The organism is Actinomycetota bacterium (assembly GCA_030018275.1).
Taxonomy (GTDB): domain Bacteria; phylum Actinomycetota; class Aquicultoria; order Subteraquimicrobiales; family Subteraquimicrobiaceae; genus Subteraquimicrobium.
On the sequence record JASEGB010000012.1, the window covers coordinates 1 to 48840 of the forward strand.

Annotated in this window: 66 protein-coding genes and 1 pseudogene; 64 read left to right on the plus strand and 3 right to left on the minus strand. The window is 46.3% G+C overall.

The annotated features are described in order from the left end of the window. The 36 genes and pseudogenes from QMD66_05810 to truA all read left to right on the plus strand — a co-directional run. Positions 1–560: EF-Tu/IF-2/RF-3 family GTPase (locus tag QMD66_05810; protein MDI6822353.1), on the plus strand; the 560-nt coding region annotated here is incomplete at its 5' end. Between the two features lie 87 nt (positions 561–647). Further along, a complete protein-coding gene (rpsJ, locus tag QMD66_05815) occupies positions 648–956 on the plus strand; it encodes a 30S ribosomal protein S10 (protein ID MDI6822354.1) in 309 nt (102 codons plus the stop codon). A gap of 20 nt (positions 957–976) precedes the next feature. Beyond that, positions 977–1636, plus strand: coding sequence for a 50S ribosomal protein L3 (rplC, locus tag QMD66_05820; protein ID MDI6822355.1), 660 nt, complete (start codon positions 977–979; stop codon positions 1634–1636). Next, positions 1629–2252 carry a 50S ribosomal protein L4 gene (gene rplD, locus QMD66_05825; protein MDI6822356.1) on the plus strand — a complete coding sequence of 208 codons (624 nt, stop codon included), beginning with the start codon at positions 1629–1631 and terminating at the stop codon, positions 2250–2252. The genes rplC and rplD overlap by 8 nt, the downstream gene beginning before the upstream one ends. Next, complete coding sequence (rplW, locus tag QMD66_05830; protein MDI6822357.1) at positions 2253–2540, plus strand: 50S ribosomal protein L23; 288 nt, start codon at positions 2253–2255, stop codon at positions 2538–2540. 91 nt (positions 2541–2631) lie between these two features. Continuing rightward, positions 2632–3456 carry a 50S ribosomal protein L2 gene (rplB, locus tag QMD66_05835; GenBank protein ID MDI6822358.1) on the plus strand — a complete coding sequence of 275 codons (825 nt, stop codon included), beginning with the start codon at positions 2632–2634 and terminating at the stop codon, positions 3454–3456. A 15-nt stretch (positions 3457–3471) separates the two neighbouring features. Beyond that, the gene (gene rpsS, locus QMD66_05840) at positions 3472–3756 is read left to right on the plus strand and encodes a 30S ribosomal protein S19 (GenBank protein MDI6822359.1); all 285 of its coding nucleotides are present in this window, start codon (positions 3472–3474) and stop codon (positions 3754–3756) included. A gap of 88 nt (positions 3757–3844) precedes the next feature. After that, positions 3845–4237 (plus strand): 50S ribosomal protein L22, encoded by a 393-nt coding sequence (rplV, locus tag QMD66_05845; GenBank protein MDI6822360.1) that lies wholly within the window; start codon positions 3845–3847, stop codon positions 4235–4237. Beyond that, a pseudogene (rpsC, locus tag QMD66_05850) lies at positions 4221–4844 on the plus strand (30S ribosomal protein S3). Before rplV ends, rpsC begins: the two are co-directional and overlap by 17 nt. Positions 4845–5000: 156 nt before the next feature. After that, positions 5001–5432, plus strand: coding sequence for a 50S ribosomal protein L16 (gene rplP, locus QMD66_05855; GenBank protein ID MDI6822361.1), 432 nt, complete (start codon positions 5001–5003; stop codon positions 5430–5432). Continuing rightward, a complete protein-coding gene (gene rpmC, locus QMD66_05860) occupies positions 5422–5637 on the plus strand; it encodes a 50S ribosomal protein L29 (protein ID MDI6822362.1) in 216 nt (71 codons plus the stop codon). The genes rplP and rpmC overlap by 11 nt, the downstream gene beginning before the upstream one ends. Before the next feature lie 78 nt (positions 5638–5715). Further along, entirely contained in the window at positions 5716–5973 is a 258-nt protein-coding gene (gene rpsQ / locus QMD66_05865) for a 30S ribosomal protein S17 (GenBank protein ID MDI6822363.1), read from the plus strand. An 84-nt stretch (positions 5974–6057) separates the two neighbouring features. Beyond that, positions 6058–6423: a 50S ribosomal protein L14 gene (gene rplN / locus QMD66_05870; GenBank protein MDI6822364.1), complete on the plus strand. Its 366-nt coding sequence runs from the start codon at positions 6058–6060 to the stop codon at positions 6421–6423. Between the two features lie 20 nt (positions 6424–6443). Continuing rightward, entirely contained in the window at positions 6444–6770 is a 327-nt protein-coding gene (gene rplX / locus QMD66_05875) for a 50S ribosomal protein L24 (GenBank protein MDI6822365.1), read from the plus strand. Positions 6771–6877: 107 nt separating this feature from the next. After that, the gene (gene rplE / locus QMD66_05880; protein MDI6822366.1) at positions 6878–7495 is read left to right on the plus strand and encodes a 50S ribosomal protein L5; all 618 of its coding nucleotides are present in this window, start codon (positions 6878–6880) and stop codon (positions 7493–7495) included. An 18-nt stretch (positions 7496–7513) separates the two neighbouring features. After that, a complete protein-coding gene (locus tag QMD66_05885) occupies positions 7514–7699 on the plus strand; it encodes a type Z 30S ribosomal protein S14 (protein ID MDI6822367.1) in 186 nt (61 codons plus the stop codon). A gap of 94 nt (positions 7700–7793) precedes the next feature. Then, entirely contained in the window at positions 7794–8192 is a 399-nt protein-coding gene (rpsH, locus tag QMD66_05890; protein MDI6822368.1) for a 30S ribosomal protein S8, read from the plus strand. A gap of 100 nt (positions 8193–8292) precedes the next feature. Continuing rightward, a complete protein-coding gene (gene rplF / locus QMD66_05895; GenBank protein MDI6822369.1) occupies positions 8293–8829 on the plus strand; it encodes a 50S ribosomal protein L6 in 537 nt (178 codons plus the stop codon). A 91-nt stretch (positions 8830–8920) separates the two neighbouring features. Beyond that, positions 8921–9286, plus strand: coding sequence for a 50S ribosomal protein L18 (gene rplR / locus QMD66_05900; protein ID MDI6822370.1), 366 nt, complete (start codon positions 8921–8923; stop codon positions 9284–9286). Between the two features lie 148 nt (positions 9287–9434). After that, positions 9435–9962, plus strand: a complete 528-nt coding sequence (gene rpsE / locus QMD66_05905; GenBank protein MDI6822371.1) for a 30S ribosomal protein S5 — start codon at positions 9435–9437, stop codon at positions 9960–9962. Next, a complete protein-coding gene (gene rpmD, locus QMD66_05910) occupies positions 9949–10131 on the plus strand; it encodes a 50S ribosomal protein L30 (GenBank protein MDI6822372.1) in 183 nt (60 codons plus the stop codon). The genes rpsE and rpmD overlap by 14 nt, the downstream gene beginning before the upstream one ends. A gap of 398 nt (positions 10132–10529) precedes the next feature. Continuing rightward, a complete protein-coding gene (gene rplO, locus QMD66_05915) occupies positions 10530–10976 on the plus strand; it encodes a 50S ribosomal protein L15 (protein MDI6822373.1) in 447 nt (148 codons plus the stop codon). Then, positions 10973–12220: a preprotein translocase subunit SecY gene (secY, locus tag QMD66_05920; protein ID MDI6822374.1), complete on the plus strand. Its 1248-nt coding sequence runs from the start codon at positions 10973–10975 to the stop codon at positions 12218–12220. The genes rplO and secY overlap by 4 nt, the downstream gene beginning before the upstream one ends. A 36-nt stretch (positions 12221–12256) precedes the next feature. Further along, positions 12257–12925 (plus strand): adenylate kinase, encoded by a 669-nt coding sequence (locus QMD66_05925; GenBank protein MDI6822375.1) that lies wholly within the window; start codon positions 12257–12259, stop codon positions 12923–12925. A gap of 24 nt (positions 12926–12949) precedes the next feature. Continuing rightward, positions 12950–13696, plus strand: a complete 747-nt coding sequence (gene map / locus QMD66_05930) for a type I methionyl aminopeptidase (GenBank protein MDI6822376.1) — start codon at positions 12950–12952, stop codon at positions 13694–13696. 55 nt (positions 13697–13751) lie between these two features. Next, positions 13752–13973 carry a translation initiation factor IF-1 gene (gene infA / locus QMD66_05935; GenBank protein MDI6822377.1) on the plus strand — a complete coding sequence of 74 codons (222 nt, stop codon included), beginning with the start codon at positions 13752–13754 and terminating at the stop codon, positions 13971–13973. Between the two features lie 173 nt (positions 13974–14146). Continuing rightward, positions 14147–14260 carry a 50S ribosomal protein L36 gene (gene rpmJ, locus QMD66_05940; GenBank protein MDI6822378.1) on the plus strand — a complete coding sequence of 38 codons (114 nt, stop codon included), beginning with the start codon at positions 14147–14149 and terminating at the stop codon, positions 14258–14260. Positions 14261–14309: 49 nt separating this feature from the next. Then, positions 14310–14681 (plus strand): 30S ribosomal protein S13, encoded by a 372-nt coding sequence (gene rpsM, locus QMD66_05945; protein MDI6822379.1) that lies wholly within the window; start codon positions 14310–14312, stop codon positions 14679–14681. 67 nt (positions 14682–14748) lie between these two features. Beyond that, the gene (rpsK, locus tag QMD66_05950) at positions 14749–15144 is read left to right on the plus strand and encodes a 30S ribosomal protein S11 (protein ID MDI6822380.1); all 396 of its coding nucleotides are present in this window, start codon (positions 14749–14751) and stop codon (positions 15142–15144) included. Positions 15145–15159: 15 nt separating this feature from the next. Beyond that, positions 15160–15783 (plus strand): 30S ribosomal protein S4, encoded by a 624-nt coding sequence (gene rpsD, locus QMD66_05955; protein ID MDI6822381.1) that lies wholly within the window; start codon positions 15160–15162, stop codon positions 15781–15783. Between the two features lie 314 nt (positions 15784–16097). After that, positions 16098–17033: a DNA-directed RNA polymerase subunit alpha gene (locus tag QMD66_05960; GenBank protein ID MDI6822382.1), complete on the plus strand. Its 936-nt coding sequence runs from the start codon at positions 16098–16100 to the stop codon at positions 17031–17033. A gap of 6 nt (positions 17034–17039) precedes the next feature. Continuing rightward, the gene (rplQ, locus tag QMD66_05965) at positions 17040–17390 is read left to right on the plus strand and encodes a 50S ribosomal protein L17 (GenBank protein MDI6822383.1); all 351 of its coding nucleotides are present in this window, start codon (positions 17040–17042) and stop codon (positions 17388–17390) included. 83 nt (positions 17391–17473) lie between these two features. Further along, on the plus strand, positions 17474–18304 hold the full coding sequence (locus tag QMD66_05970) for an energy-coupling factor transporter ATPase (protein ID MDI6822384.1): 831 nt from the start codon (positions 17474–17476) through the stop codon (positions 18302–18304). Next, positions 18289–19149, plus strand: coding sequence for an energy-coupling factor transporter ATPase (locus QMD66_05975; protein ID MDI6822385.1), 861 nt, complete (start codon positions 18289–18291; stop codon positions 19147–19149). The genes QMD66_05970 and QMD66_05975 overlap by 16 nt, the downstream gene beginning before the upstream one ends. Continuing rightward, positions 19146–19949, plus strand: a complete 804-nt coding sequence (locus QMD66_05980) for an energy-coupling factor transporter transmembrane component T (GenBank protein ID MDI6822386.1) — start codon at positions 19146–19148, stop codon at positions 19947–19949. Before QMD66_05975 ends, QMD66_05980 begins: the two co-directional genes overlap by 4 nt. A 276-nt stretch (positions 19950–20225) precedes the next feature. Continuing rightward, positions 20226–20966 (plus strand): tRNA pseudouridine(38-40) synthase TruA, encoded by a 741-nt coding sequence (gene truA, locus QMD66_05985; GenBank protein MDI6822387.1) that lies wholly within the window; start codon positions 20226–20228, stop codon positions 20964–20966. A gap of 37 nt (positions 20967–21003) precedes the next feature. Here the strand turns inward: truA and QMD66_05990 are convergent, their stop codons facing one another. Next, complete coding sequence (locus QMD66_05990; protein ID MDI6822388.1) at positions 21004–21879, minus strand: methyltransferase domain-containing protein; 876 nt, start codon at positions 21877–21879, stop codon at positions 21004–21006. Positions 21880–22277: 398 nt separating this feature from the next. Here QMD66_05990 and rplM point away from each other — a divergent pair, with 398 nt between their 5' ends. The 26 genes from rplM (at position 22278) to QMD66_06120 (ending at position 45993) form a co-directional block, all read left to right on the plus strand. Then, positions 22278–22712 carry a 50S ribosomal protein L13 gene (gene rplM / locus QMD66_05995; protein ID MDI6822389.1) on the plus strand — a complete coding sequence of 145 codons (435 nt, stop codon included), beginning with the start codon at positions 22278–22280 and terminating at the stop codon, positions 22710–22712. A 48-nt stretch (positions 22713–22760) separates the two neighbouring features. Continuing rightward, on the plus strand, positions 22761–23204 hold the full coding sequence (rpsI, locus tag QMD66_06000; GenBank protein ID MDI6822390.1) for a 30S ribosomal protein S9: 444 nt from the start codon (positions 22761–22763) through the stop codon (positions 23202–23204). 61 nt (positions 23205–23265) lie between these two features. Beyond that, positions 23266–24600, plus strand: a complete 1335-nt coding sequence (gene glmM, locus QMD66_06005) for a phosphoglucosamine mutase (protein ID MDI6822391.1) — start codon at positions 23266–23268, stop codon at positions 24598–24600. A gap of 83 nt (positions 24601–24683) precedes the next feature. After that, entirely contained in the window at positions 24684–26468 is a 1785-nt protein-coding gene (gene glmS, locus QMD66_06010; GenBank protein MDI6822392.1) for a glutamine--fructose-6-phosphate transaminase (isomerizing), read from the plus strand. A 206-nt stretch (positions 26469–26674) separates the two neighbouring features. After that, positions 26675–27070 (plus strand): holo-ACP synthase, encoded by a 396-nt coding sequence (locus QMD66_06015; GenBank protein ID MDI6822393.1) that lies wholly within the window; start codon positions 26675–26677, stop codon positions 27068–27070. After that, complete coding sequence (locus QMD66_06020; protein ID MDI6822394.1) at positions 27058–28599, plus strand: NAD(P)H-hydrate dehydratase; 1542 nt, start codon at positions 27058–27060, stop codon at positions 28597–28599. The genes QMD66_06015 and QMD66_06020 overlap by 13 nt, the downstream gene beginning before the upstream one ends. Positions 28600–28979: 380 nt before the next feature. Continuing rightward, entirely contained in the window at positions 28980–30101 is a 1122-nt protein-coding gene (alr, locus tag QMD66_06025) for an alanine racemase (GenBank protein ID MDI6822395.1), read from the plus strand. 247 nt (positions 30102–30348) lie between these two features. Then, positions 30349–30903, plus strand: coding sequence for a BsuPI-related putative proteinase inhibitor (locus QMD66_06030; GenBank protein ID MDI6822396.1), 555 nt, complete (start codon positions 30349–30351; stop codon positions 30901–30903). An 18-nt stretch (positions 30904–30921) separates the two neighbouring features. After that, a complete protein-coding gene (locus QMD66_06035) occupies positions 30922–31449 on the plus strand; it encodes an NTPase (protein MDI6822397.1) in 528 nt (175 codons plus the stop codon). Between the two features lie 35 nt (positions 31450–31484). Continuing rightward, positions 31485–32444: a P1 family peptidase gene (locus QMD66_06040; GenBank protein MDI6822398.1), complete on the plus strand. Its 960-nt coding sequence runs from the start codon at positions 31485–31487 to the stop codon at positions 32442–32444. Next, positions 32413–32676, plus strand: a complete 264-nt coding sequence (locus QMD66_06045; GenBank protein ID MDI6822399.1) for a four helix bundle protein — start codon at positions 32413–32415, stop codon at positions 32674–32676. The genes QMD66_06040 and QMD66_06045 overlap by 32 nt, the downstream gene beginning before the upstream one ends. A 104-nt stretch (positions 32677–32780) precedes the next feature. Further along, positions 32781–33497: an ECF transporter S component gene (locus tag QMD66_06050; protein ID MDI6822400.1), complete on the plus strand. Its 717-nt coding sequence runs from the start codon at positions 32781–32783 to the stop codon at positions 33495–33497. Positions 33498–33517: 20 nt separating this feature from the next. Further along, positions 33518–34036 carry a nitroreductase family protein gene (locus tag QMD66_06055; GenBank protein ID MDI6822401.1) on the plus strand — a complete coding sequence of 173 codons (519 nt, stop codon included), beginning with the start codon at positions 33518–33520 and terminating at the stop codon, positions 34034–34036. Between the two features lie 354 nt (positions 34037–34390). After that, positions 34391–34609 carry a zinc ribbon domain-containing protein gene (locus tag QMD66_06060; GenBank protein MDI6822402.1) on the plus strand — a complete coding sequence of 73 codons (219 nt, stop codon included), beginning with the start codon at positions 34391–34393 and terminating at the stop codon, positions 34607–34609. A 3-nt stretch (positions 34610–34612) separates the two neighbouring features. Then, positions 34613–35209: a uracil-DNA glycosylase gene (locus QMD66_06065; GenBank protein ID MDI6822403.1), complete on the plus strand. Its 597-nt coding sequence runs from the start codon at positions 34613–34615 to the stop codon at positions 35207–35209. Positions 35210–35303: 94 nt separating this feature from the next. Then, positions 35304–35741, plus strand: coding sequence for a C-GCAxxG-C-C family protein (locus QMD66_06070; protein ID MDI6822404.1), 438 nt, complete (start codon positions 35304–35306; stop codon positions 35739–35741). A gap of 31 nt (positions 35742–35772) precedes the next feature. Next, positions 35773–36252 carry a tRNA (adenosine(37)-N6)-threonylcarbamoyltransferase complex ATPase subunit type 1 TsaE gene (gene tsaE, locus QMD66_06075; GenBank protein ID MDI6822405.1) on the plus strand — a complete coding sequence of 160 codons (480 nt, stop codon included), beginning with the start codon at positions 35773–35775 and terminating at the stop codon, positions 36250–36252. 103 nt (positions 36253–36355) lie between these two features. Then, the gene (gene tsaB / locus QMD66_06080; GenBank protein ID MDI6822406.1) at positions 36356–37120 is read left to right on the plus strand and encodes a tRNA (adenosine(37)-N6)-threonylcarbamoyltransferase complex dimerization subunit type 1 TsaB; all 765 of its coding nucleotides are present in this window, start codon (positions 36356–36358) and stop codon (positions 37118–37120) included. Continuing rightward, entirely contained in the window at positions 37093–37728 is a 636-nt protein-coding gene (rimI, locus tag QMD66_06085) for a ribosomal protein S18-alanine N-acetyltransferase (protein ID MDI6822407.1), read from the plus strand. Before tsaB ends, rimI begins: the two co-directional genes overlap by 28 nt. Positions 37729–37813: 85 nt before the next feature. After that, positions 37814–38845: a tRNA (adenosine(37)-N6)-threonylcarbamoyltransferase complex transferase subunit TsaD gene (gene tsaD / locus QMD66_06090; GenBank protein MDI6822408.1), complete on the plus strand. Its 1032-nt coding sequence runs from the start codon at positions 37814–37816 to the stop codon at positions 38843–38845. A 200-nt stretch (positions 38846–39045) separates the two neighbouring features. Further along, positions 39046–40545, plus strand: a complete 1500-nt coding sequence (gene lnt, locus QMD66_06095) for an apolipoprotein N-acyltransferase (GenBank protein MDI6822409.1) — start codon at positions 39046–39048, stop codon at positions 40543–40545. An 88-nt stretch (positions 40546–40633) separates the two neighbouring features. Beyond that, on the plus strand, positions 40634–40918 hold the full coding sequence (gene groES / locus QMD66_06100; GenBank protein ID MDI6822410.1) for a co-chaperone GroES: 285 nt from the start codon (positions 40634–40636) through the stop codon (positions 40916–40918). A 16-nt stretch (positions 40919–40934) separates the two neighbouring features. Then, the gene (groL, locus tag QMD66_06105) at positions 40935–42557 is read left to right on the plus strand and encodes a chaperonin GroEL (protein MDI6822411.1); all 1623 of its coding nucleotides are present in this window, start codon (positions 40935–40937) and stop codon (positions 42555–42557) included. 356 nt (positions 42558–42913) lie between these two features. Then, positions 42914–44071, plus strand: a complete 1158-nt coding sequence (locus QMD66_06110) for a GuaB3 family IMP dehydrogenase-related protein (GenBank protein MDI6822412.1) — start codon at positions 42914–42916, stop codon at positions 44069–44071. Between the two features lie 91 nt (positions 44072–44162). Further along, positions 44163–45707, plus strand: coding sequence for a glutamine-hydrolyzing GMP synthase (gene guaA, locus QMD66_06115; protein ID MDI6822413.1), 1545 nt, complete (start codon positions 44163–44165; stop codon positions 45705–45707). Between the two features lie 22 nt (positions 45708–45729). Then, positions 45730–45993 (plus strand): chorismate mutase, encoded by a 264-nt coding sequence (locus QMD66_06120; protein MDI6822414.1) that lies wholly within the window; start codon positions 45730–45732, stop codon positions 45991–45993. A 34-nt stretch (positions 45994–46027) separates the two neighbouring features. Here QMD66_06120 and QMD66_06125 read toward each other — a convergent pair whose 3' ends face one another. Then, a complete protein-coding gene (locus tag QMD66_06125) occupies positions 46028–46969 on the minus strand; it encodes a sodium:calcium antiporter (GenBank protein ID MDI6822415.1) in 942 nt (313 codons plus the stop codon). 14 nt (positions 46970–46983) lie between these two features. Beyond that, entirely contained in the window at positions 46984–47886 is a 903-nt protein-coding gene (locus QMD66_06130) for a prenyltransferase (GenBank protein ID MDI6822416.1), read from the minus strand. A 195-nt stretch (positions 47887–48081) separates the two neighbouring features. On the opposite strand from QMD66_06130, the gene QMD66_06135 reads away from it, so the two are divergent. Together QMD66_06135 and QMD66_06140 are read left to right on the plus strand one after the other, a co-directional pair. Beyond that, positions 48082–48465, plus strand: coding sequence for a nucleotidyltransferase domain-containing protein (locus QMD66_06135; protein ID MDI6822417.1), 384 nt, complete (start codon positions 48082–48084; stop codon positions 48463–48465). Further along, entirely contained in the window at positions 48465–48764 is a 300-nt protein-coding gene (locus tag QMD66_06140; protein MDI6822418.1) for a DUF86 domain-containing protein, read from the plus strand. Before QMD66_06135 ends, QMD66_06140 begins: the two co-directional genes overlap by 1 nt. The last annotated feature ends 76 nt before the right edge of the window (positions 48765–48840 follow it).

The following is a 48840-nucleotide window of genomic DNA, read 5'->3' on the forward strand; positions in this document are numbered from 1 at the left end:
CCTTCCTGATGCCCGTAGAGGACGTGTTCTCCATCACCGGAAGGGGAACCGTGGTCACCGGAAGAGTGGAGAGGGGAAGGATAAAGGTCGGAGATGAGGTGGAGATCGTGGGCATGAGGCCATCGGTGAAGAAGACCGTGGCCACAGGTCTTGAGATGTTCAGGAAGATATTGGATGAGGCCGTCGCCGGGGACAGCATCGGGGTCCTCTTAAGGGGCATCGCCAAGACCGAGGTGGAGAGGGGCCAGGTCTTAGCCCAACCGGGCTCCATCACCCCGCACACCAAGTTCAAGGCCCAAGTCTATGCCCTGACCAAGGAGGAGGGGGGAAGGCACACCCCCTTCTTCACCGGATACCGTCCCCAGTTCTACTTCAGGACCACCGATGTCACAGGTGTGGTCACTCTGCCAACCGGCGTGGAGATGGTCATGCCCGGGGATAACGTGGAGCTGGAGATAGAGCTCATCACACCCATAGCCATGGAGGAGGGACTGCGCTTCGCCATAAGGGAGGGGGGAAGAACGGTCGGTGCGGGCACGGTGACCAAGATATTGGCCTAAATAGTTCACCGTTCACAGTTCACGGCAAGGTTAAAGGATTTCCATGAATCATGAACCGTGAACCATCAACTAACATAGGGGATATCCATGAAGACCCAAAAAATAAGAATAAGACTAAAAGCACATGATCATGAAATAGTCGATCAATCGGCAAAAAAAATAGTGGATACCGTGAGGAGGACGGGAGCCAGGATTTCGGGTCCAATTCCTCTTCCTACGGAACGTAGTCTTTATTGTGTGCTTCGATCTCCTCATGTGCACAAGGATTCTCGAGAGCAGTTTGAGGTGAGGATTCACAAAAGGCTCATTGACATTTTGGATCCCACACCTAAGACGGTGGATTCGCTGATGAGGCTAGATTTGCCAGCGGGTGTGGATATAGAAATTAAACTGTAAAGTCTGAATGAGGTGCGAAATTGATGAGGGGGATTTTGGGAAAGAAATTGGGGATGACCCAAATTTTTAAAGAGAATAAAGCGGTGCCCGTAACCGTGGTAGAAGCGGGACCTTGTGTGGTCACTCAAGTGAAAACGAAGGAAAAGGATGGATATTCTGCCATCCAAATCGGCTTTGATGAGATTAAGGAAAAACACCTTAATGCGCCACTTAAAGGACACTTTGCCAGGGCAAAGGTTTCCCCCCAAAAATATCTGGCCGAAGTGACTATTGCAGAAGGTGAAGATTACAAGGTGGGTCAAGTTCTCACGGTGGATATCTTTTCCGAGGGAGAAAGAATAGACGTCACCGGTATCTCCAAGGGTAAGGGTTTTGCAGGTGTCATGAAGAGATGGGGATTTAAAGGAGGTCCTGCCTCTCACGGTTCGCGTTTCCACAGGGCACCGGGTTCCATTGGAGCATGTGCCGATCCCTCAAGAGTTTTTAAGGGAAAGAAGATGCCTGGTCACATGGGTAATGAGAGAGTCACGGTACAAAATTTAGAGGTTGCTAAGGTGGATCCGGATCAAAATCTTTTACTCCTCAGAGGGAGCATACCCGGAGCCGTGGGTAGCTTGGTTATAATCAAGGAATCAGTGAAGGCGAAGGGAAAATCCGCCAAAAGGGGTAAACATGCTTAAATTACCGGTTCTGAGTGCTAGGGGAAAGAAGATAGACGAGGTTGAACTCAACTCCCAAATTTTCGAATGTGAGGTCAATGAACCCCTTCTTCATCAGGTCATCAGGTCTCAGTGTGCAGCCATGCGAAGTGGAACGGCTTCAACCAAAACCAGAAATGAGGTTCGGGGAGGGGGCGCCAAACCTCGGCGTCAAAAGGGAACTGGTCGGGCAAGAGCTGGGACTATCCGTTCTCCCTTGTGGCGGGGAGGAGGGGTCGTCTTTGGTCCTAAGCCCAGAGATTATTCTTTTTCGGTGCCCAAGAAGGTTAAAAAACTTGCTCTGAAATCGGCTTTGAGTGCGAAAGCCAGGGATTCGGAACTCATAATTTTGGATCATTTCAAGCTCAAACAGCCCAAGACTAAAGAGGCCGTAAAGGTATTAAAAAATCTTAAGATCACAAAGAAGACGACGGTTGTGGTCACAGAAAGGAATGAGGAAGTAAACAGGGCTATACGGAATATTTCTTATGTGAGGGTAATAGAGGTCTCAGAGGTCAATCCATATAACGTCCTCGATAACGATGTTTTAATTCTGACGCGAGATGCCTTGAACCGATTAACGGAGGTGCTTCAGTAGATGAAGGATTCCAGGGATATCATCATTCGACCCGTCGTCTCTGAGAAAAGTTACAAACTGATTGAGCAAAATAAGTATACTTTTGAAGTCCATCCAACGGCTAACAAGAGCGAGATTCGCAAGGCGATTGAAGATATTTTCAAAGTCACCGTGGTTGATGTGAACACCATCCCCGTCAAGGGGAAGCTTAGGAGACGGGGGTATACTTTCGGAAGGCAAAGGAATTGGAAGAAAGCCATTATTACGCTCAAGGAAGGCGACCGCATAGAACTCTTTGAAGGCGCCTAACGGTTAAGGTCACAGACCCGTTGGCTAGTTAGCTAGTTAGCTGGTTGGCTAGAAAAATTAAACAAGCAAACTAGGATGGTGGGGGATAAAAATGGGAGTCAAAAAGTATAAACCTACATCTCCAGGTAGAAGATTTACCATAGTCTCCGATTTTCAGGAGATAACTAAGGAGAAGCCGGAGAAGTCTCTTACCGCTCCTCTTTCAAAGAAGGCTGGGAGGAATGTTCATGGTCGAATAACAACTCGACACAAGGGGGGCGGTCACAAGAGGAGATATAGGATTATTGATTTCAAGAGAGATAAGGATGGAATTCCCGCAAAAGTCGTAGCCATCGAGTACGATCCAAATAGATCTGCTCGAATAGCTCTATTACATTATGCGGATGGCGAGAAGAGATATATCCTTGCCCCTCAAAATCTTAAAATTGGGGACGAGGTTATGTCCGGATTAGATGCGGATATAAAACCGGGAAATGCTCTACCACTTCATAAAATTCCCGTGGGAACAAGCGTTCACAATATTGAAATTTATCCTGGGAAAGGAGCCCAGTTGGCACGCTCTGCGGGTACCTTTGCTCAGATAGTTGCCAAGGAGGAGGATTATGCTCAATTAAAGCTTCCCTCTGGGGAGGTGAGGATGATCCGCCAGAGTTGCCGAGCTACCATTGGCGAGATGGGTAATGTGGAGCATGAGATCGTATCCTTGGGAAAAGCTGGGCGTAGTAGATGGTTGGGTAAAAGACCCGCCGTTCGTGGAAGCGCCATGAACCCCGTGGATCATCCCCATGGTGGTGGGGAGGGGAAAGCCCCCATTGGTCGCCAACCCGTAACTCCTTGGGGGAAGCCGACACTGGGATATAAAACCAGAAAGAAAAAGCCCTCAGATAAATACATCATTCGGAGGAGAAAGGGGTAATTTGAGGGGGAGAATATGGCTAGATCGCGGAAGAAGGGGTCTTATATAGACCCCAAGCTCTTGAGGAAAATCAAAGAGATGAACGAGAGGGGCGAGAAAAGGGTGATAAAGACCTGGTCTCGGGATTCTGATATCATTTCCGAAATGGTTGGCCACACCATCGCCGTTCACGATGGTAGGAAACACGTCCCAATTTATATAACGGAGAGTATGATCGGACATAAGTTGGGTGAGTTCGCACCTACGAGGATCTTTAGAACCCATGGAGCTCATACTGAAAGATCCACGGCCATCAGATAACCGTTGTTCGTTCACCGTATACCGTTCACGGTATTTTAAAAATTTTCGGTGAACGGTGAACTGTGAACCAAATTTGGAGGGGGTTAAGGTGCCGGCTAAACCGGTAATTGAAGAGATCCCAAAGGCTAGAGCCGTTGCGAAGTATATCCGAGTAGGTCCTAGAAAGGCTCGACAGGTAGTTGATTTGATCAGAGGTAAACCCGTTGAGGAGGCTTTGACAATCCTTCAATTTTGCCCCAAAGCTGCAGCAAAAATAGTTTCAAAGGTTGTGAATTCAGCCGTGGCAAATGCGGAAAGAAACTTGCATTTAAGGAGGGTCAATTTGTATATTTCTGAGGCCTATGTTGACCAGGGTCCAGCCCTTAAGAGATATCGACCAAGGGCTATGGGTAGAGTGGCGATGATTCGAAGAAAAACCAGCCATATCACCATAGTTGTCCAGGAGCGTGAGGAGGTACCGAGACGTGGGGCAAAAGGTTAATCCCATAGGTTTAAGACTGGGAATAATTGAAAATTGGAAGTCTCGCTGGTTCGCCAGCAAGGACTATGCAAAAGCTCTGGGGGAAGATCTGAAAATACGCCAGCATATCCTGGGGAAGTTGTCTCGAGCTGGCATTTCTAAGATCGAGATAGAGCGGGCTGGAGGTAGGGTTAAGATCGATATCCATACGGCGAGACCAGGTATTGTCATAGGCAGGAAGGGCTCTGAAGTGGAACTCCTTCGGGCGGATTTGGAAAAGATAATCGGAAAGCAGATTCAGATAAATATCCAGGAAGTCAGAGCACCTGAACTGGATGCAACCCTTGTGGCTCAGAGTATAGCAGAGCAGCTCGAAGCTCGAGTTTCCTTCAGAAGAGCCATGAAAAAAGCCGTAACGGCTGCCATGAGAGTTGGTGCTCAGGGTGTCAAAGTTTCGTGCTCGGGAAGATTGGGTGGAGCGGAGATGGCGAGAACGGAGTGGTATCGCGAGGGAAGAGTACCCCTCCATACTTTACGTGCGAGTATCGACTATGGTTTTGCAGAAGCCCATACCACCTTTGGACTCATCGGTGTGAAGGTTTGGATTTATAAGGGAGAAATTTTACCCTATGCTGCGGAAGAAGAAGAGGAAGTGAAGGAAGTGGAGCCCGAGAAGGAGGAAGCGGTCGAAGAGGTACCAGCAAAGTCAGCGTCTGAGGAGAAGGAAACCAGGAAGAAGGAAACCAAGAAGAAAAAGAGGGAATCAACGAAAGAGGAGGCATAGATGCTTCTACCGCGGAGAGTAAAGCATCGCAAGGTTCAAAGAGGGAGAATGAAGGGGAGGGCAAAGGGAGGCACGGTCGTACATTTCGGTGATTTCGGCCTCCAAGCTTTGGAACCAGGCTGGATAACGAATCGACAAATCGAAGCCGCCCGAATCGCTTTGACAAGGTATATAAGGCGAGGGGGTAAGGTTTGGATCAACATCTTTCCTGACAAACCAGTGACGGAGAAACCTGCTGAAACCAGAATGGGTAAAGGCAAGGGATCGCCTGAGCACTGGGTGGCTGTGGTCAAGCCCGGGAAAATTATGTTTGAACTTGCCGGGGTTAGCGAGGATGTGGCGACCGAGGCCATGCGATTGGCTTCACATAAACTCCCCATCAAAACTAGAATGGTAAAGCGCGAGGAATGGGGTGGTGAGCGTGAAGGCTAAAGATATTCGTGAGCTCTCAGATGAAGAGTTGGGACAAAAATTGAGTGAGGCAAAGGCCGAACTATTTAATCTTCGATTCCAATTAGCCACCGGTCAGCTCGATAATCCCATGAAAATAGGGGAAGTGCGAAGAAATATAGCCCGAATTAAAACCATCAAAAGGGAAAGAGAACTAGCAAATCAGTCGATGGTCGATAGCTCATAGTCGATTGTTAAAAACGCCAACTATGGATCATGGATTAATTGACCATGGGCTTACTATTGACGGATTTTGGAGGTAACCATGGAAAATCGAGGCAGGAGAAAGGTGAGAGTCGGGAAGGTTGTAAGTGATAAGATGGATAAGACCATTGTTGTCGCCGTCGAATCTATTGTGCGGCATCCACTATATAAAAAGATCATGAGACGAACGACTAAATTCAAAGCTCACGATGAAAACAACGAGTGTCGTGTGGGAGATGTTGTGAAAATAATGGAAACCCGACCCTTAAGCAAGGAAAAAAGGTGGCGTGTGGTTTCCATTTTGGAGAAAGCCAAGTAATCTGTCGCAGGATGCAAGTCGCCGATCCTTAAGAAAAATTAAACCTGTAACATGCGACGGGTGACCTGCGGCGAGGGAGTTAGGATGATTCAGCAGGAAACAAAGGTCAAGGTCGCGGATAATACCGGAGCCAAAGAAATACAGTGCATTAGGGTCCTTGGATCAGCCCGAAGATATGCCCGGGTTGGAGATATCATAGTGGGAAGTGTAAAGGATGCAATTCCCGGGGGAGCCGTGAAGAAAGGTGAAATCGTACAAGCTGTGGTGGTCCGGACCAGAAAGGAGATCAGGCGCCCCGACGGTTCTTATGTCAAATTTGATGATAATGCGGCGGTGCTCATAAATGAACTCAAAAATCCTCGGGGTACAAGAATTTTTGGACCAGTGGCTCGAGAGTTGAGGGACAAAAACTTCATGAAGATTATCTCTTTAGCTCCCGAAGTCCTTTAATCGGTGAACGAGGAGAAAAAATGGCTAGGTTAAAAGCAAGAAAAGGCGATAAGGTGTTGGTGATAGCGGGCAAAGATAAGGGGAAAAAGGGAAAGATACTCGTCGCTTTACCCAAGAGAGAGCGGGTTATCGTGGAAGGTGTGAACGTGGTTAAAAGGCATACCCGTCCCACGCAGAGAAACCCTCAAGGAGGGATCATCGAGAAAGAGAGTGCAATTCACGTTTCTAATGTTCAACTAATATGTCCCAATTGTGGTCAACCCACTCGCATTGGCAAAAGAGAAATCTCAGAAGGTAAAAGGGTTAGAATTTGCAAGAAGTGCGGACAAGATATAGATAAAGTTTAGGTTTAGTTTTATGTTCACCGTTCACAATTTATGGAAAATAATTTTTAAAGGTGAATGGTACACGGTGAACTGTGAATGAACAATGGTGAACGTAATGAGGAGTAAAAATGGCGAAGGCAAAGACGAAAGAGAAGGTAAAAAGAGAGAAAAGGGAAACTGCTGAGAAAATAAGCGGAGAGCAAATCCCTAAGCTCAAGCGGAAGTATAAGGAAGAAATCGTGAGTGTCTTGATGAAGGAATTTAATTTTTCCAATCCCATGCAGGTCCCTCGCTTGGAGAAAATCATCATTAACATGGGTGTGGGAGAGGGTGCGAAGGATTCAAAAGCTATTGAGGCTGCAGCGAAGGATCTCGTAACCATAACCGGGCAGAAACCGATGATTACGCGTGCCAAGAAATCCATCGCTGGCTTTAAGATTCGCAAAGGGGTTCCCGTTGGCTGTAAAGTTACTCTTCGTGGCAATAAGATGTATGATTTTTTGGATCGACTTTTGACCACAGCTTTGCCCCGTATCAGAGATTTCCGTGGGCTCAATCGACGATCCTTTGATGGAAGGGGTAATTATACTTTTGGCGTTGATGAGCAGTTGATCTTTCCAGAAGTCGATTACGATAAAGTTACTAGGATTCAAGGAATGGATATCACTCTTGTAACCACGACTGGGGATGATGAATTGGCATATGCTCTGCTCAAACACTTTGGTCTACCTATTAGAGAGAAATAGGTTATTTGGGAGGAAAAATTGGCCCGTAAAGCACTTGTAGTTAAACAGCGCAAGAAGCAAAAATACAAAGTTCGGGAATATAACAGGTGTGTTAGATGCGGTAGATCCCGTGGCTATCTTAGGAAGTTCGGACTTTGCAGAATTTGCTTGAGAGAACTCGCTCACAAGGGGGAGGTCCCCGGGCTCATCAAAGCTAGTTGGTAAACCAGTAAGTTGGTTCACCGTTCACGGTTCACAGAAAACTTTTTAATACGGTGAACGGTGAACGATAAACGGTGGACGATTGGGGGTATTTGATATGGTGATGACTGATCCCATCGCTGATATGCTGACCAGGATTCGAAATGCAAATGTCGCTTATTATGACGTTGTGGAAATGCCCGCCTCAAAAGTGAAGATCGAAATCGCGAAGATACTCAAAAAAGAGGGTTATATAAAAGACTATGAAGTTGCAAAGGACAATAGCCACAATGTTCTTCGCATAAAAATGCATTATGGTCCCAATCGAGAGCGACCAATCACCGGAATTAAGAGGATAAGCAAGCCCGGTTTGAGGGTTTACGCTAAAAAAGATGAGATTCCAAGGGTACTCGGAGGGTTGGGGATTGCTATTATCTCCACTTCTAAAGGACTTATGACCGATAAACGGGCTAAGAAAGAAGGAGTGGGCGGAGAGGTCATCTGTTATGTTTGGTAGAAAGCAGCCCATAGCCAATAGCTCATAGTCGAGTTAAAAATAAGAAATAATACTATCGACCATCGATCATGGATTATCGACTGAATTGATGGAGGGTGAAATGTCAAGGGTTGGGAAGAAACCCATCATAATACCAGAGAGTGTGGAAGTTCAAATCGAGGGTTCCACGGTTAGGGTAAAAGGTCCCAAGGGGGAACTTAGCAAAACTTTCCCCAGTGCTCTGACGATAAAAAAGGAGGAGGATAAGATACTGGTCGAGAGACCATCCGATGACAGGTTGCATAAATCTCTCCACGGTTTAACCAGAACTTTAATTGCTAACATGATAACCGGGGTAAGCTCAGGATTTGAGAAGATCCTCGAGATAGAGGGCGTGGGCTATCGTGCTATTAGAAAGGGGGATCACCTGGAACTCCAGGTTGGTTTCTCCCACCCAGTAATCTTTCATAGACCGGAAGGTATTCAGATAGAGGTTCCCCATCCAACGAGGATCGTGGTTAAGGGAGCCGATAAGGAGATGGTTGGTGAAGTAGCTGCTCAAATAAGGGCTATCCGTAAGCCCGAGCCATACAAGGGGAAAGGGATCAGATACCTAGGTGAACACGTTCGAAGGAAAGTTGGTAAAACAGCCAAATAAAATCAGTTTATTTGTTGTTGGCAGGTTAGTTGTTAGTAAAAAATTACGAACAACGAACAATTAACAGCTAACAACGTAAAGTGGGGGGATTATGGAGACTGCTCGAAAAGTTTTAGCCAGGATAATGAGGCATAAAAGGATACGGAAGAAAATATTTGGCACAAGCGAGCGACCAAGACTTTCCGTTTATCGCAGTAATAAGAACATTTATGCGCAGATTATAGATGATATTCGGGGGATAACTCTGGCGAGTGCTTCAACATTTGACCCCGAGATTAGGGAAGGAATATCGCGTGGTGGAAATAAGGAAGCTGCTAAGCTGGTAGGGAATCTGATAGCAGAGCGAGCGCTAGCCAAGGGAATACGCGAGGCGGTTTTCGATCGTGGAGGATACCTTTATCATGGAAGGGTGAAGGCCTTGGCAGAGGCAGCACGCGAAGCGGGGCTCAAATTTTAGCCTCAGCTGAAGGTTGAAGGTTCAGGTTGAAGGTTGAAAGTCGAGGGGGTAAAAACAGTCGATGGTCGATGGGCAATAATTAACCAATAACGGTGAACGGTGAACGAAAAATGGTGAACCATTTAAGAGCAACGAACGGAGGTAGAGAGTGGTCCAAAAAATTGATCCGGATCAATTGGAGTTAAAAGAAAAGGTGGTCTTCATCAACCGTGTGGCCAAGGTAGTTAAGGGAGGTCGTAGATTCAATTTAAGCGCCTTGGTCGTAGTGGGTGATGGACAGGGACGTGTGGGTGTAGGTTTGGGTAAGGCAAGCGAAGTCCCCATGGCCATCTCTAAGGCCATTCAAAATGCAAAGAAAAACTTATTTGAGGTTCCTCTCGTGGGTAATACCATACCCTATGAAGTCATAGGATATTTTGGAGCTGGGAAGGTACTTTTGAAACCGGCGTCGGAGGGAACTGGAATCATTGCCGGGGGTCCGGTAAGAGCGCTACTCGATTTAGCAGGAGTAAAGGATGTTTTAACAAAATCCTTAGGTTCCAGTAATCCCATTAATACGGTGAAAGCAGCTGCGGAAGGTCTAAAGGGTTTAAAAAGACTCGAAGAAGTTGCCAAACTCCGAGGTAAATCGGTGGGTGCCATATTGCGGTCGGAGGCTAAAGGTGCCAAAGCTTAGAATCACTCAGGTGAAAAGCTTGGTCGGAAGATCGAAACACCAGAGGCTAACGATAAAAGCGCTTGGCTTAAAGCGAATCCGCCACAGTGTGGAACACGAGGACAAGCCCGAGATAAGAGGCATGATAAGAAAGATTAACCATCTAGTAAAGGTAGAGGAAATAGACTAGTCGCAAGGCATATTCTAGATATAGGCTAGACATAAATCGCCTATGGCAGATGAAGCTCCTTTTGCCAAACAGTTCTTAAGCAAAGGAATATTTTAAATTCTAAGCGCAAAGCACCAAATTCTAAACAATATTAAATGACCAAAATCCAAAGGTTCAAAAAAGAAGGAGATGACCCTATCCAAGAGTGTTTAGGATTTCAAAAATTTGGATTTTGGATTTGTTTAGGATTTAGGATTTCGAATTTAGGATTTGCGAACCAACTTTCTGGAATTATGTCTAGGGCACATTCTAGATATAATTACTGTGAACCGTGAAAGGTGAACCATGTAAGGGTGTAACCAAAGCTCGCGATTAATGGGGACGAGCGGCGGGAGTCGGGATACTTGGAGGATTTATAAATGAAACTACATGAACTTAGACCTGCGGAAGGATCCATAAAGAGCAGAAAGAGAGTAGGGCGAGGACGTGGATCGGGTTGCGGAAAGACATCGGGAAGAGGGACTAAGGGTCAAAAAGCTCGCTCGGGAGGAAGTATAAGACCTGGTTTTGAGGGAGGCCAAAATCCCTTACACTTAAGGCTACCCAAGCTACCGGGATTTAGAAATCTCTTCAAGCGGGAATATGCTATCGTTAATGTGGAAAACCTTAACGTATTTAAGGATAAATCCGTCATTGATCCCAAAGCATTACTTGAGAGGGGATTGATCAGAAAAAGGAATTTACCCGTGAAAATATTGGGTGAAGGAAAACTCTCTAAAGCCCTTACGGTTCGCGCTCATTCCTTCAGCAAAACGGCGGTTAAGAAGATAGAGGAAGCGGGAGGAAAAGCGGAGGTTGTTCAATGATCGAAGCCATCAGAAATGCCTTTAAAGTCCCTGACTTAAGGAGACGTATCTTATTCACCTTTGGTATTTTGGCGATTTATCGATTTGGCGCCCATGTACCCGTACCGGGTGTGGATGTTAGCGTCATTAGGGAGTTGTTCAAGCAAGGCGGCATATTGGGCTTTATGGATCTCTTTGCCGGGGGAGCACTTTCGGAATTTGCTGTTTTTGCTCTAGGAATAATGCCTTACATCACGGCGGCTATTATCATGGAACTCTTGACTGTGGTTATCCCCAAGGTTGAAGAATGGGCAAAGGAAGGGGAAATTGGACGAAGGAAGATAACCCAATGGACTCGATATCTAACCCTATTTTTATGCCTCGTTCAATCCATCGGTTTGACCTTCTTTTTCCAAGGTCAGTTGAAAATAGTCTTTCCCTTATTCACCAAATTTCTAATAGTCATAACTTTAACCACGGGGGCTATCATCATCATGTGGCTTGGTGAACTTATAACTCAAAAGGGCATTGGGAATGGCATGTCGTTACTCATTTTCATCAGCATAATTTCGCGCTTTCCTCAAGCCTCGATTGAAACCTTTCAAATAGTGAATCCTTTACTCATTATTCTGTTGGTGTTCATAATTTTGGCCATGATCGCTGCGATAATATTCACGGAAAGTGGTCAGCGGAGGATTCCGGTACAGTATGCGAAGAGGATCGTGGGCAGAAGGATTTACGGGGGACAAAGTACATACATTCCCCTTAAGATTAACTCCGCAGGGGTTATCCCCATCATCTTTGCTGCTTCTGTCCTGCTTTTTCCGGCAACCTTAGCTAGATTTTTCCCTGGTAAGTTTTTCAAAGTTTTGGCCGAAACCCTTAATCCCACTTCTCCTTTTTATCTTAGTTTGTTTGCTTTATTCATCATCTTTTTCACCTATTTTTATACGGCCATAATCTTTAATCCCATAGATATATCGGATAACATCAAAAAGTATGGAGGATTCATTCCGGGTGTAAGACCTGGAAAACCCACGGCATCATATCTCGATCGAATCTTGAGCAGAATTACTTTCCCCGGCTCTCTCTTCCTGGCTCTAATCGCTGTTCTGCCCACCATTTTCATGGCTCAACTCAATATACCATTTTTCAAGGAGTTCGGAGGCATTTCCATCCTAATTATAGTCGGTGTGGCTTTGGAGACTGTACGGCAGGTGGAAACGCATCTCATCATGAGACATTATGAAGGATTCCTGAAATAGCCGCATTGAACTTTCACTCCTTTGGAAAGGGAGCTTATGAATATCGTGATAGTGGGACCGCCTGGCGCGGGTAAGGGCACGCAAGCGATTATGATATCTGGAAGGTATGGTATCCCTCATATCTCAACCGGAGATATACTCCGGGAGGCAGTTAGTCACGGAACTCCCGCAGGCATGAAGGCAAAAAGGTATATGGATCGAGGCGAACTGGTGCCCGATGAAATAGTCATTGAAATCATAAAAGACCGTTTATCAAAGGATGATTGTGAACGAGGATTCATTCTAGATGGTTTCCCCAGGACAACAGTCCAGGCTGATGCCTTAAAGGCTGTACTTAAGGGAATGGAAAAGGGATTGGATTTGGTTTTAAATATCGATGTTGAGGAAGATGAGATAATTCGTCGTTTGAGCCTCAGACGTATATGTCAGCGTTGTGGCAAAGTATATCATTTAATTTACGACCCACCCAAGAAAAAAGGTATATGTGATGCATGTGAAAGCAAACTCCATCAGCGCAGCGATGATATGGTGGATACCATCGAGAATAGATTGCGGGTTTACCGAAGACAAACAGAGCCTTTGCTCTCGTATTATCGGAAGGCCGGATTACTTCAAACTGTAAAAGGAAAAAAATCCGCCCGTGAGGTATTCGAGGATATCTCAAGCCTCATAGATAGAACTTTGACCCGCCTGCCAAAGCCGTAAAACTTGGTTATTCCAAAGAAGAAGATGATAATCCGTAAATCCATAGAAGAAATCGAGATTATGCGTGAAGCAGGTCGCATTGTGGCTCAAACTCTGGAGGCGATAAAAAGGGCGGTCAAGCCGGAAATAAGCACCATTAAGCTGGATAAAATAGCCGAAGACTTCATAACGAAGAAGGGAGCAAAGCCGGCTTTTAAGGGATATCGAGGTTTTCCCGCCGCAATTTGTGTTTCGATAAATGAAGGGGTCGTCCATGGTATCCCCAGTTGTAGGAGGCTCAAGGAAGGAGATATCATAAGCATTGATATAGGCGTAGAATATAGGGGTTTTCATGGGGATGCGGCCATCACCCTACCCGTGGGAAGGGTTTCTTCAGAGGCTTCGAGATTAATAGAGATAGCTAAGAAGGCTTTACAAATGGGAATATCTCGGTGCGTTGTGGGAAATCACCTTTATGATATATCTCATGCTATTCAAACCGTTGCTGAAAAGGCAGGCTATTCAGTGGTGCGAGAATTTGTGGGGCATGGCATCGGGCGATCAATGCATGAGGATCCGCAAATCCCAAATTATGGTCACCCCGGAAAGGGTCCTCGTCTTGAGGAAGGCATGGTATTTGCCCTAGAGCCAATGGTGAACGCCGGTGGTCACGAGGTCGAAGTACTCCCTGATAAATGGGGAGTCGTCACTCGCGATCGTAGCTTATCAGCTCACTTTGAGCACACCGTAGCCATCACTAAGGTTGGTCCGTTGGTTCTGACGTCCTTATAGACTGTTCACTTGCTTTTTGCTATAATATGTTTTTACTATTGCGAAGGATGGCGATATGGTGAAGAAAGAAGAGGCTATCGAGATTGAGGGGAAGGTAATCGAAACTTTACCCAATGCGATGTTTCGAGTCGAACTCGAAAGTGGACATAAGGTTCTCGCTCACATTTCGGGCAAGATGAGGATGCATTACATTAAAATTCTTCCCGGGGATAGAGTGATTGTGGAACTCTCTCCCTACGACCTTAATCGGGGGAGAATTATCTATCGATTTAAATAAACCCGTCAAAAGTCAATAGTCAAGAGTCAAAAAGTGGAGAATTATTGACTTTTGACTAGTGAGTAAAATGAGCGATTGATTAGGCCGTACGGCCGATTGACTCGTAGAAAGAGAGCGAAGTAAAAGTGTAGTAGCTTTCCGGGGGAAAGCGATTGATAGAAGGAAGATGAATAATGAAGGTAAGACCATCGGTTAAAAAGATGTGTGAGAAATGCAAAATAATCAAGCGTAAGGGGAAGATCATCGTTATCTGCGAGAACCCTAGACATAAGCAACGGCAAGGCTAAACTAACCGTCGCAGGTGAAAGGATTTGCGACCAGGATAGGAGGTTAAAAGTGGCGAGAATTGCTGGTGTGGATCTGCCAAGGGAGAAAAGAATCGAGATTGCCCTAACCTACATCTATGGTATAGGTTTGCCCACTGCAAAGAGAATTTTGCAGGCCATTGGCATAAATCCGGATACTCGCGTTCGCAATCTTACCGAGAACGAGATAGCAAGCTTGAGGGAGCATATAGACAAGAATCTAAAGGTAGAGGGAGATTTACGACGTGAGGCTTCTCAAAATATAAGAAGGTTAATGGAAATTGGATGCTATCGAGGAATCCGACATAGAAGGGGTCTTCCGGTGAGGGGGCAAAGAACACATACAAATGCCCGCACCCGGAAAGGTCCCAGGAAAACCGTTGGAGTGAAGCGTAAGAAGTAGTTCACGGTTTACAGTTTATGGTTCATGGAAGATCAATGTTAAATAAGAAGGGAAATGGGGGAATTAGATGGCGAAGAAAAAAGGCATAAAGCGATTGAAGCGTAAGGAACGCAAAAATATTCCACATGGCATTGCCCATATTAAATCCACTTTCAATAATACCATCATTAACATCACCGATTTAGAGGGTAACACCATCGTTTGGGAGAGTGCCGGCACCGTAGGATTTAAGGGCACCAAAAAGAGCACCCCTTTCGCTGCTCAAGTGGCAGCCGAAACGGTTGCCAAGAAGGCTCGTGAGCATGGTATGGGAAAGGTAGATGTTCTAGTCAAGGGACCTGGAGCCGGTAGAGAAACTGCTATTAGAACACTTCAGGCAGCAGGTTTGGAAGTTTGCGGAATCATCGATGCGACTCCCGTTCCCCACAATGGTTGCCGACCTCGAAAGCGGAGAAGAGTTTAAAGGAGAAGATAAAATATGGCAAGATACATCAGTCCCCTGTGCAAAATATGCCGAAGGGAAAATGAGAAGCTCTTTTTGAAGGGTGAACGATGTCTCACTGACAAATGTGCCATGGAGAGGCGTCCATATCCCCCAGGTGAACATGGAAGAAGACGTCCTAAGGAGACCGAATACAGTCTTCAACTTCGGGAGAAGCAAAAAGCCAAGCGAATTTATGGAATCCTGGAAAATCAGTTCAAGAGGTACTACGATTTGGCTGCGGGAAGAAGGGGCATCACCGGAGAAAACCTCCTACGGCTTTTGGAATTGAGGATGGACAATGTAGTTTATCGTTTGGGTTTTGCAGCTTCAAGGAATGAAGCTCGACAAATGGTAAGGCACGGACATTTTATGGTCAATGGCAGGAAGGTTAATATTCCATCTTATCAGGTAAAACTGGGAGATGTGATTAGCGTTTGTGAGGGGAGGGAAATTGCAAGAATAAGAGAATGTGTACAATCTTCCACGAAACCTCTGGTGCCAGGCTGGCTGGAGGTCGATATCGAAAATCTCAAAGGAAAGGTTCTCTCCCTTCCTGAACGTGATCAAATTGATATTCCAGTCAATGAAAAACTCATAGTGGAGCTGTATTCCAAGTAATTTAAGTAGGTAGTTGTAATGTTTATGCACATTGGTAACACTTATATTATTGTTTGGGGCATCCTTCCGAGCGCTAGCTGCTGCGAGCCTACTCGCTGCTTAGCTTCGGTTGACTCGTTGGCTAGTTTGCCAGTTTGCTAGAATCAATTAGCAAACCAACTAACAAACCAGCAAACTAGGGTGAACGGTGAACGGTGAACCAGGTAAGAGTGTAACCAATGTCTGCAATTAATACAGGTAGTAGGTAGGGATGGGCATAATAGCAAAGCTTTATTTAGGGATAAAATCCAACTAAGCAGGGAGAGGGAAGATACATGCTAGACATACTTAAGCCTCAGATTAAGATGGAAGAGGTATCCGATCGTGTTGCAAGGTTTTCCCTAGAACCCTTGGAGCGAGGTTTTGGGTATACTTTGGGAAATTCCTTGCGCAGGGTACTACTCTCTTCACTTCCTGGAGCCGCCATAACTAGGATAAAGATAGAAGGCGTGGCTCACGAATTCTCGACCATCCCCGGGGTTCGAGAGGATGTCACCGAAATCATCCTCAATTTAAAGGACCTCGTTTTGAAGTCGCATTCAGAAGAACCGGCCACCCTGAGGTTGGGCGTTAAGGGTCCAAAGGAGGTTAGAGCGGGTGATATCATCGCTCCTCCAGAAGTGGAGATCGTCAACCCGAATCTTTATATTGCAAATCTTAACAGAAAAGGTCATCTGCAGATGGAAATGACCGTGGAGACCGGGAGGGGATACATCCCCGCGGAGCGCAACAAGAAACCATCGGATCCCATAGGGGTAATTCCCATTGATTCTCTATTTTCACCGGTAAAGAGGGTTTCATATACGGTGGAGGCAACGCGGGTGGGTTACAGAACCGACTATGACAAGCTCACCCTACAAGTGGAGACCAATGGAAGTATGTCTCCACAAGAAGCCATGAGCCTGGCGGCCAAAATCATCAACGAGCATATGAATCTATTCATGGAGCAAGCTCCCCAGAAAAAGAAAGCTCCCGTATTTGTGGTCAGCGAAACCGTTAAGGATACAGCCCTTACTTCACCCATAGAGGATCTTGATCTTTCGGTCCGTTCCTATAATTGCCTCAAGAAGCAGGGAATTCACAATTTAGAGCAGTTATTACAGTGCACTGAGGAAGACCTCTTAAACATCAGAAATTTTGGAGCTAAATCCATTGAAGAGGTCAAGGACAAGTTGGCTAAGCTGAATTTATCCTTAAAAGAGAGCGATTAAGGTGCGATGAGACATCGGAAGAAGACCAAAAAATTCGGTGCAAATGCCAGTCATAGGGAAGCAATTTTAAGAAACCTGGCGGCGGAGATTTTCAAACACGAGAGAATCAAGACCACTCAATTACGCGCCAAACAGGTCTGTCCCTTGGTTGACAAGATTGTTACCTTGGCCAAGAGGGGCAACTTCCAAGCACGCCGACAGGTACTCGCCATCGTCCAGGATAAAGAGCTCGTTCACAAAATCTTCTCTGAGATAGCTCCCCGCTTCAAAGAGCGGCAGGGTGGTTATACGCGTATTCTCAAATTGGGTCCCCGTCAGGGGGATGCTGCGCCCATGGTCTTAGTGGAGTTAGTATAAGTTCGAGGTTGAAGGTTTGGATAAGAATATTTTAGGGCAAAAGCAGGGCTTTTGCCTTATGTTTATTTACTTAAGAGGACCTCATGATTAAGGTATCCAACCTCACCTACATATACAATCCGGGGCGAAGGGATCAGATCATAGCCCTGCGTGATGTAAACTTAACCATACAACCCGGTGAATTTGTTGCCATCCTCGGATCCAACGGTTCTGGAAAATCAACTCTGGCAAAGCTCCTCAATGGACTCCTCATTCCCACCAGTGGAGAGGTAAGTGTGGAGAACCTATCCACTAACGACCCAGATAACCTCCGGAGAATCAGGCAGCTAGTGGGGATGATATTTCAAAATCCTGAGAACCAGATCGTGGCCACTATAGTCGAGGAAGATGTGGCTTTTGGACCGGAGAATCTGGGGCTTGCCCGCGATGAGATCCGGAGGAGGGTCGATCGGGCTCTGAGTTTGGTTCGCATGTCAAGATATGCTCGATACGAGCCCCATCTCCTTTCAGCGGGACAAAAGCAGCGGGTTGCTATCGCTGGAGTTCTGGCCATGATGCCAAAGTATTTAGTTTTAGACGAACCCACATCGATGCTCGATCCCCTGGGAAGGAAGGAGATAATTGACATTCTTAAGGGTCTTAACACTGAGCACGGGGTAACCGTGATACATATCACTCATTTTCCTGAAGAAGCTGTTTTCGCCCATCGGCTTCTGATAATGGAGGGTGGCAGGATAATCTCGGATGGAAGTCCTCGAGAAGTCTTCAGTGATGTACATGGGTTGAAGCACACTGGTGTTACCATCCCACCCATGACCGATTTGGCAAGAAGCCTGATTGAATTGGGCCTCAAAATACCTCAATCCATCCTCACCGTCGATGAAATGGTGGATGCGTTATGCTCATTGAATTGATCAATGTTGGCTTCACTTATCTGGAAGGTACTCCTTTGGCACAGAGAGCTTTGAGGGATGTGAGTTTGTCCATAGAGAAAGGCGAATTTGTGGGCATCATTGGACCGACGGGCTCTGGTAAATCCACCCTCATTCAGCTTTTTAATGGATTGCTAACTCCAGCTGAGGGAAAGGTCTTAATCGATGGGAGGGAGATCGGAAAGGATGGCATACCTTCCCACCTGGTGCGCCAAAAGATCGGACTCGTTTTCCAATTTCCAGAGAATCAACTCTTTGAGGAAACGGTCTTCGACGATATAGCCTTTGGACCTCGAAATCTTGGTTGTAGCGAATCCGAAGTCGAGCGAAGGGTAAGAAAAGCCCTTGAACTCGTGGAGCTCGATTTCAATCTCTTTAAGGATAGGTCTCCGTTCTCCTTGAGTGGTGGCGAGATGCGACGGGTGGCGATAGCTGGTGTATTGGCCATGGAGCCCGAAGCTCTCATCTTGGATGAACCCACTTCTGGACTGGATCCCAGAGGGCGGAAGGAGATAATGTCTCGCCTGGAATATCTGCATCATCTAGAGGGTCTGACCATCGTCCTGGTCACCCATAATATGGATGAAGTTGCTCACCTTGTGGATAGATTAATCGTGCTCAATGAGGGCAGTATTCTCTTGGATGATATCCCTCGAAAAATATTTTTGGAGGCGGTGACGCTTAAAAGGATTGGACTGGATATACCTCAGGTGACCTCTCTGGTCAGGGCTTTGAGAGATCAGGGGATAGACGTTCCTGTAGATGTATTTGAAGTGGAAGAGGCAAGGGATGCCATTTTTAAATATTTTAAGGAGAGGCGGAGATGAAGTCTTTGATACCCTTAAGCATGGGACAATATTATCCAGCGGATTCCGTTGTTCACGTCCTCGATCCCAGGGTAAAGATTTGCCTAATAATTTCATTAGCCGTGGTGATATTCGCCATCCAAAATCTTCTTGGATTCCTCATTCTTTTTCTCTTCTTGGCCTTCGTGGTTTTTCTCGGTCAGTTGCCTTGGGGCTGGATTTTACGCACGCTCAAACCCCTGCGCTTAATAATCATTTTTACCTTTGCAATGCACCTTTTATTCACGTCGGGAACAATTTTGATGAAGCTGGGTCCTTTAAGGATCACTCAGGAGGGACTTCAGATGGGAGTATTCATTTGTATCAGATTAATCCTACTTCTTTTGGGAACTTCGCTGCTCACTCTGACCACAACTCCCATTGAACTCACCGATGGATTGGAGTATCTGCTTAGTCCCTTCAGGAGATTAAAGATCCCCGCTCACGAGCTGGCCATGATGATGACCATTGCCTTAAGATTCATTCCTACACTGGTGATGGAAACCGATAAAATCATGAAGGCACAGATGGCACGAGGCGCGGATTTTGAATCCGGAAATATCTTAAGGCGCGCCAGGAGCTTTCTCCCCCTACTGATTCCCCTATTTGTTAGCGCCTTCCGCCGGGCGGATGAACTAGCCTTAGGGATGGAATCCAGATGTTACAGAGGGGGAGAGGGCAGAACTCGGCTAAAAGCTTTAGAAATGAGCGGAAAAGACTGGTTAGCTGGGATGGTAGCGTTACTGCTTCTCATAGTTTCGGTAACGATAGGACGGCTCTGAGAAGTGGAATGAGTCTAAAGGATACACTACACAATAATCATTTTTAATGTAGTGTCGGGGTTTATCCCCGACAATAAGGCGGGGGACGAGCCCCCGCACTACAATTATCGATGTAGGAGGTTTATCCATTTATCATGGAGGGGTGGTGTTTATCCCCGCCCAAAATGGGTGGACAACGCCCTGTTCTCTTGAGATGCACTCTCTAGGACGTCCCACAGAAATATGAGCTTAATCTCCATATAATTACCGTGAACGGTGAACCATGGAGTGATTCCGATGAGGAATATAAAATTAGTCATGGAATATAAGGGGACTAACTATCACGGATTTCAAAGGCAACCCAACTTACCCACGATTCAAGGGGAACTGGAGAAGACTTTGAGTCAAATCCTTCAGGAGAATATCGTGGTAAAATCCGCCGGACGTACCGATGCCGGAGTTCACGCTTTACACCAGGTGATCAACTTCCGCACCCGTTCTCAAATTCCTTTACTCCGACTCCAGCATTCCTTAAATTCTCTTCTACCTCGGGACATTGCGGTCAAAGAAGCCGAGGAGGTCGATGAATCCTTTGATGCTCGTCGCAACGCCACCTCTCGCGAATACAAATATTTCATCATGAATAAGGATCATCCCTCACCATTCTTTGCCGAATTTTCCCACTTCATTGCCAGCTCCTTAGATATCGATGCCATGCAGGAGGCGGCGAAACTTTTTTTGGGTACCCACGATTTTACGGCTTTTTGTGTGCAATCGGATATCCCCAAAAATCCCGTCCGGACGATCTTCGAAATATCCTGCAAAAAAGTTCACCATGACTTGCTTTGCATTAAGATTAAAGCCGACTCATTTCTACACAAGATGGTCCGCACCATCGTAGGAACTTTGATAAGGGTGGGATTGGGTAATTTAACCCTTGAGCAGGTGGCAGAAATCATGGAAAAGAAAGATCGAGACAGGGCTGGACCAACAGTACCCGCCAAAGGTCTTTTCCTGAGCAACATTTGCTACGATTAAAATCTTGAAATTTTTTCTGGTATTTGTCTCAGTTTGTTTATCGTACGGGAGCCATCACGCTGGGATCAACCGGTCGTGGTCGTTCATCCTTGAGTGAATAGAATTTCCAGTTCATTCCACGCTTGAAAGGAATCTTTTCTTTGGTTCTAACCGTTCGCGCTAAGCATCTGTCCTCTAAATAGAACCGAATTTCAGGGCGCTCAAATCCCGTGAATTCGCACATATCTTGGATACACAACGCTGAAGGTTGCCACCACATTCCCAGGTAGAATCGACCGAAATTGGCATAAGATTGTTTGTCGTCATCGACCGCATTCGACTCGATGAGTAAGACGCCCCCGGGTTTGAGCAAATTCCGTATTATCAGCAGTCCAACCAGCATATCGCTTAAATGGTATAGAACTCCACTCAACAGCACGAGGTCTAAACTGCTGGCTTCGATGTGCTCTTGTAGGTTATATAATGATGCTTGTATCGTTTTGACATTTAAGCATTTGAATACCTCACATAGAAATTCGCACTGGTGAATGTGCTCAGGTATTTCGTCGATGGCGTAGATAACTTTAGGATCGCGAGCGGCCATGAGCAAAGTCAGTCCACCGGTGAAGCAGCCCACGTCGGCTAGGGATAAACCATCGAATGACCGTGGCCACCACTCCCATTGATCCAAGAGTCCGGCGATACCCAAATATGCATTCCCCAGAATGCCTTGCTTTTGAAATACTCCAAAGTCTATAGTATGTCCCCAGCCATATTGAGCAACAGCCCCAAGTTCGTCGGCTCTTGCCTGGATCGCTCCGACTTGCTCTGGTGGCAAATCTTCTGGAAGACGATATGGCCACTCCGCCATCGCTGGGAATCCAGCATACTTGGAGGTTTTCCTCAAGTATCGAGTGAGTTTTGCGAAGAACATTAAAGCTACCTCCTTAAGACACTGCAAATTGCCTCCTCCCTAACATATTGCCTAACAGCGAGGAGATAATCAATTATTTGGGATTGAAAAGTTTTCTGGGCAGTGAATTTTTCTCTATTTCATTCTAAAATTCCTTGTATATTTCGTTAATTTTGTCAAAATTCTACGTGCTTTTCGGTTTCTTGGAGTGGACCTATCCTTTTAATCAAGCGGTAGTCAACTACGGAATGTGAGACGCAGCCTACAGGCACTTGCTTCCTTGACATAGGTTATAATTTATTGTTAGTATAATTGTCGCTTTTGAAATTGAAGCCTTAAGCTTCATTTTAAATTCTCTATCATCTCACGGATTAATAGACAATTGGCACATTAAATGCCATTTCTTTTGGGTGAAAACAATGAAAACGTACATGACAAAACCTTCAGAGGTAACCAGAGAATGGTGGCTTGTTGATGCCAAGGATGTTCCCCTTGGTCGATTGGCGAGTCAGGTGGCCAAGTTACTGCGGGGCAAGCATAAGACCATTTTTACTCCCCATATTGATACGGGAGATTTTGTCATCGTCATCAATGCCGAGAAGGTGAAACTTACGGGGAAAAAGTCTGAAAAAAAGATATATTACCATCATACGGGGTATATTGGGGGACTTAAAGCAACCGATTATGGTACTCTGCTGAAGGAAAAGCCGACATTTGTAATCAAGGAAGCGGTGAGGAGAATGCTCCCCCACAATCGTCTGGGTCGGGCGATGCTTAAGAAATTGAAGGTATACGCGGGCTCCGATCATCTGCATCACGCCCAGAAGCCGAAACCCATCCAGCTCTTGCTTTAAGAGCGGAAGTTGAGATATCCCAGATGGATTTGAGGAGGAACAATTTCTATGGCTAAAAAGAGTGAAGCGGTAGCTAAAAAAGGCGAGACTGCGGCAAAGAAAAGTGAAGCTGTATATTACGGCACGGGAAGGAGAAAGGAATCCGTAGCTCGGGTGCGGTTGGTCCCCGGCAAGGGGGAATTTGATATCGGTGGCAAGGGTCTTGAAGAATATTTTGGAAATAAGATTCTATGCACTTTCGTCAGGCAGCCATTGGAGTTAACGGGAACCTTGAATAAGCTCAATGTCGTAGCCAAGCTTGAAGGGGGAGGGATATCCGGTCAGGCCGGAGCCCTACGCCATGGCATTTCTCGCGCTTTGGTTGAATTTGATGAAAGTCTCCGAGATGAGCTCAAAAAAGCTGGATTCCTAACCAGAGATCCGCGCATGAAGGAACGGAGGAAATACGGTTTAAAAAAGGCTCGTAAAGCTCCCCAATTCTCCAAGCGATAAACCTCAAAATGGCAGTCCCAAAGGGCTGCCATCCTCTTTTTTGAATTTAAAGGAGGTTCCTTTGGGTAGACTTTTTGGTACCGATGGTGTCCGGGGCATAGCCAATGAAGATCTCTCTCCTGAGTTAGCTTTTAAATTGGGGGAGGTGGGAGCATCCTTCCTGACTCCAAGGGGGAAAAAAGGGAAAATTGTGGTGGGGAAGGATACGCGAATCTCTTGTGATCTTCTTGAGAGTGCACTCATCTCTGGAATTTGCTGTAGCGGAGCCGATGCTATGAAGGTGGGAGTGATACCCACTCCCGCCATCGCCTTCCTAACTAGATTTCTTGGAGCAAACGCTGGTGTGGTTATTTCCGCCTCTCATAATCCCGTGGAATATAATGGGATAAAATTTTTTGATGCAGATGGGTTCAAGCTTTCCGAGGAGATGGAGAATCAGATCGAAGCTCTAATAAAATCTGGTTCGAAATCGAGACCAAAGGCGGCTGGGATTGGAACGATTACTCAAATTGATGACGCGATCGAGCATTATGTGAATTACGCCGTAAACACGATCCCAGGTGCATTGGAGGGGTTTAAGGTTGCCTTGGACTGTGCAAATGGGTCCACTCATCAAACTTCCCCTCTGATCCTGCATGAGCTTGGGGCAAGGGTTTTGACCTTCGGTGCGAGTCCGAACGGACTCAACATCAATTTAAATTGTGGTTCCACCTATCCTCAGTATGTTCAAGAAATCGTGAGATCCCATAATGTGGATTTGGGATTGGCCCACGATGGCGATGGGGATAGAGTAATTGCGGTAGACGAAACGGGGGATATGATTGACGGTGATTTCATCATGGCCATCTGCGCCATTCACCTCAAAAAGCTGGGCGAGTTGCCAAATAATACCGTTGTCACCACCATTATGACAAACATGGGTTTTGATCTTGCCATGGGGGGACATGGGATCAAGGTGATCAAAACCAAGGTTGGAGATCGCTATGTTTTGGAGGAGATGCTTGCAAATAAGATATCTTTGGGCGGTGAACAATCGGGACACATAATATTCTTAGACCTTAACACAACCGGCGATGGCGTCGTCACCGCTTTACAACTCATGGCTGTGATGAGGGATACGGGCAAGAGGCTTTCCGAATTGAAGAAGGTAATGACTCGATTCCCCCAGGTGCTCTTGAACGTCCATGTGGCTCGCAAGGAAAATTTGAACAAGTCGGAACGGATAAAGAGGGCGATCAAAGCAGCCGAAGAGAGTTCTAAGCGTAAAGGGAGGGTTTTGGTCCGTGCTTCGGGCACTGAACCCATGGTAAGGGTCATGGTGGAGAGCGAAGATGAGGGGGAAGCAAACTCCATCGCCCACGAAATCGCAGCCGTAATAGAGAAAGAACTCGCGTAAAGGCAGTCGATAGACGATAGCGTATAGTCGATATTCCGTAAATGAAAAATTTAAAATTCTGGAATTTGAGGGTGGAGGTTTGTATGTGCGGAATAGCAGGTTACATTGGAGGAAGAAATGTATCGGATGTCCTTTTTAATATGCTCAAACGCTTAGAATATAGAGGTTACGATTCTGCAGGCGTAGCCATTGTCGATAAGGAAGGATTGTTCGTGGCGAAGAACAAGGGTAGGGTCGAGGGGATTGAAGGGGAGATGTTAAGGACTTGTGACCGAACGAAAATTCACTCCAGCCTGGGCATGGGGCACTGTCGTTGGGCAACGCATGGTGTGCCCTCTAAGAAGAACGCACATCCGCACACGGATTGCAAAGGGAAATTTGTAGTCGTTCATAACGGAATAATCGAAAACTATAAAGATCTGAAACAAGAATTAATAGGGAAAGGTCATAAATTTGAATCAGAAACCGATACAGAGGTAATTCCGCATCTAATCGAAGAATTCTACACTGGTGATTTTGAAGCTGCATTTATAGAAGCCATCAAGAAACTAAAGGGTAGTTTCGCCATTGCTGCCATCACACCAACTGAAGCAGATAAAATCCTTATGACAAGAAAGGAAAGCCCACTCATCGTCGGTTTAGGGAAAAATGAAAATTTTGTGGCATCTGATATTCCAGCTGTTCTTCCAGAAACTAAAAGGGTCATAATTCTCCAAGATTTTGATTATGGAATTATTAGGGAGAATTCCGTGGTAATTAAGGATCTAAAAACCGGAGCCCAGGTGGAAAGAGAAACGCAGATCGTAGAATGGGACATCAGGGAAGCAGAAAAGGCGGGTTATGAGCATTTCATGCTAAAAGAAATTTTTGAGGAACCCTATGCCGCTAAAAACGCATTAAAAGGAGTTAAGGAAATAAAAGAAGTTGCGAAAAAGTTAGCCCATTTTAAAAGAATATACTTTGTCGCATGTGGTACCGCAGCTTATGCAGGCTTGGTAGGAAAATATCTCTTGGAAAGATTTGGAATATCCTCTGAGGCGGTAATGGCATCAGAGTTTAGATATTCTACAGCAAATACCTTATATGAAGATTGTGCGGTAATCGCTATTTCTCAGTCAGGTGAAACGGCGGACACCATTGCGTGTGCAAGAGAGGCCAAGAGAAGAAATTCGCGCGTGGTGAGCGTAGTAAATGTTGTTGGTTCCACTTTGACAAGACTATCGGATGATAATGTCTACATATATGCGGGACCTGAAATTGCTGTTGCATCCACAAAAGCTTACATTGGGCAATTGGTTTCACTCACTCTATTGAGTTTATTCCTCGCCAAGGAGAGGGGTAAAATCAATGACGAATCTGTGGAAGAAATTTTAAGCGATTTAAAGGAAATCCCCGATAAGATCGGTCAAATCTTGAGTGATGAAAGAGAAATCAGGAAATTGGCAGAGAATCTTGCAGACAAGAACATATTCTTCTACATCGGTCGGCGCCTTAACTATCCCACCGCGTTAGAAGGTGCACTAAAGATTAAAGAGATCAGTTACGTGCATGCAGAAGCATACCCCGCTGGTGAATTAAAGCACGGACCTCTTGCTCTTTTGGAGGAAGGTGTTCCAGTCGTTGCTATCTCGCCAAATGATGATCTCGCTTCAAAGATGGAGAGCAATATTGAAGAGGCAAAAGCCAGAAATGCTACTGTTTTATTGGTTTCGGAAGGCGGTGATTTAAATATCCCAGCTGTTAATCCATTACTTTCCCCCATCTTGTGCATAGTCCCTTTACACTTGTTTGCTTATTATATTTCAGTTTCTAAGGGGATCGATCCCGATCGACCTCGGAATCTAGCGAAAAGCGTCACCGTTGAATAACGTAGGAAGTGAACGAGTGGAGAAGTGAGAGATTCTAAGCTGTGGGTTACGAATTTCGACATAAAAAATCCTTGCCAGCTCAGAAGCTCGGAAGCTGTGAAGCTGAGCTACTGAGCTCCGGAGCTTCTGGACTATAGAGGAAGAATCGATTTTAGAGCATTATTACATTGCTAAGCAGCCAAATTGACCTGAGGTTCCAGAGAAATATGGTGAAGGGAATCGGTGTGGATATCGTGGAAATTCACCGCATGGGAAGGGTCATCCAAAAATATCCCCGTCTTCTATCCAGACTGTTTACCCTCCAGGAACAGGAATATTGCCAGAGTCGGTTAAGACCCCACCTTCATTTTGCAGCGCGTTTCGCAGCCAAAGAAGCTGTTCTGAAGGCTTTGGGAACGGGTCTTAGGGGGATAAAGTGGACGGATCTTGAAGTCTGTCGAGATTCTTTTGGGAAGCCCTTCGTTCGATTGAAAGGGAAGGCAGCTTCAATAGCCGAAGAAAAGGGAGTTTCAGATATCCTCATCAGCCTTTCCTTTAGCCAGGAAAGTGCCATTGCCTTTGCTCTCGCCATGGGTGGGGGTGAGGATACTTGTACATCGTAACTGGCGAAGAGATGCAGCAGATTGAGGAGGAAGCCATCCGAAAACTGGCGATATCCACTCGTATCCTCATGGAAAAAGCTGGGGAGGCGGTGGCCAGGGAAGTTTTGAAAATGGTTTCCCAACGAGGGAAGGTCATTGTTGTTTGTGGCAGGGGAAATAATGGGGGCGATGGATTCGTAGCCGCTCGCTTTCTTCATGAAGCTGGCGTGAAGGTCATAGTCTTTGGGTTAGCTTCCCGTGAAGAACTCGCCGAGGATGCATCCGATGCCTTCCGATCTTTAAACGCTCTTTCCATCCTATATGAAGTTTTGGATTCTAATACCTTGAGCCATTTTGAAGCCTCCTTAAGTCAAGCCGATTTACTCATAGATGCCATCTTTGGTATAGGTCTCAAGGGAGCGGTGAAGGGATTCACAAGTGAAGTAATAGAGATAATCAACCGAACTGCCCGCTCGGTCATCTCCGTGGATGTTCCCTCCGGTTTAGAAGTTAATAGTGGGCACGTTCATGGGGAATGTGTGGTTGCGGATAAGACCGTTACTTTCACTTGCCCCAAGGTGGGATTGGTGATATATCCGGGAGCAAATTTTGTTGGCGATCTGCAAGTGGTCGATCTCGGAATACCTTTAGAAATTGTCAAAGGGGTGAGCACGACCACCCTTCCCTCCATCGGGGAGATAAAGGATTTTCTTCCCAGCAGGGAGGTCGATGTCCACAAGAAGGAGTGTGGCCGAGTCTTAGTTATCGCTGGCTCGCTGGGGATGACTGGAGCAGCGATTTTGACAAGCTTATCGGCTTTGAGATCCGGGGCAGGTGTTGTAACTCTGGGGATACCACAAAGCTTAAATCCCATTTTTGAGCAGAAGCTTACGGAGGTTATGACGATACCTCTTCCCGAAACGCCTCACGGAAGCCTCGATGTAGGAGCTTTTGATAAGATTAATGAGCTTTTAAAGGCCTTTGATGTTTTGGTCATGGGACCGGGTTTGTCCTTAAATGAGAGTACGGTTCATCTGGTGCGTAAGCTCGTTGCAAGTGCATCATGTCCTTTGGTTTTGGACGCCGATGGATTAAATGCCCTCGTCGACGCGACTGAGATACTTGCAAAACGCTCGACTCCCACAATCATTACTCCTCATCCGGGAGAACTTGCCCGATTATTTAAAACTACTGCCGACGAAGTGCAGAGTGACCGATTGGGGTTTGCCAAGCGCGCTGCCACTTTGTGGAATGTTGTAGTGGTTCTCAAGGGAGCACGCTCCATCGTCAGTTGTGAGGAGAAATCCACGATTGTTCCCACGGGAAATCCGGGTATGGCCACCGCGGGCACCGGAGATGTACTCACCGGACTGATTGGTGGTTTTCTCTCCCAGGAAATGATCTCCTATAATGCTGCCGTTTTGGCGACTTACATCCACGGTTTAGCAGGGGATTTAGCGGCCGAGGATGTCACTCCGTATTGTCTAATCGCTTCCGATTTGATAGATTATTTGCCCAAAGCCATCAAATTGGTAGTAGGCAGTATGTAGTTGCAATGTCTATGCACATTGGTAACACTTATTATTGTGTCCAACAAAAATATGAGCTTAATCTCGATATAATTACTATACATGGGTCATAAATCTAAAACCAGGAGCTTCAAATTCAAAATTTAAAACTCAAAATGAAAATGACAATGTAAAATTCAAAATTAAAGTCCTATGTCCGACTTAAAATATTTTTGGATTTTGATCTGTAATTTTGATTTTTGATCTTTGATTTTTACATTTTCCTATGGTTTAGAATAGAGAACACTTAAGAATTGCGACCCAGCTCAATTACTATACATGGTCATAATTTCACAATTTGCTGCATGATTATCCAAAGATGGGTGGACTAGAGGCTTCCGAGTGCAAATGTAGAGGTGAAAATGGGGTACAGGCGTCCGGTCTGGGTGGAAATAAATCTAAAGGCAATTGGCGAGAACATCAAGATTCTAAAGACCCTCATTGGATCGAAAACCATGTTTATGGCCGTGGTCAAAGCCGATGGGTATGGTCATGGAGCTGTGAAGGTCGCTCAGGTGGCGTTGGAAAGTGGAGTACAACGGCTTGGTGTGGCATTAGTCGAGGAAGGATTGGAGTTACGCAAGGCAGGCATAAAAGCCCTCATCCATATCTTAAGTGAAATTCCACCATCTGCTGGTGAAATTGCCGTGAAATATGATCTCATTCCCACTATCTGCTCCAGGGAGATAGCGGAGGAACTTTCCTCGAAAGCCCGAGAGGCTGATAAAAAAGTTAAAGTTCATGTAAAGGTAGATACTGGCATGAATCGCCTTGGTCTTTTCCCGCATCAGATACCTCAATTCCTTGAGTTTCTCAAAACTCTACCATATCTTGAAGTTGAGGGTATATTTACTCACTTCGCGATGGCCGATCAGGTGCAAAATGAATATACGAAGCTACAGTTGGAGAGATTCATGAACCTTCTGTCCGATCTGAGAAAAAGGGGCTTCAATATCCCCATAAAGCATGCGGCAAATAGTGCGGCTACCATACTTTTCCCCGAGACTCACCTGGATATGGTCAGGATGGGAATAGCCATGTACGGTTTGCACCCCTCCCCAGCCACGCGGGAAAAGATCAATCTAGCCCCAGCTTTGCAGTTTAAAGCCCTTGTTTCCCTCGTTAAACCTCTTTCGGCTGGAGAAGGTGTGAGCTATGGGCTCACATATCGTGCAAAGAAGAAGACAACCCTCGCTGTTCTTCCTCTAGGATATGGGGATGGATATACCAGACTTTTATCCAATAAGAGCCATGTGCTAATAAAAGGTCTGAGGGCACCCGTGGTCGGCAATATCTGCATGGATCAACTCATGGTCGATGTGGGACATATCCCCGAGGTAAGACCAGGAATCGAGGCAACGCTCATCGGTGAGCAGGGGGGCGATCAAATATCAGCGGATGAACTCGCGAATATCCTGGGAACCATCAATTATGAGATCGTGTGCATGATAGGCAAAAGGGTGCCAAGGATCTATATTGCCTAAAAACTTTTGGTATGGGACTAAATTGCGCAATGGTTTGCAAGTTAACTGTACTTTGGTAAAATTTTTACGGCCATCGACAATGGACTATCGATAGATCATCATTTTTGGATTTTACTTTGCCATTTTGCATTTTTAGTTTTACATTTTACATTTGCTATGGAAGATGCAGTATTTGTGCAGATAAAAAGTTATCTAGGGAAATTTACCAAACTTAAAGTAAGTTAATATGTGGTTTGGGGAGGAGAAGATGGGATTTCCAAAATCCGGCCTCACTTTCTTAAGAGAAAAAATTTATCCTTGGAAAACGCTGCTCATTTTGCTCATTTGGTCCCTCTTTGTCCTCGTCGTACTTATTCTATTGAGGATGATGGGCACCTATAGCAGGCATGAGGATCCCTTCAAATACAAAAAGAGTATAAAAGCCCATGGGCTCCAATTCACCATCGCTCTTCCCAAAAAGGAATATAAGGTGGGGGAAAAGATATCCATGCACTTCATCGTCAAAAATGTGAGAGAATCCGCCGAAACTTTTGTTTTCATGTCCGGGCAGGAGTTTGACATCCTCATAGAATCTTTGGAGAAGAAAGAAATCTGGAAATGGTCTGCCGACAAATTTTTCACCAAGGTTTTGAGCAAGAAAACATTAAAACCCGACGAAGAGGAGCTTTATCACGCAACCTGGCTTCAGAAGGATTACGATGGGCAACAAGTTCCAACCGGGGATTATATAATAATGGCAAAGTTAACTGCTGTGGGTTATGAGAAGGTCTCGGTCCAGACGACAATCCGAATAATCCCATAAAATAATGGGAGGACTATCTTGAACATTTTGATAACCGGTTCGCCCGGGGTGGGTAAAACGACCCTCATAAAACGGGTACTCAAAGAACTTCGGTGCGATGCCGGTGGTTTTTACACCGAAGAAATGAGGGAAGGCGGTATAAGGAAGGGTTTTAAGATTATCACTTTGGATGGGAAAGAGGGAGTCCTTGCTCACGTGGGGATAAAAAGTCTATTTCGAGTTAGTAAGTATGGAGTTGATGTGAACGAATTTGAGAGGGTGGGTGTTTCGGCTTTAGAAGATGCGATTCGAGGGGGGAAGGTCATAGTGATAGACGAGATTGGGAAGATGGAGCTCTTCTCTCAGAGGTTTAAAGGAGCTGTAAAGGCCGCGCTCGATGCCCCCAGTCTTGTCCTGGCTACAATGGGGAAGATTTCTAGCCCATGGGTCAGGGAAATTAAAGGGCGGGAGGATGTATGTCTGCTGGAGGTCACCTTCAAAAATAGGGTGAGTATGGTCGCCGAGATTACCGATTTGATCCTAAGCCAAGGAGAATCCGATGCATGAGGGATTTTAAGTCGATTTGAAGGGAAGAATATTTCGTGATTACTTCGGTTTCCGGGATAAAGGTGGGACATTATACAGATATCGAGGCCATAACGGGTTGCACCGTGATCTTATGCCCCGAGGGGACCGTTGCTGGTGTTGAGGTTCGAGGAGGTGCGCCCGGCACGAGGGAGACCGATTTACTCGCTCCCATGAATTTGGTCTCCGAGGTGCACGCCATCCTGCTTACCGGGGGAAGTGCCTTTGGTTTGGGAGCCGCCGATGGTGTGATGAGGTATCTTGAGGGAAAGGGGATCGGTTTTGAAACGGGTTTTGGAAAGGTGCCCATCGTTCCGACATCGGTGATCTTCGATTTGAACGTTGGAGATCCATCGGTAAGACCGGATTCCGAGACCGGTTATCAAGCTTGTTTGGATGCTTCGACGATGGTTGAAGAAGGCAGTGTTGGTGTGGGGACGGGTGCAAGCATCGGTAAAATATTGGGATCGAAATCTTGGATGAAGGGGGGGATAGGTACAGCCAGTTGCAACTTATATGATCAAATAGTGGTAGGGGCACTCGTTGTTGTCAATGCCTTTGGGGATGTTCTCGCCGAGAATGGTGGGATTCTTGCTGGGGCTCGTTCCCCTAAAGGAGGATATTTGAATACGGCTGAGTTCATGAAAAGTCACCCCATCCCCAAAGCCTTCGGAAGACCATGTCTGCCGACAGGCAGGAATACCACTTTAGCTGTGGTCGCCACCAATGTGGAGATGTCCAAGGAGGAGGTGAATAGGTTAGCTCGAATGGCTCACAATGGATTAGCTCGAGCCATCAATCCGGTTCATACGATGTACGACGGTGATATTATCTTTGCTCTTGCTACTGGGGAAATTGAAGCTGAGAAGGATGGCATTGGAGTAGTAGCGGCTGAGGTGGTTTCCACGAGCATAAGACGTGCGGTGAGGAATGCAAAATCCATAGCTGGAATTCCCGCCCTACAAGACAGTCAATAGTCATAATCTAGCAAAGAAAATCCTCAAAATAAGCAGAATGTTTCCAGTGACCGAGGATGCAAGAATCGTCAAGCAGCAATTGATTCGAGCGGCAATTTCTATTCCTGCGAATATAGCGGAGGGATATGGAGGAAACAAAGGGCAAGCATTCAAGAATTATCTCATGCTAACGAGTATGATTAATGCATTGGAGGCAAAGCAAGCCAAGGTCGAAAAGGAACCAATCTTTTGACTCTTGACTAACTCGCGAAGCGAGTGATTGACTAGCCCTTATGGGCGATTGACTGATCCGAAGTCTGGTATCCATAGCGAACTGGAACGGAGGAGGTAATAACCATGAAAATTGAAACACGTGATATTGCAGTCGTAGGGACACTGGGTGCCCTAACGGCTGTTTTGGGTGCGACCGTGGGTTTTGTTCCCGTACCCACACCCGCTGGAGCTGCGACTTTGATGCACATTCCCGCGATCATCGCCGGAATCGTTGAGGGTCCGATAATAGGTGGATTGGTCGGTTTCATCTTTGGACTCTTCAGCTGGACTAGGGCAACCATACCTTTCTTTAAGGATCCTCTTATAGCATTTGTCCCCCGAATCTTAATTGGTGTGGTCGCCGCATACACATTTATGGCCGTGAGAAGCAAAAGGCTCGCTCCGCTTTTTGGGGTTATCGTTGGACTGGTCTGTCTTTCGGGAATGTTTTACGGTCTTTCGTATTTGACAAAGGCGAATAAATCCACTTTGGGCAATCCCTCAATCATTTCAATCTTTAAGGTATTGATTGCTTTAATATCCTTGGGTATTGCTTATTCCATTTACAGAGCGATCAAGGCAAGGCGATTGGCGACTGCGGTGGCAGCCATCACCGGAACTTTAACGAACACCGTGGGCGTACTCAGTCTCATCGTCTTAAGATTTGGGAAGGAATTTCCTCCGGAAGCAGCCTATATGGTTGGGGTAACTCATGGTATTCCAGAAATTATAATGGCGGTAATCATAGTAGTTCCCATCGTGTTAGCTCTGAATCGGGCGTTGAAAAAAGAGGTTGAATAATTTGTAAGGGGGCAGGCAAAATGGAGGTCTATGAAGCCATCTACGGTAGAAAAAGCGTTAGAGATTTCGATAGGGTTAAAGACGTACCTCCGGATTTAGTCATGAAGCTTTTGAAGGCAGCCTGCCAGGCTCCCTCGGCGGGAAATCTTCAACCCTGGAGATTTTGGGTCATTCGTGATCAGAAACTCAAAGGTAGATTGGCGGAAGCTGCTTTTCATCAATCCTTTGTGGCTGAAGCCCCCATCCTGATCGTGGTCTGTGCCGATCTGAGGGTGGCTTCAAGTGGCTATGGAACTCGGGGCACTGCACTATATGCTATCCAAGATACCGCCGCCGCAATCGAGAATCTACTTCTTGCCGCTCATGTCGAGGGACTTGGAGCCTGTTGGGTGGGTGCCTTTGATGAGAGAAGGGCAATTCAAGCAATGGAGCTGCCAGCGCACATAAGACCCTTAGCTTTGATTCCCATAGGTTATCCCGCTTATGTGGGTACTAAACCTCAAAAGCGAGACCCCTTGGAAGTCACTGAGTTCAAATAATCTGGTTGTTTCCCTAAGCATAAATAGACCTCTAAGAGCCATCCTTACAGGCGCTAGCTGCTGCGAGCCTACTCGCTGCTCTCTTAAGGGCGAACGCCCTCCATAAGTTCGGGTCGGGCCGTTGCCGCCGCTGTTCGAGTCTTGCTCGCTTAACGGTTCTCTTAAGATGCGCCTTCCAGGACACTCTTATCGAATTATTAAGCGTGAATTATGTCTAGGCTATAATCTGGTTCTAAAATTGCTCGAGTTTCTTAAAGTTGGTAAAATCATAACGGTTGACCGTTATCGTTCAGCGTGCATCCTATTTTAATAACTGTGAACCGTGAACGATGAACCGTGAACGGGGGTTTTAAAATGCCCATTTACGAATATAAGTGTCTTTCTTGTGACAATGAGTTTGAGGTTTTGGTCGGTATGGGGGTAAAGGATAGCACTCGATGCCCTCGTTGTAAGTCTAAAAACTTGAGGAAGCTCTTCTCAACCTTCGGTTTTAGCTCGGGGGAAAGAAAGGTTTTCACCTCTTCCTGTAGCACTTGCAATGCACCCAGCTGCGAGGGATGTAAAGGAGGATAAGATTTGCCCGAGACCCTTCAACAGTTCTACGAGAAAATAAAGGATTGCCAAAGGTGTGCTCTGGGCAACACTCGTACCAATCTCGTCTTTGGGGTAGGTAATGAAAATGCGGATTTGATGTTCGTGGGCGAGGCACCGGGTTATTACGAAGATTTACAGGGAGAGCCCTTCGTTGGTGCAGCCGGTCAACTCCTCGATAGACTCCTCGCTTCCATAGGATTGAAAAGGGAGCAGGTGTACATCGGAAATGTCTTAAAATGTCGTCCTCCTCAAAATCGAGACCCTTTACCGGAGGAAATAGGAACTTGCACCCCCTATTTGTTCAAACAGATAGAAATCATAAAACCGAAAGTGGTATGTACTTTGGGAAATTTTGCTACGCGGGTAATCTTGGGGAAAAGTGTCTCCATGTCTAAAGTTCATGGACGAATATTCAAAGGGAAAGGTCACTATATATTTCCCATATATCACCCGGCAGCGGCTCTCCATATGCGGACGAATTTATCGGCGCTAGAAGAAGATTTTCTCAAATTAAAGGAGCTTTTGGCCAAGGGTGTGGAACCCCCTCCGGCTGAACCGGAGCAAATGGGACTATTTTAGCGTGATGTACGATACACGATTCAGTTAAAATCGCCCATTTTCGAATCGTGTATCTTTTCTTTTGATGGATTACAACCTTTGGACTGTAACTGAGATGTCGAATGCTGAGAAGGCTAGGTTATTAGCGGAGAAAAATTTTCGTAGCGGATTTAATTGCGCAGAATCAGTCTTAGTCACATTCTGCCAGCTAACTGGTCGTCCCATCGATGAGGTTCTCCCTTTAACTACAGGCTTTGGAGGTGGCATAGGCAGATCGGGTTGCTTATGTGGAGCTTTGGCTGGAGCCATTATCGCCATTGGTTTGCTCCATGGACGACGATCCCCAAAGAGTGATAAACATCCAGCTTATGACCACGCCTCTAAGCTTCACAAGAGATTTGTGACCAAGTTTGGGAGTACCTGTTGCAGAGTTCTCAATAAGATGGATTTCAAAAGCGAGGAACACGTGAAGCGTTGCGCCAATATCATCTCGGAGACGGCTGGACTTTTGTTCGAAGAACTAGGTTGTAAGATTCATTTGAGCGCAATATAGCTTCACGAAAACTCTTAAAGGGGTCTCTTCCTTGCCGCACAGCACATTTAAGGTTGTAACCCATTCTCCAGAGGAGACTAAGGAACTGGCGAGAAGGCTTGCCTCCCTTCTTCATGCTGGCGATGTTATCAGTCTAACCGGGGATCTAGGGGCGGGGAAAACCTGTTTTACCCAGGGTCTGGGCGAGGCCTTGGGAATCAAGAGGAGAATTACCAGCCCCACCTTTAATCTCATTAAAGAGTATAAAAATACTCTACCTTTATACCATTTTGATCTTTACCGCCTGGATTCACCCTTGGAAATGCTAGACCTCGGATACGAGGAATATTTCTTTGGCGATGGGATAACGGTGATCGAGTGGGGGGATAAGGTAGTTTCCCTTCTTCCATCCAATTATTTAGAAATATCATTTAAACGGCTTTTGGACGAGAACGTTAGAGAGCTACGAATTTTTCCCCATGGTCCTCGCTGGGAAAAGGCGATTAAAGAGTGGATAAAACCAGAAGAGTGAGGAAGTGGTTTCAGTTGGCTGGTTGGCTCGTTTGTTAGTTGGTTGGAAATCAAGCAAAGGGCAAACTAGCAAACTTAGAATTGAGCTGCAGGGGGAGAAGAACATGCTAGCATTAGCTTTCGATACGGCTACCGATGCTTGCACGGTGGCCATAGGAACTGAAGATAAGCTTTACGGTGAGCTCACCATGTATGCCCCGCGTGCACACATGGAACGGCTCATTCCCATGGTGGACTATCTCCTTAAGCAGAGCGACTTTTCCATTGGTGACATCCGAGGACTAACCGTTGGATTGGGACCGGGCTCTTTTACGGGGGTGAGAATTGGGGTCACTACGGCCAAGATTCTTGCTCAGGCATTAAACCTACCTCTTGTGGGTATCTCGACATTGGACTGTTTAGCCTACCCCTTTACCTTTGGGGAGGAGCTAGTTTGCGTCGTTTTGGACGCCAAGCGGGGTGAAGTTTACAGCGCAATTTATAGGTGTTTGGGTGGCAAGTTTGACCTCATTACTCCCTATCAAGTTATGTCCCCATGGGATTTATGTGCGAAATTGAAAGAATATAAGCAAAGGGTAGTCTTGGTGGGAGATGCACTATATCCCTACGGAGACCTGCTCAAAAATTCCTTAGGTTCCTCGGTGGATTTTGCTCCGCCGTGGCTTTGGTTCCCCAAGGCGTCGAATCTCATTGCTCTTGCTATGGATAAGCTTCTTGGGGGAGAGGGTAAAGAGATTTTCCAGGTAGTTCCCATTTATGTTCGTTTATCGGAAGCTGAGGGGAAGGTGGGACGAGCCCCGACGTGTCGGGGCCGGGCAGGCAGGGAAGGAAAGTTTTCCCCATGGAAACCATTGAAATCTCCAGAATGACTTATATCGATCTTGAAAGCGTATGCGAGATTGAAAGGACCGTGTTTCCTAGACCTTGGACTCGATCCATGTTTGAGCATGACCTTGCTCGATCGGGTTACACTTTCTATGTTGTGGCAAGGATTCTGAGTCCATCTACTGATACCCGCGCCCCCGCCAGCCGAGTGGGGCGAGGCGTCCTGAAGCACTGGCGAGCGAGCCTACAGGCCGGACGGGCAGGGAGAATAGTGGGATACGGCGGGATGTTACGCGTCGGGGGTGAGGGACGCATTTCAACACTTGCGGTGGATCCAGCCTATCGGAATCGTGGCATAGCGAAAGCTTTGATGCTCACCATGGCCAAATGGGCTATAAAGAGTGGGATTCAGTGGTTGACCCTGGAGGTAAGGAGGTCGAATCTCGTCGCTCAAAATCTTTATAAAAAATTCGGTTTTTATAAGGTGGCGGTAAGAAAGGGTTATTACTCGGACAACAATGAGGATGCAATAGTCATGTGGACCGGAGATATCACTTCTCCTAACTATAAAAAGCTGCTGGAAAAAACGGGGCGAAGCCTAAATATTAATATAATTGAGAGAATTGAAGGTCTCGTAGAAACAGACCTTTAGGTCTGTTAGTTAGCGTAACAGGTCTAAAGACCTGTTTGTACAGTTCTATCATTATCCATGTCCATGACTAGGGATGGTGAAGAGATTGACTGAGAGGCTCATACTGGCCATAGAAACATCGTGTGATGAAACAGCTGGGGCTATAATCGCCGGCGGAAAGATAATTCTGTCAAATATTGTCTCCTCTCAGGTGGATTTTCATCGAAAGTTCGGTGGCGTCGTTCCGGAAATCGCCTCAAGAAAGCATGTGGAACTGATCAATCCGGTTATTGCCGAGGCTTGCTCCCAGGCGCGTGTAGCTTTGAAGGATTTGACCGCCTTAGCCGTCACTTTGGGCCCGGGGCTAATGGGGGCTTTGTTGGTAGGACTCGCCGCGGCCAAAAGTCTCTCTTATGCCACCGGTCTGCCCCTCATAGGCGTGAACCATCTAGAGGGACATATCTATGCCAATTTTTTGGAACACACGGATCTTAAACCTCCCTTCATTTCCCTTGTGGTCTCGGGGGGACACACCTGCCTCATCTATATGGAGGATCACGGAAAATACGAACTTTTGGGCGAAACTTTGGACGATGCCGCGGGAGAAGCCTTCGATAAGATAGCAGGATTCTTAAAGCTTGGTTATCCGGGAGGTCCCATCATCGACGATTTGTCAAAGCGGGGTGACCCCCGGGCAATCAAATTCCCACGAGCGATGCTAAAAACGGAAGATTACGATTTTAGCCTGAGCGGTCTTAAAACAGCGGTTTTAAACCACGTCACCCGCCTTAAGGAGCGAGGGGAGGAAATATCCCTCCCCAACCTCTGTGCCAGTTTTCAAGCGGCCATAATTGATGTTCAGATACATAAAACCTTAAGAGCGGCGAAGGAACGAGGTGTTGATAAAGTTGTCCTCGGTGGCGGAGTTGCGGCAAATAGCTCTCTGCGCGAAAGATTCAGACAAGAGATGGAGAAAGTGGGAATGAGGCTCTTCTATCCTTCAATTCCTTTGTGCACGGACAATGCAGCAATGATCGCCTGCGCGGGATATTACCGATGGTTAAAAGGGGAAAGAATTTCTCTCGATGCCAATGTAGATCCGAATCTTCCCCTTTGTGGAGTTAAAATGAACTATTAGCGAGCCAGGTTACATCATAGACATTCAGGGAGGGGTAAGTGTTAAGAAAGTGTCGGAGCCTCGCCTATGAAAAGTTCTTAAGCATGGTGTTAACCCATCTTGTTAATAATACAATTTTAGCCCATGACTCATGACCCTTGACTTATAACTCGTTTTTCTGTGAATAATGTGGATAACTTTAGTAATAGAAGGTTAGCGCCATGTACATAAAGCACCTTCTCTTCGCTGCCATCACTGGATTTCTGCTGGTACTTTCCTTCCCCAATTTCAACTACAAAGCGCTGGTCTGGGTCGGTCTTTTGCCACTACTCATAGCCATCCATGAAGTTTCGCCAAAGTTTGGCAGGCGGGCTTTTTTCCTCGGTTTGATCTCCGGTATCATCTTTTTCGGTGGTCTAACTTACTGGATGCTTCAATTAAGTAGGTGGGTGGGTATATTTGCTCTTATCGCCTGGATATCTTTAGCCTTGTTCGAGGCCCTTTTCATTGCCTGTTTTTCTTTTGGAGTTCAAACTCTTAAACACTCAAGTCCCTGGGCGCGTTTATTCACCATTCCAGCCTTGTGGGTGGCTTTAGAATATCTGCGATCCATGGGAGTTTGGGGATTTTCTTGGGGTGTCCTTGGCTACAGCCAACAGACCAACCCTCTCCTCATTCAAATGGCGAGGATAACTGGTGTCTATGGCATATCTTATGTGATTTTGATGATAAATGTGCTTTTATTAGAGATTTATTTTTATTTAATTGGCAACAAATCGACCATTCAGCGAGCGCTTCTGAAAAGGGTATGTGTGGTTGCCACGATCTTAATCTTTGTCCTAATGTGGGGTTTTTATTCACTCAAATCAGGTATCTCTAAGGACAGGAGTCTCAAAGTATCTGCGGTACAGGCCAGCATCCCTCAGGAAGAAAAATGGAGTTTCGAGGGGAAAGAGGATATCGAAACGATTCATACCAATCTCACCTTGGAAGCAGGGAGAGGGAATCCTGATCTAATTATCTGGCCCGAAACGGCTGTTCCTGGATATCTCCTTGAGGAAGGATATTTCTTTGGTGAGATCAAGGACATCGCACGTCGATTGAAATGCTATCTATTGATCGGAAGCCTTCACCTTGAGGACGCGAAGCAATATAATTCCGCATTCTTAATTTCTCCATTGGGGGAAGTCGTTGGGAGATACGACAAATTACACCTGGTACCCTTTGGCGAGTATATCCCCTTAAGACCCATTTTTTCACGGATAAAGACCATAGCCGGTCTGGGAAAGGATGTAGATCCCGGGAGGGAATTTACCGTCTTCACCATCGATAAGGGCAAATTCAGCGTGGTCATATGTTTCGAATCCGCCAATCCCATGCTCTGTCGGAGGATGGTCACAAGAGGAGCGCAGTTGCTCATAACCATAACCAACGATGCCTGGTTCGGAAGAACGGCCGCTGCTGAGCAGCATGTACAGATAACAGCTTTGAGAGCGGTGGAAAATGGGATATATGCTATTCAGGCTGCGAATACAGGTGTATCTGCAATCATCGATCCTCATGGGTGTATCTTTAAGAGGACCGCTCTTTTTGACAGGCGAATCCTCGCCTGTAAGGGATACTTCACTGAGGGCAGTACATTTTACCTGCGCTATGGTGACCTTTTTGCTTTACTATGTCTCCTGGTGGGAAGTGGAGCGTTTTTAAAAAAATGTTGTTGAATTAATTTTTTTGATGTTGTAAGATATCGATTGAAAAATTAGCACTCTCATGCGAAGACTGCTAAAATTCTATAAAGGAGGCGAGATTATGGAGTTAAAACCTTTAGGAAATCGTGTGGTAGTAAAACCTTCTGAAAAGGAAGAGAGGACGAAAAGCGGAATTGTTCTTCCGGATACCGCAAAGGAAAAGCCCCAAGAGGGCAAAGTAATAGCCGTTGGACCCGGTGAGTACAAGGAAGGCAAGCGGGTGCCGATGGAAGTCAAAGTTGGAGATAAGGTAATTTATTCCAAGTATGGCGGAACTGAGGTTAAAATCGAGGGCGAGGAATACCTCATCTTGCGTGAAGATGATATCCTAGCTATCGTTAAATAATGGGAGGTGAATGTTTATGCCAAAAATTTTGGAGTTCGATGAGAAGGCGAGAAGGGCTCTCGAAGAAGGGGCAAATAAGCTGGCAGATACAGTAAAGGTGACTTTGGGTCCTAAGGGACGAAATGTTGTTTTGGATAAGAAGTTCGGTACGCCCACCATCACCCACGATGGAGTAACGGTTGCTAAGGAAATCGACCTGGAAGACGTGTATGAAAATATGGGCGCCCAGCTCATTAAGGAAGTGGCAACCAAGACTCAGGATGTGGCGGGCGATGGAACCACCACGGCTTGTGTCCTGGCTCAAGCCATGATTCGAGAGGGTTTGAGAAATGTTGCCGCTGGGGCAAATCCCATGCTCTTAAAGAGAGGCATTGAAAAGGCGGTGGACACAGCCGTCGAGCAAATAGAGAAATTGAGTAAACCCATCAAGACCAGGGATGAAATCGCTTCCGTTGCAGCAATTTCCGCTGCTGACCAAGAAATCGGCGATCTGGTAGCGGATGCCATGGAGAAAGTGGGCAAAGATGGTGTAATAACCGTTGAAGAATCGCAAACCATAGGAACCCAGCTCGATATCGTGGAGGGTCTACAATTCGACAAGGGATATATCTCTCCATATATGGTCACCGATTCCGAGCGAATGGAAGCTGTCCTCGAAGAGCCCTATATTCTCATCGTCAATCAGAAGATTGCACCCGTCTCCGATATCATTCCCGTTCTGGAGAAAGTGATGAAAACTGGTAAACCTCTACTCATCATCGCCGAGGATGTGGAGGGTGAAGCCCTGGCTACCTTGGTGGTGAACAAGATTCGAGGGACCTTTCAGAGTGTGGCCGTAAAGGCTCCCGGTTTCGGCGATAGAAGAAAAGCCATGCTTCAGGATATCGCCATTGTTACTGGCGGTCAGGTAATCACTGAGGAACTTGGATTGAAGCTTGAAAATACCACTCTGGATATGCTCGGAAGAGCCGCCAAGATCAAGGTAACAAAGGATGATACCACAATCGTCGAGGGGAAGGGTAATCCCGAAGCCATAAAGGGTCGCATCAATCAAATAAGGGCGGAAATCGAGAAGAGTGATTCCGAATACGATAGGGAGAAGCTGCAGGAACGCTTGGCCAAACTCGCCGGTGGAGTCGCCGTAATCAAAGTCGGTGCCGCCACTGAAACCGAGCTCAAGGAGAAGAAACACCGCATCGAGGATGCTCTATCCGCAACTAAGGCTGCGGTTGAAGAGGGAATCGTAGCCGGTGGAGGAGTGGTGCTCATAAACACCATCCCCGCTCTCCAGAAGATGGATAAGAAGGGTTTGTCAAAGGATGGGATCACCGGGATTGAAATTGTCCAGCGTGCCTTGGAGGAGCCCATGCGCCAGCTTGCAGCCAACGCTGGTTTTGAGGGCTCAATTGTGGTGGAGAAGACCAAGTCCTTACCAAAGGGACAAGGTCTCAATGTGATGACCGGAGAATATACCGACATGAATAAGGCTGGGATCATCGATCCGGCAAAGGTAACGCGTTGCGCTCTTCAGAACGCTGCAAGCATCGCGGCTATGGTCCTCACCACGGAGGCCTTGGTTGCAGAAAAGCCCGAGGAAGAGAAAGCTGCTGCGGGTATGCCCCCCGGGGGCATGATGTAAGAACTCGCGGGTTTTTGAAGGGGGTCAGTTTCCTGAGGGGGACAGTCCCCCTTCAAAGCAATTACCTCCACCATTTTATAATCCATTCCCATAAAATCTTCTAAAATTTGTGTCCCATGGAAGGAAATCCCCACGGAGACGAGAATCAAAAATCTTGACACCATTTCTTTTAGGGTGCTAAGATAAATTAATTTTAAATCCTGATACAAAGGTAAAGAGTAAGGTGGCGGAAGTTCAAAGCGGATTAAACACCCAGGACTTGACCTAGAAATTTAGGTTAAAACGTTCTGGGTTGTTTTTTAAAGGGAAGATTCAAGTTTTGGAAATTATGAGAGGCTTGATGGTGGTATTAGGACATGGAAATGGAGATCGGTAAGGGAAAGGAGGGAAGGATGGCTTTCGGTTTCGATGATATTGCCATTGTTCCCAGTAGAAGAACAAGGGATCCGGAAGACGTCGATATTTCTTGGGAAATCGGAGGTTTTCATTTCAAATTGCCCGTTTTGGCTTCTGCCATGGATGCCGTGGTGAATACAAAACTCGCCATTGAGATGGGGAAGTTAGGGGGGCTTGCCGTTTTAAATCTGGAGGGGCTACAAACACGCTACGAAGATCCGGCACCAATTTTTCAAGAAATCGCCGGTTTCTCGGACGAGGAGGCGACCCGAAAATTACAGGAGATCTATCGGGAGCCAATAAAACCGGAATTGATTGCCCTACGAATTCGGGAAATCAAAGAAGCGGGAGTTATAGCCGCTGGTTCCTTCACCCCTCAAAGGGTTGAGCGTTACTATAAAATCGCTTTGGAGGCGGGACTCGATATCCTCGTCACTCAAGGTACGGTGGTCAGCGCCGAACATGTGAGTTCTCGATGCGAACCTCTGGATCTTTACAAGTTCATCGCCTCCCTTGATATCCCCGTAATCGTAGGAGGTTGCGCATCCTATGCTACCGCCCTCCACCTAATGCGCACTGGCGCCGTCGGGGTTTTGGTAGGGGTTGGTCCTGGTGCGGCATGCACCACTCGTCAGGTGTTGGGGGTGGGTGTACCCCAGGCAACGGCGATTTCCGATGCAGCCGCGGCGAGAACGAGACATCTCGATGAGACGGGGAAATATGTTCAGGTTATCGCCGATGGCGGGATGAGAACGGGGGGAGACATCGCAAAGGCTTTTGCCTGTGGTGCCGATGCGGTGATGATCGGTGCCCCCATTGCTCGGGCAGAGGAGGCTCCGGGGAGGGGCTACCATTGGGGGATGGCTACCTTCCATCCCGAGCTACCTAGAGGCACCAGGGTATATGCCGGAATCGCAGCCAGTTTAAAGGAAATTCTGATCGGTCCCGCTCACGAAAATGACGGCACCTTAAATCTCTTTGGTGCCCTTAAAACTTCTATGGCTATTTGTGGATATGAAAACATCAAATCCTTCCAGAAGGCGGAGGTGATTGTGGCTCCATCCATCCAGACGGAGGGCAAGTTACTCCAGAAAATCCAGGGGATGACAATCCCCTAATGTTCGTAAATCGTTCACCGTTCACGGTTCACAGAAAATCTTTTTACGATACGGTGAACGGTCAAGGTCAACGGTGAACGAGGGGAATCTAATGACTAATTTAGGTGATTTGCAGAGGGTATTGGTAGTCGATTTTGGGGCCCAGTACAGCCAACTCATTGCCCGAAGGATCAGGGAGTGTAAGGTTTATTCGGAGATCGTTCCCTACGATATCTCCATGGAGGAGATAAGGAGGAGAAAACCGAGGGGATTGATCCTTTCAGGTGGACCCGCAAGCGTCTATGCAAAAGAAGCCCCGAGCTGTAACAGCGAAATCTTCAAGTTGGGTATCCCCGTTCTGGGGGTCTGTTATGGGATGCAGCTCATGGCTCACCTCTTGGGGGGAGAAGTGGCTCGAACCGGCAAAAGTGAATATGGTAAAACGAAGCTCGCCGCTCGAGAGGATACCTTGCTCCTTGATGGACTACCGCGGAAGCAGAATGTTTGGATGAGCCACCGCGATTCGGTGAAGACTCCCCCACCCGGTTTCAAAGCCACCGCCCTCACAGAGACCACCCCCATTGCTGTCATGGAAAATGATCGGGATAAGCTCTATGGTGTTCAATTCCATCCCGAGGTAATTCACACCCCATATGGTATGGATATCCTGAAGAATTTCCTCTACAATGCGTGCAATTGCATTCCCTCATGGACCATGGTCTCCATCATCGAAAAATCCATCGAGGAGATAAAGAGAACCGTGGGGGATGACAAAATCATCTGTGGTCTCTCCGGGGGAGTGGATTCAGCGGTGGCAGCCATCCTCGTCCATAAAGCCGTCGGCGACAATCTCACCTGTGTCTTTGTTGACCATGGACTCCTGCGTAAAGGCGAAGCAGAGCAAGTCGAGGAGACCTTCAGGAAGCATTTTCGAATCAATCTCATCCACGTCAAAGCCCAAGAGAGATTCTTGAATAAACTTAAAGGTATAGTAGACCCTGAGTCTAAACGCTTGATAATAGGGGAAGAGTTCATTCGAACCTTTGAGGAGCTGGCGAAAAAGCTTAGGGAGGTTAAATTTTTGGTTCAAGGCACTCTCTATCCCGATGTCATTGAAAGTGGTACGAAGGATGCGGCAAAGATAAAAACCCATCATAACGTGGGTGGACTTCCCCTTAAGCACGATTTTAAATTGATTGAACCCCTGCGGGAACTTTTTAAGGATGAAGTTCGAGCTTTGGGTGAGGAATTAGGACTTCCGGAGGAGATCGTCTGGCGTCAGCCTTTCCCGGGACCGGGTCTCGCCATCAGGATAGTTGGGGAAGTCACCGAGGAACGGTTGAACATCTTAAGGGAAGCCGATGCCGTAGTTGAGGAGGAGATAAAACGCGCCGGACTTTACAGGAAGCTCTGGCAATCCTTTGCGGTGCTTCCCTGTGTGCGTACCGTGGGAGTGATGGGAGATGAAAGAACCTATTCCTATCCCATCGTCGTTCGAGCTGTGATCTCCGAGGATGCCATGACCGCCGATTGGGCTCGTCTCCCGTACGAGGTTTTGGAAAGGATTTCCAACCGCATTATAAATGAGATTCCCGGGGTAAACAGGGTCGTGTACGACATCAGCTCAAAACCTCCCAGCACCATCGAATGGGAATAATAGGTAGGGCTAGGAGGCGATAATGAGCGAAATCGAAGAGAAGATTGAAAAATTACGAAGTCAAATAGACGAGATAGATCTGAAAATTGTGGAGTATCTAAATAAAAGAGCTGAGCTCGTCTCAGCTATCAAACAACTCAAGATCGAAGGGGGACTCCCCCACCTCGATATCGAGCGGGAGAGGGAAATCCTGGAGAAGGTCACCGCCTCAAATGCGGGTCCCCTTAATAGGGAAGCCATCCTGAAAATCTATCGAAGAATACTAAAATGCATGAAGACCATGTGATTCCCATTCTACCTAAAGATTTCCTCGCTGAAAGCTACACCATTGGTAGAATGCCCAGCTGGACAAGGGCGAAGTATGCGTAGAGCAGTAGAAGGAAGAAACCCTCCAGGCGTCCAACCTTATGCCCCATGGCATAAAAAAGCTGGAGAATGATCGTTCCCAGGATGAAGTATGGGATGGTAAAGTCTTGAATCAGAGGACTCACCGGAATCGGCGAGACGATGGCACAGACCCCGAGGATGAACAGTCCTGTAAAAATATCGGTACCATAGACGTCGCCCAGGGTGACCTCCGTGTGCTTATCTAACGCAGAGAGCACTCCTATCGTGGTTTCAGGGATGGAAGCCCCAATTCCAATCAAGATCAAGGCCATTATCACATCGGGGACGTGGAAAGCCGCCGCGAGCTTGAGTCCACTGCGCAGGACCAGTTCAGCACTGCCGAGCATGATCAGTGTGATGAACAAAAGGGCGAATATCTCTTTACCTTTGCTCAGGCGCTTCTTTAAGGGAGTGACTAATCTTTTCTTTCCTCTTTCCTTGTGGTAGACCGAATAGATATATGGGAGATACAAAGCTACTAGGGCTATTCCTTCCCAGCGATTTATACCACCCCGAGCGAAGATGAGTAAGATGGCACTGGAAAGTAACAACCAGGTCCCATCCCTCTCCTCTATGACCATTTTCACATGAAAGGGTTTAATGAGAGCAGCTATTCCCAGCACCACAAGGAGGGCAAAGATGTTGGATCCAAGGATCGTTCCCAAGGACACACTGGAGGTATGTCTCAAGGCTGCGAAGAGCGAGATCAAAAATTCCGGTAAAGAGGCAAGAATCGATAGCCCGAGGAGGGTCACTGTGATTTCGGACACGCCCAGAAGTCGGGCGATCCTCTTGACTCTGATGAGAACGGCATTAGACGACTTCGAGAGAATGAAGATGAAGATTATAAAAACTAAGAAATAAAGGAAGGACAAATTACCCTCCAACTCTAAATTGCCGCAATTAAAAAGCCTATCGTGACCAATACGGGTGTTGCCAATACCACCAATACATTCTGACCAAGGCTCGGAACCAATTTATCGGTTTGATCGAAGTTTTTTAAGACACCTTTGCTCGCCTTTACGGCTATTGGAATGGTTGCCAGACCAAGTAAGACGTATGGGGGTAGGAGATTGAGAATTACCGGTATGACTATGGATGCATAGGCTAGGGCAAGGAACAGGACATAAGCTCTTGAAGACATCTTCTTTCCCAGGAGTATGACTCCATGCCTTCTTCCCGTCTTCAAATCCGCGTCGTAATCTGGAATTTCATTTACAAAGAGTAGGTTGCTAACGAGTATCCCCACTGGAATCGAGGCTAATATCACAGTGGGCGAGATAGGGAAACTCCCAACTGGAAGCTGTGTAACATAGGCGCCTATGACCATAAGTGGACCAAATCCGAGCCCCGGAAACACTTCCGTGACCCCAACCTTTGTCAAAAGTGGGGTATAAGCATAGATCAAAAATGCAGCTAAAGCGACGATGGGTAGTAGAACTAGGTAATTGTATATGAAGTATGCCCCGATGATCAGTCCGATTATCAGAGAGCCGAATCCAAGCTTGAAGGCATCTTCGGGTTTTACCAATCCCTTGGGTAGGAATCCGCTCCCCCCGCTAAATGGGGTCTTAACCGTGAGTAAATCCGTCCCCCGCTTGTAATCAAAGTAATCATTGAGGACATTGACGCTTATGTGAGCCAGAAGAGCACCAATTAGAGCCAGTACCAGATGCAGTCCATTGAAATATCCTTCATAAACAGCTGCAGCAAAACCAACTGAGACACAAACCGGTGTCAGCAGCAAAAATTGCGGTCTGGTTTCCAGAAACATGATTTTCTTTCTGCCCATTTCCATGTGTCACACCACCAATATTTTACTCTCTTTTGATACCAATCTTTTATCACAAAATCAAGTATTAATACTCCTTTTATGAGTTTATCTGCTGAAAGGTAATTACTGTTATCCTTCTAAGCAACTCGCTATACATCTAAAATGAAAGGTTTATGTTATAATCATGGCAACAAATAGGAAGGAATCTTTAAAATGAGACTTCCTAAGCGTAAGTTAGCCAAAATAGCTAAGGAATATAATTTGAATTTGATCGTCCTCTTTGGTTCTTACGCTACGCATCTACCCAAGCGAGGAAGCGATATTGACATAGCCATAAGGACAACCCGTCATTTGACTTCCAAAGAAGAAATTGCTCTTATCAGTCAACTTTCCCTGCTCTTTCCAACAGAAATTGATGTCACCTTCATTAATGAGGCTGATTCGGTTCTGATCTACGAAATAGCTCGAGATGGTATCCCTCTCTACGAAGAAAATCCTGATAGCTTTGTCGAATTTCAATTATATGCCACCAAAGTGAGCGAAGATGAGCAAAAATACCGAGAGCTTACCAAGGAATACGTTCTAAAGGGGAAATAATGCCTGAGATAAAAAGAGTGGATCTGATTTTCAGAAAATTAGCCAACACCAAAAGTTATCTGAGAGAATTAGAAGAACTTCGCCCAAAATCGCTTCAGGAACATTTATCGAATCTCGAAAAGAAACGAGCCATCGAACGGCAAATTCAACTTGTGGTCGAATCGGTGATAGATGCGGGCGAAATTATTGTTATTGAACTATTTAAACAACCACCCAAAAATAGAAAAGAAGTGATAATTAAATTGAAAGAGTTCAATGTAATCTCAAGAGAGCTTACTGAAGCAATGATCCAGCCATAAGCTTGAGAAATAGAATTGTAAGTGATAATTAAATTGAAAGAGTTCAATGTAATCTCAAGAGAGCTTACTGAAGCAA

Bases quoted from the DNA above. Each gene is read 5' to 3' on its own strand.
- rpsJ (MDI6822354.1), top strand. From the start codon at position 648: ATGAAGACCCAAAAAATAAGAATAAGACTAAAAGCACATGATCATGAA.
- rplD (MDI6822356.1), top strand. From the start codon at position 1,629: ATGCTTAAATTACCGGTTCTGAGTGCTAGGGGAAAGAAGATAGACGAG.
- rplW (MDI6822357.1), top strand. From the start codon at position 2,253: ATGAAGGATTCCAGGGATATCATCATTCGACCCGTCGTCTCTGAGAAA.
- rplB (MDI6822358.1), top strand. From the start codon at position 2,632: ATGGGAGTCAAAAAGTATAAACCTACATCTCCAGGTAGAAGATTTACC.
- rpsS (MDI6822359.1), top strand. From the start codon at position 3,472: ATGGCTAGATCGCGGAAGAAGGGGTCTTATATAGACCCCAAGCTCTTG.
- rplP (MDI6822361.1), top strand. From the start codon at position 5,001: ATGCTTCTACCGCGGAGAGTAAAGCATCGCAAGGTTCAAAGAGGGAGA.
- rpsQ (MDI6822363.1), top strand. From the start codon at position 5,716: ATGGAAAATCGAGGCAGGAGAAAGGTGAGAGTCGGGAAGGTTGTAAGT.
- rplN (MDI6822364.1), top strand. From the start codon at position 6,058: ATGATTCAGCAGGAAACAAAGGTCAAGGTCGCGGATAATACCGGAGCC.
- rplX (MDI6822365.1), top strand. From the start codon at position 6,444: ATGGCTAGGTTAAAAGCAAGAAAAGGCGATAAGGTGTTGGTGATAGCG.
- rplE (MDI6822366.1), top strand. From the start codon at position 6,878: ATGGCGAAGGCAAAGACGAAAGAGAAGGTAAAAAGAGAGAAAAGGGAA.
- rpsH (MDI6822368.1), top strand. From the start codon at position 7,794: ATGGTGATGACTGATCCCATCGCTGATATGCTGACCAGGATTCGAAAT.
- rplF (MDI6822369.1), top strand. From the start codon at position 8,293: ATGTCAAGGGTTGGGAAGAAACCCATCATAATACCAGAGAGTGTGGAA.
- rplR (MDI6822370.1), top strand. From the start codon at position 8,921: ATGGAGACTGCTCGAAAAGTTTTAGCCAGGATAATGAGGCATAAAAGG.
- rplO (MDI6822373.1), top strand. From the start codon at position 10,530: ATGAAACTACATGAACTTAGACCTGCGGAAGGATCCATAAAGAGCAGA.
- secY (MDI6822374.1), top strand. From the start codon at position 10,973: ATGATCGAAGCCATCAGAAATGCCTTTAAAGTCCCTGACTTAAGGAGA.
- QMD66_05925 (MDI6822375.1), top strand. From the start codon at position 12,257: ATGAATATCGTGATAGTGGGACCGCCTGGCGCGGGTAAGGGCACGCAA.
- map (MDI6822376.1), top strand. From the start codon at position 12,950: ATGATAATCCGTAAATCCATAGAAGAAATCGAGATTATGCGTGAAGCA.
- infA (MDI6822377.1), top strand. From the start codon at position 13,752: ATGGTGAAGAAAGAAGAGGCTATCGAGATTGAGGGGAAGGTAATCGAA.
- rpmJ (MDI6822378.1), top strand. From the start codon at position 14,147: ATGAAGGTAAGACCATCGGTTAAAAAGATGTGTGAGAAATGCAAAATA.
- rpsK (MDI6822380.1), top strand. From the start codon at position 14,749: ATGGCGAAGAAAAAAGGCATAAAGCGATTGAAGCGTAAGGAACGCAAA.
- rpsD (MDI6822381.1), top strand. From the start codon at position 15,160: ATGGCAAGATACATCAGTCCCCTGTGCAAAATATGCCGAAGGGAAAAT.
- QMD66_05960 (MDI6822382.1), top strand. From the start codon at position 16,098: ATGCTAGACATACTTAAGCCTCAGATTAAGATGGAAGAGGTATCCGAT.
- rplQ (MDI6822383.1), top strand. From the start codon at position 17,040: ATGAGACATCGGAAGAAGACCAAAAAATTCGGTGCAAATGCCAGTCAT.
- QMD66_05970 (MDI6822384.1), top strand. From the start codon at position 17,474: ATGATTAAGGTATCCAACCTCACCTACATATACAATCCGGGGCGAAGG.
- QMD66_05975 (MDI6822385.1), top strand. From the start codon at position 18,289: ATGCTCATTGAATTGATCAATGTTGGCTTCACTTATCTGGAAGGTACT.
- QMD66_05980 (MDI6822386.1), top strand. From the start codon at position 19,146: ATGAAGTCTTTGATACCCTTAAGCATGGGACAATATTATCCAGCGGAT.
- truA (MDI6822387.1), top strand. From the start codon at position 20,226: ATGAGGAATATAAAATTAGTCATGGAATATAAGGGGACTAACTATCAC.
- QMD66_05990 (MDI6822388.1), bottom strand. From the start codon at position 21,879: ATGTTCTTCGCAAAACTCACTCGATACTTGAGGAAAACCTCCAAGTAT.
- rplM (MDI6822389.1), top strand. From the start codon at position 22,278: ATGAAAACGTACATGACAAAACCTTCAGAGGTAACCAGAGAATGGTGG.
- rpsI (MDI6822390.1), top strand. From the start codon at position 22,761: ATGGCTAAAAAGAGTGAAGCGGTAGCTAAAAAAGGCGAGACTGCGGCA.
- glmS (MDI6822392.1), top strand. From the start codon at position 24,684: ATGTGCGGAATAGCAGGTTACATTGGAGGAAGAAATGTATCGGATGTC.
- QMD66_06015 (MDI6822393.1), top strand. From the start codon at position 26,675: ATGGTGAAGGGAATCGGTGTGGATATCGTGGAAATTCACCGCATGGGA.
- alr (MDI6822395.1), top strand. From the start codon at position 28,980: ATGGGGTACAGGCGTCCGGTCTGGGTGGAAATAAATCTAAAGGCAATT.
- QMD66_06030 (MDI6822396.1), top strand. From the start codon at position 30,349: ATGGGATTTCCAAAATCCGGCCTCACTTTCTTAAGAGAAAAAATTTAT.
- QMD66_06050 (MDI6822400.1), top strand. From the start codon at position 32,781: ATGAAAATTGAAACACGTGATATTGCAGTCGTAGGGACACTGGGTGCC.
- QMD66_06055 (MDI6822401.1), top strand. From the start codon at position 33,518: ATGGAGGTCTATGAAGCCATCTACGGTAGAAAAAGCGTTAGAGATTTC.
- QMD66_06060 (MDI6822402.1), top strand. From the start codon at position 34,391: ATGCCCATTTACGAATATAAGTGTCTTTCTTGTGACAATGAGTTTGAG.
- QMD66_06070 (MDI6822404.1), top strand. From the start codon at position 35,304: ATGTCGAATGCTGAGAAGGCTAGGTTATTAGCGGAGAAAAATTTTCGT.
- tsaB (MDI6822406.1), top strand. From the start codon at position 36,356: ATGCTAGCATTAGCTTTCGATACGGCTACCGATGCTTGCACGGTGGCC.
- rimI (MDI6822407.1), top strand. From the start codon at position 37,093: ATGGAAACCATTGAAATCTCCAGAATGACTTATATCGATCTTGAAAGC.
- lnt (MDI6822409.1), top strand. From the start codon at position 39,046: ATGTACATAAAGCACCTTCTCTTCGCTGCCATCACTGGATTTCTGCTG.
- groES (MDI6822410.1), top strand. From the start codon at position 40,634: ATGGAGTTAAAACCTTTAGGAAATCGTGTGGTAGTAAAACCTTCTGAA.
- groL (MDI6822411.1), top strand. From the start codon at position 40,935: ATGCCAAAAATTTTGGAGTTCGATGAGAAGGCGAGAAGGGCTCTCGAA.
- QMD66_06110 (MDI6822412.1), top strand. From the start codon at position 42,914: ATGGAAATGGAGATCGGTAAGGGAAAGGAGGGAAGGATGGCTTTCGGT.
- guaA (MDI6822413.1), top strand. From the start codon at position 44,163: ATGACTAATTTAGGTGATTTGCAGAGGGTATTGGTAGTCGATTTTGGG.
- QMD66_06120 (MDI6822414.1), top strand. From the start codon at position 45,730: ATGAGCGAAATCGAAGAGAAGATTGAAAAATTACGAAGTCAAATAGAC.
- QMD66_06130 (MDI6822416.1), bottom strand. From the start codon at position 47,886: ATGGGCAGAAAGAAAATCATGTTTCTGGAAACCAGACCGCAATTTTTG.
- QMD66_06135 (MDI6822417.1), top strand. From the start codon at position 48,082: ATGAGACTTCCTAAGCGTAAGTTAGCCAAAATAGCTAAGGAATATAAT.
- QMD66_06140 (MDI6822418.1), top strand. From the start codon at position 48,465: ATGCCTGAGATAAAAAGAGTGGATCTGATTTTCAGAAAATTAGCCAAC.